Origin of the sequence: Bacteroides finegoldii DSM 17565, from assembly GCF_000156195.1 — a bacterium.
Lineage (GTDB): Bacteria > Bacteroidota > Bacteroidia > Bacteroidales > Bacteroidaceae > Bacteroides > Bacteroides finegoldii.
This window is the reverse complement of the sequence record NZ_GG688331.1, coordinates 17,420-60,431: the sequence shown is the minus strand read 5'-3', so window position 1 is coordinate 60,431 and position 43,012 is coordinate 17,420. Positions and strand designations below refer to the sequence as shown.

Here is a 43,012-nt window from a genome sequence, read left to right as displayed (position 1 = left end):
CTCGATCGTTCCTACTTTAGTCCAAGTGGAATTATTACTAGAAAGAGAAATCGTCACTTCTTTATAGAAGTTGCTTGGATTGCTACCAAGATATTTAACTCTGATACCAGAGAAAGTTTGAGCATTCTGCATATCTACAGTAAAAAGGAAATTGCTTCTTGGTACAAACCTCTTAGCTGCAACAAATATTTCTATAGCTTTGTTACTATCGTTACCGTCTTTTCGCCATATTTTATTAAGTTATCAGGAAAACGGCTACTGAGAATATCAGAATCAATCTCAGATATTTCCCAACCTTTTTTGTTCAATTGGTGCCAGCTTTCCGGTATCGGTTTTCCGGCTGTTCCAAATTCTTAACCATCTTCTCTATATATACTGTCATAAGGTCTCTTGTGTCGTCTAATTTTACCGTTGAATCTTCAGTTTTAATCTCAAATTGTAGATTCAAGTTAAACTTCTCGGCTATTTCACCATTCTCCAACATAAAATTAGCACCTAATTCCCAATCAAATGTAACAGATTTACTACCTTGAGGAATAATAACAGGGGAACCGTCATTGATAACAATATCATCCAAAAACTGAGCATACAAAGAACAGATGAACTTTTAGACAATATTGTACATAGTTATTATTATGTAGCAAAGTCCACATATAGTAAACCCCAATGGCATATAGATTTCCAAATAAGGAATATTTATATCTCAGCAAGATACCATATCTATTCTACAGGATCAGATGAAGATTCCAATAGTACTGTAATTAAGAGTGATTATCCTTTTATTTATCAACCGAATGCTATTGGAATCAGTTCATATCCACTACCAATAGCAGGATAAAACTGTAGAAAATGAATAAAGAAAATATAATTTTTAAAAGAAAAACAGATGTAGTGGAAAAAGCGATAGCATGGTATCAGGAAGCATTGGATACATATAATATGATGCAAATCACAATCAAGGGAATAGACACAAGCAATCAAACTACATGGCTTGCATTGCAAAAATTAATAATGAAATGTAATAATCTATTTGAAGAATCAGTAAGTAGGCTTGACCCTTTATATTTGTACTATGATTTTCAGGAGATTGAAAGAAAATTTCATGCTACGGAATCATTGAGTGATATAAATGACAAACTTGTAGAAATTCAAGAAATAGGCGAAAAAATATCTAAACTTGATTCCAAAAATAATCAGATTGAATACGAAATGCTACAAAAAGAAGAAGCTCTTGCTTTTAATGATTATTCAAAATTGATAGAGAATCAGAAAAATATAATTATTTCTATACAAAAACAGCTTAGGGAGGAATACAAAAAATATCTTTGCTGATTTCAATGAAAGCATAACGATGCCTATCTATTGGATATATTGTATATAAAAAAGAATAAGGAGACCGGACAATTAAGTTCAGTCTCCTCTTTTCTTTTATAACTTAAATCCATCAGGTAGAATCAGGTTTACTTTCTTCCGTACTCCACTGCCATAACGGTATTCCTCCAATTGTTTTTGGCATAATGAAGATTCTGTAAAACCGGATTGAGTAATTAACCGTTTTCTACCTTCAAGCACCCAGTTCATAATTCCGGGTAACTCTGTAGAAACAATCTTCTCAGCCAGTTTCGGATCCACTTCCGATTTGGGTATCTGGACTTTGAAGGGAACGATAAGAAACCTCCTGAAATATCCGTTCGATTTGTCATTGGTTCTCGGAAGTTCGTTCAGACAGAAAAGCATTTTGGCGTAATCGGTAAGTGTTGCCACATCCTTATATAGTTGTCTGGTGCTGATAGGTTCTCCACTGGCAATACGTTTGAAAATATCCCCCGAGAAAGCATTTGGAGCGACATCAGAGCAGGTATTCAGCAATTTTCCTGATAAATTTGCCCTGCTTCTGTCTCCATTCTCACCACACATGTCCGACAAAGATTCATGGGAAATATTCTCCTTACCCAGAAGAGCCTCGACAATATCCACGAACACCGATTTCCCATTTTTTCCAGAGCCATAGAGGAACAAGACCTTCTCCAGTTTCAAAGGAGTAAAGATCCAACCGATATATTCAGCCAACACCTTCTGAGCGTCCTTGTCCGGTAATACTCTGTCCAAGTACTTCATAAACATCTGACACGTCGCATTTAGGTTATAGGGGTAAGGAAGAACATACCTGAAATAATCCAAATACAGATGTTGTTCCAGCCTTCCGGTTTTAAGATTAAAAGTACCGTTCTGAAAGTTAATTTTCTCCTTGTCCTGCTCTACCGCCAATCCCATCACCGTATATGGAAACTGCTTGAATAATCCTTCCACCACTTCCCTTTGTGATGCTTCCACCATATTATTTGTCATTCTCCCCAAAGCTTCCCTGAGAAATATTTTCAAATCAAAGTCGTCAATACTAACCCAATGGTTTCCGGTGTAACAATAAACACACTGGTCCCTGAAAGTTTGGAAAGGATGACCGATACTGATCGCCGTCTGCTGTATCTTGTCACAGATTTCAGCATTCGTCCCCTTCTTATTGGTTGGAGTAATTGATTGGGGAATGGCATTGATTATATCCCCTAATAATTTTTTGTAATCCATAATCTTAAATTTTTCTATATTTACTACCAAAATTACCTTTATCATTAACCCACTTATAGGCATTCCTTACTTCACGTTTTATCTCCTCTTCTGAAAAATCCGGTTCTATGAATTGGGAGAGATATCTGAAAGCTGTTTCTTGTGGAATACCCCATTCCGCTAATTCTCTGGCTCTATCAAAAGATGACCGATGTCTGTTTCCACGTGTCATTGGGTACTTGTTAAATCCACCTTCTAAGAAATTTAGCAGCTTCTCATATTCGTAAGGTGGAGCATAAGTTTTGACACGAATAACAACTGGGGAAGAAGGGGATGATGAAATTTTCTTCGTCCATACAATACTGTTCCTGTTCTGATAAAGATCAGGGTCACTGCTAAGATAACAAGCTCTGGATATCCCCTTACAACTGTTATCCCAGAACGGAGAGTTATAATGATCCTTCAAAGCATCAAGGTATTCGTTATGGGTGGTGTTATCAATATTATTGGCAACACGGACAATAGCCTTATAACCTCTACCGGAAGGGGAAAGGAATGCTGCATAGGTATAAGGGTCATTAACCAGCATATTCCATACATCAGGCATTTTTGGAACCGGAATCTTATCGAAATCAACAACTACAAGACCTGAAGGAGTAATAAGAGCATCATTACAGAATCTTCCGAATGTTCCGGCAAAAAGACAGATAGGTAATTTCCCTTTAATCTTCTCATATGTAACACGGTCTGAATCATAGTAAGCCCTTGCCTGATCTATCCGTGATTTTAATTTTTCTTCCTTGATTATATCAAATACCAGATCAACATCCACATGGTTGGGAGGATATTCCATAGTCTGATAATACTCCTTACCTGTCAGTGAATGAATATGTTTCTCACTGTAGGGCTTTTCTTTAAAAACAGTTGTTTTCATATTTTAATATTTTTTATCTCACATTTCCTTCTTCCCTCCCTCAAGAAAGAAAGGAGGGGAAAGCGGGGAGGGGAAATTATAAAACCTATTTTTTTTACTATTTTCTGAATAACTAGAATTGAAAAAGTTAAGTAAAATAGGCTTTTCCACCCCTTTTCCCGCTCTATTCCCGACATTTCCTCTTCTCTCTTGAGGCAGGGAAAGAAAGAGCTAGGGATAAAAAGGAGAAGGAACAATAGAAGGCACAGATGTAGTAATAGCGACTTTGATAGCTTTTTTTCCTTTTCCTCAATTGTATAACCTTCCTCTTTCAGTTTGTTTTTTAGATTGGATTTGGACTCGAAGCGAATACTATTGCTCTTGCAGTACTCCTTATATTCATTATATAACTCGGATAATCTCTTGAAATCCTTATCACCCGGTATGTAATGTTTACTTCCCAGGAACATGACAACACTGTCAGTATCTTCCTTATATTCCTGTTCCAGAGCTTCAATAGTCGGAGATGAACTGAGTTTCTTTCCATTCCTGATAAACCGTTGCAAGCCTTCAATCGCCCATAATAAAATACCGGGAAGTTCGGAGCGAAGTTTTCTGGCTAAGTCAGGGTCAGCTTTCTCCTTGCTTATCTTCATGCCGAATGGAATCATCAGCAGTCTCCTTCTGAAACCATAGGAACTGTCTGAACTGGTCGGAATCGAGTTGCAGTTAAAAGCCAGTCTTGCATATCCTTTTACCATTTCCGGGTCTTGATACAGCTGTCGAGCTTCTACCGGTTCCCCACTGGCAAGTTGTTTGAATATTCCATTACCCCATATTTTACCATTGAAGTCGCTGCTATAGTTTAGAAGTTTATTCTTGATCATAATTCGTGAATAACCTTTATCATCACATAAGGAGTTGATGTTATACGAGCTAACATTATTCTCTCCCAGTACAGCCATTATTGTCTCAAAGAACACACTTTTGCCATTTGCTCCAGTTCCGATGCAACATAGAACCTTCTCCAGTTTGATGAAGGGATTAAGACAGCAACCGACAAACTCCTGTAATACTTCCTGAACATCCTTTTCTGGAAGAACTTCATCTAGAAACTTTTGAAACATGGGACACATCGCTTTGGGGGCGTACTCATAAGGAAGGACATAGAAGAAATAGTCATCAGCCGAATGCTCCTGTTCCTTCACACTTCCATCATGACCAATCACAAGGGTCGTATTAGTCAGATTGATTTTAACCACACCCTTATCCCGTTCTGTCTGCTTGTAAAGAGAATAGCAGGCCTGTTCATGGATCCTGTTCGCTATCCTCACATTTCTGGCTGTATATTTGTCAGCTCCCATTTTCTGGAAAGCCTTGCCTAGGAAATGTTTCAGGTCAAGCTCGTTTATCGGTTCCCAGAACACTTTGTTATACAGATAGCACGTTCCTTCCTCATTGATCACAAGGCCATAGCCCAATTGTTCAGTGACTTCCTTCACTTTCTCGACAACAAGGACGGATTTGTTCTCATCAGTGACCTGTATGGAATAGATCTTCTCCTGAAAAAGTTTCTTCACATCAGGATCAGTTTCCTTTTCCAGTCTCCGGTACAATCCACCGGCATAAATCTCCTTGAAATCCGTTTTTGGAATATTATCAAGGATTTCCTTAAGAATTTCTTTTTGTTTATTCATTCATTGCTTTTTTAGTTTACAATTTGTTATCTTCTTATTTATAAGCCTGTTACATTCTATACCCGGGATATTTTCAGGCATAGGAGGACCTGTAATGAAAAGAATGTAGCTTTTCACCATACTGAATTTGAATTATGTTATTGCTTGTTCTCTTCAAATCCACAGAGTGTTTCCAATTCCATAACTTCTCTTTGGAAACCATGATGAAAACGGTCTTGTGGAAAGTGGATGTCTTCCGGTTCTATCAGTCTGTTGATACCACCAAGTTACCGGAAATATCATACAGTTCGATACTATGTCCCAGCTCCTTCTCAATATGTTGCTTCAATATTTTGGGGTTGACAGCCGGTGAGTCAGAATGGAATCTGATATTTTCCCGATATCCTCTGAAAGCGTTTGCCGCAATACTACCGACACAAAGTGGAATATGAATATCAGTCAGTGACTTGCATCCTTCAAATGCTGACTCGTCAATATCCGGATCTATGGGGAGAGTAACTTCCTTCAGGTTTATACATCCCTTGAACAGATTGGCCGGTACTGTATCCGCATAATCCGGAAGTATCACCCTTTTAACGTGCCGGTTCACATAAAAGCCACCAGGAAACAAGCCCGTCCCACTTTTTGACAAGTCAATCTCTGTTTTCTTGCAATACATCCGCTTCGGGAATATATTTTCATTTCCTTTTAAATGTTTCATAATCAGTTTTTTACCTTGGTTAAAATTCTTATTAATGGGAGGGAGAACATCGAATTCTCCCTCTTCCGGTTGGGAATTGCTATTTGATGCTCCACAGAATATCGTCAAGCCTTTTTATTGTATTACCCGTCAGTTTTTCGCCCTGATATTTAATCTGGTCGGTAAATCCATTGAATACGTAGAAATCACTGTTCCTATAACCCAAAGCGACCCCTTCCGGAAACAGCCATCTGGCTTCTCCTGAAGACTGTTGTGAGATATATCCCGCTTTACTGGCGATAAGGAAGAAATAAACTTTTCCAAACTTTGTCGAACCCGAGAAACTTTCAAAAAATGATTCGGTAAGAAAGGCCGACACTCTCTTTTTCGGTTTATCAGGATATATCATTCCGAATGTGATATTGTCACCTCCGTTTCCAAGAACAAAGTCTTTAGTCAGGGAAAGGAGCAGGTTGTCTTTCCTTTCCGGCCAGTTCATGCCGACATGGGTTGTATAACCGTCTTCCAGATCAATGGACGGAAAGGTTTTATAATGTGGACCGATATCGGAATGGTCCGTATCAGAATAGGCCTTGTACAGAGGCATGTTTTTGCCTATTTCCCGGCCGATTTTATGCGTAAGGTAACTGAAATTGCCCAAAAACTCTTTCTTTACCTCACCCAAAGAAGTATATTCTTTTTTACCGGGAAATGGTAATGTATTTGTTGTTGATAAGTTCTTTTTTTTCATTGTTTCTTGTTTTAAGGGTTTAGTTGCTGCTATCCTTCTGTTTCCAAGCCCTTTACATTCTGCGTCAAGGATATTTTTAAGCACAAAAAGGGCTGTAATGGGAATTTTGGTTTTTTCCATTATCGTAATTTTTTTATTAAACTTCAATTGTGATAAAGCAAGCTGGGCCCCTGCTTACTTTATATTAGAATTTCATATATCTGCCTGCAATTGTTTCGATATTTACCTCCTCATCCTTGACAGCAGATTGTAACAGAGCATACCAAAGGTTCAGATCACTACTAACAATAACCAGCTTCTTTTCCAAGTCGTTATCAAGGGAAGTTACAAGATCGCCATTTTAGTCAACTACGGACACACCACGTACCAGATATTCACTGACCGGAGTAACATGAATTATAACAACTCCAACAGGATACATCAATTGGCATTGTAATTTGTTGATAATCCCAGTATCAAGTTTTGTTTTTTGAGGGAGACAGAAACTATACCCGTCTTCCCTAAGTTGTTTCAGGTTCTTCATTTTCTGAGCATTGTTTATAGAATCCCCACCACCTCTCACATGATGGAGAAACTGGGATTAGTGTTTTAAATTAAAATCAGCAAATAATTCGTTCAACTTGGCAATAATCATATTGTCCTTGCTCTGGCTAGCGTTCTTCTTTATCTGGCTTATTTCCTGTGCATTGGTAACTCCTATGCCTTCAAGAAATGTAACCAGCAGATTCATGGCCTCACTCCGTTTCATATCTTTTTTTATCAGAGAATCCAGTTGCTTGTAGATCCATTCCGGTAGCACTTTCCAACCGAGAACTTTGGCTGAGTTCCCTTCAAAAGACTTGGCGGCTGATTCATAAAGTTTCTTGTCCTCCTCAAATGATGTAGTATCAGCCAGCTCCTCCAGTTTTTGATCATCAGTTGAAGCCTTGATGCAGACTGTCTTTGAATTGGTTTTGCCACCATTTACCCAAGACCATGCAGCGGAATCAGATCCGGTTTTGGCTTTCTCTTTTACCCACTCCAATTTTTCAGTTGATATACCTTTCTCTTTTGCTGTGGCAAGGAGTTGTGTCACCCAATCCATACCATCCCAGGGATTCGTTGCTGAATTGGCTTCCCGCAGCACCGTGGGAACGTTGTAATCATCTATAAGAGGAAGATAGACATAGCCCTCATATTCTGTTTTGCCCTCTTTCCTTAACTTCTTGTTCAATTGCTTGAGAGCCTCCATACGGTGCTGTCCGTCAATTACAATAAGGATAAGATCGAGGTCTGGGGTATCCTCTGTGATTGGATTTCCGTCAGACTCCTCCAGTTCCAATCCCGCTTTTAAACAGACAGCAGCAGGCACAACAAGAAATGGAGAGATTATACCTTTGCAGGCCAGAATGGAAGCAATTTTTTTCTTGACCTGCTTCGCATCAATATCACGGTTAATCTTGATGCGCCCGAAAGAATACCTCATTCCGAGTAATGTAGATAAGGTGAAAATCATTCCTCTTGTCAGTTTTATTGGTGCTTCTTTGGGGGAGGCTGTTGAATTAGGTTGTTGTATTAGATTATTTTCCATAACTTTTGGTTTTTAATATTGTACTTACTTTTCCGATTACTTACACGCAGGATTTCTAGTACCTTATAGGTATCGAAAATTACGGTCTTTCCGTTCTGGAAGATTGCATCATCAAGCAATCCTTCAGTTTTCATCCTGTTTACCGTACTTACAGAGATACCCAGTACCTTTGCAAGTCCTTTAATACCCGTTATGAACTGTGGTAAATCCCGATAATCATTTAGTGAAGACTGCTTTTTCTCTTCCTTTACCTCTGTTCTTTTCACTTGGTGCAGTAATTCCAAAAACTCTGCACCGTTCATGGTTAGCACTGTCTTATTAAGAAGTGCTTCGAGTGATTTTACTTCTTGTTTCATAATTTATTTTTTTAGTAATTTATCTCCTTGCAAGGATGGCACAAAGTTCTGTGTTATTTTTGAGAGTATTTTTATGGAGGACGTAAATAGGAATGAAACCTTGAAAGAAATAAAATAATAACTCCCTGTAAAAAAGGCAATTATCTTTTTACAAGGAGTTAAATAAGGAATGAAAGAGGAATGATGGAAGAATGATTATTTCTTTTTTTCGAATTTTAATTCTAATAATCTTATTTCCTTATCAGCCAATAATTCCTTAGGTATCAATTGTGATTTTTTTAATATCTCCCACGCTTTACATTGAGCCTTACTTTCTGGATATTTCTTAGTATTGGGAGCCTTTATCGCAAATATCAATCCTATTTTATGAACAAATCCATCATTAAATTTTAATCTTCTCCAATTTAAAAATTGAGATTTATAAATAAGATAAGCAAAGCCATATAAAGAATAATCATCATTTATTGTATCAGCATAAGTAATAAGAGAGGATAGGTAAACTTTTCTAAAAAGATGCCCTTTTTCTGACGATGTATTCTCTTCAAAAAGGACATAATATGGATATAATTCATTATCTATTAAAGAGAAAACATTATTGAACTCCTGAAATAATGAAGGACTTGTTTCTATCTGAGATGGTTCTTGAATTGAATTATTTTCCTCTGCTGTATCGAATGAGTGTTTCCAATTAGACAAATCATAATCTACAATTCCAAAAGTGCTTAAATCAACAGAAGCTCCTGAATAAAAAATATCTTTGAATAATTCTTCCGTCTTATCAGATTCATGTTGATACCAATCGTATTCATGTTGATGCCAATCGTATTCATGTTGAATCAATGGAGCATAATCCGGTTTTTTAAAAGATTCTCTTAGTGATATTTTTAAATTTAATGGTGTCTTGTCTGATTTTAATAGCCAAAATCCTATAGGAATGAACACAGGCAAATGATAGAGAATAAAATATGCTATAAACATAATATCTAAAATTAATGCAGGTGATATGGAGTAATCATCTGGTGTATTATCCAACGAATTATCCTGTAAATCCTTCTCATCATTCGTATATAAGTCTGTCATTTTATATCTCTTAATTAAGTTTAAGTATCTCTTCTCGAAAATCCGTATTAAGGCTTCATTATGATGTATAAAATATTCATCAAATTTATTAAATATATCTCTATAAATCATCATTCTTTCTTTATAAGTATCAAAATAACGATCCCCTATATATTTTATTCTTTTTGCCAAAAAAAGAAATGTATCTTTATCTAAAATGTCAAACAGCATCAAGAGGCATTTTCTTAACTGATAATAGAAAGATAACCCTGTAAAGTAGCTTTTTTGTTTGTTATCTTTTTCCTCAAAACAATCAACAGTCATATTTACAACTTTCCAATCATCTTCACTGCTTATTTTATCTATACATTTTACCCTTACTGCAAATTCTTTGGGATTCTCAACGCCAATCTGTAATAATATATTCTCAATGTTAGGTAAATCTTCTATTAGTGATTGATAATTACGAAAAAGTAATATCTTATAAAACTGTTTATTTTTCTGCTCATCAATACTATTGTCTAAAGATATAGAGTCCTCAGAATCCTCAACAGGGGTTTTATCATTACTTGACACTTGCATTAAGGCTTTAAACTCACTATATGTAGACATTTTTTATTTTTCCAACGAACTATTGCCTCTCTGATTTTAAGGTAAAATAATTCTGAAATATTAGTTATATCACTTTCATTTTCAAATTCTATTTTATCAACTTCCTCTAAAACTTTTTTTGCAAATTCATTATATTCAACATTAGTCATGATATTTATAATTTAAAGTTGGAACACAAAAAAACAGCACCGGATTTTCCGAATGCTGTTCCAAATATAGCGATTTTTTATTACGCTATACTCCTGATATGCTCATAAATTTCTTTTAATTGTGCCGGAGTCATTTTTTCCAAACTTTCTATAATGCCTGATTTGTATTGATGAGTATTCCATTTTTCCATTTGCATTTTCTGTGTTTCGTCTGCAACTTCGATGTAAGGCTTCATTGACTCATAATCACTGTGCCCCGTACAACTCATCACTACTGTAGGAGATATGCCTAATGCAAGTGAGCAACAAACAAAGGTACGTCTTCCGTCATGGCAGCTAATTGTCTCATAAAACTTATGGATTTCCTCATGTCGTTGTGTCCCTATAAAATAAGTTTCGACAATCTCTCTATCCAATCCCGCCAGCTCTGCCGCTTCTTTCAAGTAATCATTAAGTTTCTGATTGGAAGGGACTGGAAATATTGTACCGTTCTCAGAGTGATACCACGAATATTTATCTATAATCTTTTGAGCATTCTCTATTATAGGAATAGTAATTTTATCATTTGTTTTTTGGGTATACATCTCAATTTTTCCATTTAAAATATGTACACTCTTTAATGCTCTTAAATCAGAATAACGTAAAGATGTAAATGCCATAAAACAAAACATATCTCTAGCTCTATCTAAGTACTCTTTATTTTTAGGGAATTGGAAAGATGCAAAATGGAGTAATTCTTTATATTTCAGAAAAGTAACTTCTTTTTTAGTTACAGTTAAGTTTACCTTATAGTTGAGTACTCCTTGTTCTACTAGATAACCATTGGCAGCAATCCATCTAAGAAAAAATTTTAATATTCTGAATTGTTTTACAGTGGTACGATTACGATATCCATTTTTTACGTACCATTTTTTTAATTCTGTCATTTTATTCTTATTAAGTGTCGCTAGAGAAATATCTGGATCACAACTATTTAAGTGGTTCCATGCTTGAACATATTTGTGATGTACAGATTCACTCCAACTTCTTTCTATAGAACAAACTTCTAAGAAATCATTGAAAATTTCACGAAAAGATTTTTCTCTCTCTATTGGACCATCTACTACTATCTCCTTTTCTATCCTTCCCAGCTTTTCGTTTACCAGCTCTTTCAACTCTTTTGTGGTAGGGATTTGGGAATGTACACCATACTCTGTGAAAGATTCTTCAATACATTCCAAAAATTGAGAAATGCGATTGTTAATATCCCGGGCAACATATACCTTTCCACCAACTTTATGAGTAGTGTTGTATCTGGCTCTCTGGTTCTCATTATCCCATTTTTCAGGATCAGCATTGCAACCTACAGAAAAGCCAACTTCACACTTCCTGTTATTCCATCTGACACGAATCATAACCTGTCCGTTCTTGTGTAGAAAAGCTCTACAACTGTGACTAATTTCCATCATATATCTTACTACTTTATTTGTTATTTTGGAGCAAATATAGAAAGAAAAATCGTGGGGAGTAAGCCTCTATTTCTACTCCCCCCTTTTTTGAGCGTACATGATTTTATGTGCCATTAAAAGATGCAATTCACCACATATATTACTGATATACAAGAGCGTATAAAATCAAGCCAAAGCAATTGTACTCAAAGCTATAGTCCGATACGCTCCACTTCCTTTCCAATATTGGAATGTTAATAAATTACAGGATTCAGATTTTTATCAAAAAAAGGGCCTTTATTCAAGGTCCTTCTTTATCACTTCATCTATTTCCTTTATACGTTTCTTACGGCCTTTGTCGGGACCGTCTTTCGTATCATTCTTGAAAACATTGTCTGCACGGTCAGAAACTTCACTGCTCCATTCTTCAAAATCATTCGTGGCCGGACGACCATTCGGTTCGATATTTTCTTCTGCAATCGAATCGTGTCTGTTAATCATATCATCCATAAGTTCTCATTTTATATATTTATGGTCATAAGACAATCAAGAACAAGAAAAGTTCTTTGTTTTAATGATTTTTTGAATCTGATTATACATGAGTAACTATCTTGCCAAAACATCTGTCACCCAATACGATCATACGATTTGCCTAAATCGACTATACGTTTCACTTAAACTAACCATACGATTCACCTAAACCAACCATATAATTCATCCCAAGCATACGGAGTAGAGTCGTGTTTCAACGGCTTGAGACAAAGTGTTCGACAGTGCGAAACAAAGTGTTTAGCAGCGTGAAACATAATGTTTTCCACCGTTAAACAAAATGTTTCAAATAGCTATGAAACAAAATAATAAATAGTAAGAAAGACATTCTACCGATTACTGTTTTCAGAGAAAGCGGTGATAGGTGACAGGTGCGGTGATAGATTACACACAACCTATCACCTTATTGAAAGCACGATGAATAAAGGAATTCAGAGCAACAGGTGATAGGTGATAGAGGATTTTATGTTTTTATACTAGGGAAGGAAGGTTATTTCGCCCGATAATTCTGCGGTCGAAAAGGAATATAAAGAGTATAATTACTATCTGTCGGTTTACCTTCTACAAGAGCAGGAGCCCACTTCGGCATTCCTTTTACAATGCGGAGAGCTTCTTCCGCAAACTCCGGATGCGTAGACCGTACTATATGTGGACGAAGTATAACTCCTTCTTTATCAATAGTAAACTCGCACAAAGCAAATCCGGGAATATTTTTCTCCAATAAATCGACCGGATACACCATCTGTCCGGCAATATATTCTTCAGGAGTCATATCCGGAAAATGAGCTAACTCTTCTATCCGTTTTCCAGAAAGTGCTCTCGAGCGGGGACCTACCTGATAAATTCCAACATATATCGGTTGTTTATATGCATCGGAAGCTTCCTTGCTGCGTTGTTGCAGGGCCTTCAACAGAGAAGCGGCTTCTTCTGCCAAAGTCTGCTCCGATATATTTCCACCTTTGGACAACATATAAGCCGACTGGCAAACCAACACAAGACGCTCCATCAAAGTTCCTTTTTCCGGAGACCACTTCCTTCCCATCCGCTCTTTCCCTTTCTCATTGGTGGAAGAAAAATAATAGACAACCCCATCCAAACCGGCACTGGAACCATCCAAATCCTGTATCTGCTCAGTGGCTATATGAAAGATAGCTCCCAAAGACCGATAAAGCGACGGACTGACGGCAACTGATTTCGTCTCCACTTTCACCGTTCCTTTCTCCGCCTGCCAATAAGTTCGTGACAGCGTGTTCGATATCAGAAAATAACGTCCGTTCTTCTTTTCTACCGACATGGCATATTCGGGCGAAAAGGAAGGAATAGCTGTAAAACGCGCATAAGGCTGTTTCTGAAAACCTGTATTTAACAAAGAGAATACACTACGATAATATTCACCCAACTCGCCTTTATAAGTAGAGAAAGATCGCACCGGCTCCAAATAGTCTGTCTGGGCCGCAAGGCGAAAAGAAAAAGCCAAAATTAGAAGAGTGAAAACAATCTTTTTCATAAGTTGCCGGATTTTCGGTATATAACGGTGCAAAGATAGGAATTATTTCAATGCGTACCGATAAAACAATGGGGAATATACTCCATCACACTGTGGAATTTTTACACAATTCCACAGTCTGCAATTCCACACTTCTAAAAAAACACACTTTATTTCTTAAATACTATAACAATAAAAATCAATTATTTACGTTTTATCCGGACAGTATATAGAATGGTCTGGCACGCTGCTTGCTAATTATTAACAGAATTCAATCCCTATAAGAAAATCTAAACTTAAATAAACATGAAAGTGACAAGAAAAAGCAAACGGTTGTTAAGCATTCTTTTTGTGTTCCTTTTACCATCACATCTGTTTTCACAAGCAGCAAGCATGCCGATGGAAGCCCCGACAGAGGGAGAGCCGGTGACGGAAGTGCAAGAAGACGAAACCGATGAAGGCGGGAACAGAACCATAAAAGGAATTATTTATGACGAACAAGGAGAAACCATCATCGGTGCCTCTGTATTAATAAAAGGAGAAGAAACGACAGGGACAACGAGTGATATGGACGGCAAATTTACACTGAGTGTTCCCCAAGGATCCACCCTCGTTATTTCTTATATCGGATATCATCCGCAGGAAATAAAAATAAGAAAAAGAACAGCCCTTCATGTCATACTGAAAGAAGACAATCAGCTACTAGAAGAGGTAGTGGTGGTAGGATACGGAACAGTCAAGAAAAGCGATTTGACGGGCTCCGTTTCCGGTGTGTCGACCAGGCAATTCAAGAACCAACCGGTAAAACGGGTGGAAAACATCCTTCAAGGCCGGACACCCGGTGTGGAAGTTACTGCGACAAGCGGTGTGCCCGGAGCAGGCATGAAAGTACGTGTACGCGGTACTACCTCTATCAATAAAAGTAGTGACCCGTTGTACGTGATAGACGGAATCATCTCTTCCAGCGGGCTGGACGGTATCAATCCGTCGGATATCCAATCGATGGAAGTTCTGAAAGACGCTTCATCCACCGCTATTTACGGTTCGCGAGGTTCAAACGGAGTTATTTTGATCACCACCAAAGGCGGTAGCGAAGGAAAAGCCAGTATTACGTTCGATGCTTCCGTAGGTCTTTCCACAGTGAGAAAACAATATGATTTACTGAACGCATATGAATATGCAACGGCACTGAATGATATACGCGGTTCATCTACGATTTCAGCAGAAGACCTCGAAGCCTACAAAAACGGGACAAAAGGAATCAATTGGGCTGACCTCATCACTCACACCGGTATCACGCAGGATTACAGATTAAGCATCTCCGGTGGAAACGCCAAAGTGAAATATCTTATTTCCGGAAATATGCTGGATCAGGAAGCCGTCACTATCAGGACGGATTACAAACGTTATGGTATCCGGGCAAACATCGATGCTGATGTAAAACCCTGGCTGACTATCTCCGCCAAGATGAACGCCAGCAGTCTGCATAAGCATAACGACGGCGCCAACTGGTTTCATATCACCAACTTCTCCCCTACGATGGAAATGAAAGATCCGGAAACCGGCATATACAACAGAGACCCGTATAACATCGCCAACGGCTCGAATCCATACGGTGAGCTGATGGTTAACTACAGTGACAGTTACAGTTATAACCTCAATGCTAACCTGACCTTATTATTCAAGATAATGAAAGGGCTTACGTTCTCCGTACAAGGTGGATACGACTACGACCACAGCCCTTCCTATTCTTTCAAATCGAAATTGGAAGCTCCCGGTGCAATCAACAGCATGAACAACACCAGCAATATGCATAACTATTGGCAGAATACCAATAACCTGACCTGGCAAAGACAATTCGGTGACCACAACGTTACGGCAATGGCCGTATGGGAAATCAGCCGCTCGTGGGATACGGGCTTGCAAGGTACCGGTTCGAATCTGAACAATGAGAGCGTAGGATATTGGAATATCGCCAATGCCGCCATAAGAAATGCAAGTAACTCGTACACAGAAGCGTCTCTTGCTTCAGGAATCATACGTGCCAACTATGACTACAAGAAACGGTATTTCATCACTGCCGCATTAAGAGCGGACGGCTCTTCCAAATTTCAAGGAAACAATAAATGGGGATATTTTCCATCCGCAGCAGTAGCTTGGGATATAGCAAAGGAGAAGTTCATGAGCAACCAACATATATTGGAACAATTGAAATTAAGAGGTAGTTTCGGTGTCACCGGTAATCAGGACATTGCCGCATACAGTACGCTGGGAATGTTATCGGGCGCAACTTACGGCTGGGGTACTTCCAATGCTTACACAGGGTATTGGGGTAACCAGTTCCCTACTCCCGATATCACTTGGGAAAAAACCTACCAATATGATTTGGGAGTAGATTTAAGCTTGGGCGGGTTCAACATTACATTCGATTGGTTCAAGAAAATAACCAAAGACCTGCTCTTCCAAAAACAAGTACCCAAATACAACGGTGGAGGTACGTATTGGGTGAATCAGGGTGAACTGAAGAACACGGGAGTTGAATTCTCGGTCAACACCTTCCCGGTGAAAGGAACGGTGACTTGGGAGACCGGTTTCAATGCCGCTTATGTGAAAAATGAAGTAACTGACCTTGCCGGCAGTGACTTCGTACTGACAGCCAACTACAGCGATTTGGGCGGTGCGATGCAAATTATGAAGCCCGGTTATCCGATGGGATCTTTCTATGTATATCAATGGAAAGGATTCGACGACAAAGGCGCCAACCTTTATCAGAAAGCAGACGGTAGTCTGACTACCAGCCCTACTTCCGACGACTTGGTAGTAAAAGGACAGGCAAGCCCGAAATGGACAATGGGGTGGAACAACACAATCAGTTGGAAAAACTGGACTGTAAACATCTTCTTCAATGCCGCCACCGGATACAACCGCCTGAATATAAGCCGCTACACGGCCGCCTCAATGACCGGGAATTCACGTTTCGTCACGCTGCGGGATGCGTATTTCAAAGGTTGGGATCACGTAAGCAACAAAGCGGAAGCAGCTTATCCGAGCCTCACCAATACCGAAAGTAAGAATTACGCCAACTCGGACTTCTGGCTGGAAGACGCTTCTTTCGTCAAATTGAAAAACGTCAGCATTTCGTATCGCATTCCGAGACGGGTTGCCAAATTTGCAAGTATACAATTATCCGTAAGCGCGCAAGACCTTTTTACAATCACCCGTTACAAAGGAATGGATCCGGAGGTTTATACCAGCTATGACGGTCTGGATTATGGTGCGTACCCCATCCCACGAACAATAACTTTTGGCGCCAAAATCAGATTTTAACCATTGACCTATAAATAAAGAACAAGATGAAAACAACATATAAGTATATCAAAAAGACATTGCCATTCGTTTGGGCGGGTCTATGCTTGGTTTCGTGTAACGACTTCCTGACCGAAGACCCTAAAGGACAGTTGCCCTCAGAAGAATTCTTCAGCAACAAAGAAGATCTTGATGCTTCACTGACCGCACTATACTCCGTGATAGCAAGTTCACAGGCAAGCAATAATCTTTGCGGTACTAACTTCCTAGCCGGTGATGATATTTCCACCCACCCTTCCAGCAACAAACAGCCGCTTAGGGAACATGACCAGTTTGATGTGAAAGATAATAATTCATGGTTGTCCAGTATGTGGGAACAGCGTTTCAAAGTAATCAAAGCCGCCAACTTCATTATCAACAATGCTGGACGCACCCCTGACGTATCAGAGGAAGAAATTAAGGCTGCTATCGGACAGGCACATTATTGGAGAGCCTATTCGTATTTCTATCTGGTGACAACGTGGGGAAAAGTACCTATCATGCTGGAAGAGGAAATCAATTACAACGCTCCTTTGCAAACAGAAGAAGAAGTTTATAAATTGATTCTATCCGACCTGAAGATTGCAGAAACAGATTGTCCTGCAAATTACACCAAAGAGCCTTATGCCAGAAACGGAATAAATATCGCCGTAAGTGAAGGAGCAGTGAAAGCGACAATGGCATACGTGTATATGTGCATGGCAGGATGGCCGCTCAACAAAGGAACGGAATATTATAAACTGGCGGCAGGCAAAGCAAAAGAAGTAATCGACGGTGTGGAGAACCACATTTATAATTATGCACTGCTGGATGAATACAGCCAGGTATATTCTTGGGAATATAATAATAAGAATAAAGAGTTACTGCTGGGTATCTACTATAACCGGGACCAGACAAATCAAGCCGCTCCCTTGACCGACTTCCTTCAGGATATGGCACAAGGCGGATGGGGAGATACCAATGGAGAAATCAAATTCTGGAAAGCTTTTCCGGAAGGACCGCGCAAAGATGCCACTTACTTTCCTAAAATCATATTGAGCGATGGCGAGCTACATGACTGGTGGTATGACACCGATCCACCTTCCCGCGAAGTGGTTGCACCTGTTTTCATGAAAACGGTGGAAGGTGCTGTACGTGGAACGGAGTTCGATTACACCAATCCCGCTCTGGTGAATGCGGCAGGCGAAAAGACGCTCCAACTGATACGGCTGTCGCAGGTATATTGCTGGTATGCCGAAGCAACAGGGCGTTCGGGAGAAGTCAATACAAAAGCCATAGAAGTATTAAATAAGGTACGTAACAGGGCTGACGGTCAAGAAACTAATTTTTATAAGGAAACCATGACCCCCGAAGCACTGGCAGAAGCCGCCTACGATGAGCACGGCTGGGAAATAGCCGGATACTATTGGGGAGGCATTGCGAGCAGAGCCAGGGATATGTTCAGGATGTACCGGTACAAAGATCATTTTGAATACCGCAAGGAGAACCCGCTAATAAAAGTAGCGGAGGGTATCGAGAGAAATGAAGCGGTGCCCGTGACGGGTACATGGGATGATAGTAAAATGTACGCTCCCTATCCTTACGAGGATGCGATTTTAAATCCGAACCTAAAGTAAGGAACTCCATAAAAACGTCTATATAGATTTTACTAACTGAAATAAATATTATATCTTTGCAAGGTTTTTACCAAGAAACTGAATAACAATATATCAAAAATATGATAGCTAAGATTGAACAACTTCTGAAAGAGGTGGAAGCCTTGCACGCCTCCAATGCCGAAGAACTCGAAGCTCTCCGCATCAAATACCTTAGCAAGAAGGGAGCCATTAACGACTTAATGGCAGATTTTCGCAACGTACCGGCTGAGCAGAAAAAGGAAGTCGGCATGAGGCTGAATGAACTGAAAACGAAAGCGCAGGATAAAATCAATGCGCTGAAAGAGCAGTTTGAAAACCAAGACAACGGTTGCGACGGATTGGATTTGACCCGTTCGGCTTATCCTGTGAAACTTGGTACACGCCATCCGCTCACAATCGTGAAGAACGAAATCATCGATATTTTTGCCCGAATGGGTTTCAACATCGCAGACGGACCGGAAATCGAAGACGACTGGCATGTATTCTCTTCCATGAACTTTGCGGAAGACCATCCGGCACGCGATATGCAAGACACTTTCTTTATTGATAACAATACCGAAGTGTCTCACAATGTCGTTTTGCGTACACATACATCCAGCGTACAGAGCCGTGTAATGGAGTCTACACAACCTCCTATCCGCGTACTTTGTCCAGGACGCGTATATCGTAACGAAGCTATCAGCTACCGTGCACACGCCTTCTTCCACCAAGTGGAAGCTTTATACGTAGACCGCAACGTGTCTTTCACGGATTTGAAACAGGCATTGCTTCTTTTTGCCCGCGAAATGTTCGGTGAAGATACCAAAATCCGCCTGCGTCCTTCTTACTTCCCTTTCACAGAGCCCAGTGCCGAAATGGATATAAGCTGTAACATCTGCGGTGGAAAAGGTTGTCCTTTCTGCAAACACACAGGTTGGGTGGAAATTTTAGGTTGCGGTATGGTAGATCCGAACGTGCTGGAGCTGAACGGTATTGACAGCAAGATATATAGCGGTTATGCTTTAGGAATGGGTATTGAACGAATCACCAACTTAAAATATCGCGTCAACGACCTCAGACTGTTCTCTGAAAATGACACACGCTTCCTGAAGGAATTCGAAAGCGCTTACTAAATTTAGATTTCACCACAGAGGACGCAGAGGACACAGAGTTCTTATTTCAGCCGTATCAATTACGGCTCGTTCTTCATAGAAAGTCATTAGAAAGAAAAACTCCGTGAGACTCTGCGTCCTCTGCGGTGAAACAAATACATTCATTATGGCAAAGGATAGACTCATTACTCCTAGTTATTGTTTCATCTTGGCAGCCAATTTTCTGCTCTACTTCGGTTTCTGGCTGCTGATTCCCGTTTTGCCGTTTTATTTATCCGAGTTTTTCCAGGCAGGGACCTCTATCATTGGCATCGTACTTTCCTGTTATACAGTAGCGGCACTTTGCATTCGTCCGTTTTCCGGTTATCTGCTTGATACATTTGCACGCAAACCGCTGTATCTTTTCGCTTATTTTATCTTTATGATGATGTTCGGCGGTTATCTGATTGCCGGTTCACTGACCTTATTTATCATATTCCGTATTATACACGGTGTCTCGTTCGGGATGGTTACAGTGGGCGGAAATACAGTCGTTATCGATATTATGCCCTCTTCACGCAGAGGCGAAGGTTTAGGTTATTACGGACTTACAAACAACACAGCGATGTCTATCGGACCGATGTTCGGATTATTCCTGCATGACGCGGGAGTCTCTTTTGCTACGATATTCTGTTATGCGCTCGGTTCATGTGTATTGGGATTTATTTCCGCCAGTTTAGTAAAAACACCCTATAAACCTCCGGTGAAACGGGAACCTATTTCACTCGACCGGTTTATCTTGTTAAAAGGATTGCCTGCCGGACTTAGCCTGTTGTTGCTTTCTATTCCTTACGGCATGACTACCAATTATGTAGCCATGTATGCCCGTCAGATAGGAATAAACACGCAAACGGGATTCTTCTTCACTTTTATGGCTATCGGTATGGCTATCTCCCGGATATTCTCCGGGAAGTTGGTGGATCGGGGGAAAATAACACAAATAATAGCCACCGGACTGTATCTTGTCATTTTCAGTTTCTTTCTGTTAGCTTCTTGCGTATATCTGATTCAATGGAATGAAGCGGCCTGCACAATCCTGTTTTTCGGTGTCGCACTACTGATGGGCGTAGGCTTCGGGATCATGTTTCCGGCATTCAATACGCTGTTTGTCAACCTGGCCCCCAACAGCCAACGGGGGACGGCCACTTCCACCTATCTTACTTCGTGGGATGTAGGAATCGGTATTGGTATGCTGACGGGAGGATATATTGCGGAAATCAGCACATTTGACAAAGCCTATCTGTTCGGAGCCTGCCTGACGGTAGTTTCCGCCATCTATTTTAAAATCAAAGTAACGCCTCATTACCATAAAAACAAACTACGATGAGAAAGAAAGAACGTTATGAGAAAGTGATCGCCTGGTTTCAGGAGAACGTGCCTGTGGCCGAAACAGAATTGCATTACAACAATCCGTACGAACTGCTGATCGCAGTAATCCTCTCCGCCCAATGCACGGACAAACGGGTAAATATGATTACTCCGACTTTATATAAAGATTTTCCAACTCCGGAGGCTTTGGCAGCCACCACTCCCGAAGTCGTTTTTGAATATATCCGGAGTGTATCTTATCCGAACAACAAGGCGAAACATCTGGTCGGCATGGCAAAAATGCTGGTGAATGACTTCCAAAGCCAAGTTCCCGATAATCTGGAAGACTTGACAAAGCTGCCCGGTGTGGGCAGGAAGACGGCCAACGTGATTCAGTCCGTAGTATTCAATAAAGCGGCAATGGCGGTTGACACACACGTATTCCGGGTAAGCCACCGCATCGGATTAGTGCCGGACAGTTGCACTACTCCGTTTAGTGTGGAAAAAGAACTGATAAAGAATATTCCGGAAGAACTGATCCCTATCGCCCATCATTGGCTAATCCTTCACGGTCGTTATGTTTGTCAGGCACGTACTCCCAAATGTGCTACCTGTGGTTTGCAAATGATATGCAAATATTTCTGTAACACCTATAAAGTTACAAAAGAGGAATCAAAAGCCAAGAATAAATAACGATTTAATAGCGGAGAACCGAAATAAATAGTAACTTTGCGGTCGTTCTTAACGAAGAATCTTAAAAACACTTTTAAATAAAAATAGAGTATTATGCAGACAATTGACAAATTCAATTTTGCCGGAAAAAAGGCATTTGTTCGCGTGGACTTCAATGTACCCTTGGACGAAAACTTCAACATCACAGACGACACCCGTATGCGTGCGGCTCTTCCCACTTTGAAGAAGATCCTTGCAGACGGCGGAAGCATCATTATTGGCTCTCATCTGGGTCGTCCGAAAGGCGTTGCCGATAAATTTTCTTTGAAACATATCATCAAACACCTGTCTGAATTGCTGGGTGTTGAAGTTCAGTTTGCTAACGACTGTATGGGTGAAGAAGCTGCCGTGAAAGCTGCTGCTCTGCAACCGGGCGAAGTGCTGTTGCTCGAAAACCTTCGTTTCTATGCTGAAGAAGAAGGCAAACCAAGAGGTTTGGCAGAAGACGCAACTGACGAAGAGAAAGCTGCTGCAAAGAAAGCTGTAAAAGAAAGCCAGAAAGAATTTACCAAGAAATTGGCTTCTTACGCTGACTGCTATGTAAACGACGCATTCGGTACCGCTCACCGTGCTCATGCTTCTACGGCATTGATCGCTAAATATTTCGATACTGATAACAAGATGTTCGGTTACCTGATGGAAAAAGAAGTGAAAGCCGTAGATAAAGTATTGAACGATATCAAACGTCCGTTCACTGCTATCATGGGTGGCTCTAAAGTTTCTTCTAAAATCGAAATCATCGAAAACCTGTTGAACAAGGTAGACAACTTGATTATCGCAGGTGGTATGACTTATACATTTACTAAAGCGCAAGGTGGTAAAATCGGTATCTCTATCTGCGAGGACGACAAACTTGACTTGGCTTTGGATCTGATTAAGAAGGCTAAAGAAAAAGGTGTGAACCTGGTTTTGGCTGTTGACGCTAAAATCGCTGACGCTTTTTCTAACGATGCAAATACTAAATTCTGTCCGGTTAACGAAATTCCTGATGGATGGGAAGGTCTTGATATCGGTCCTAAGACTGAAGAAATCTTCGCTAACGTTATCAAAGGATCTAAGACTATTCTTTGGAACGGTCCTACAGGTGTATTCGAATTTGACAACTTCACTCACGGTTCACGTACAGTAGGTGAAGCAATCGTTGAAGCAACCAAGAACGGTGCTTTCTCACTCGTCGGTGGTGGTGACTCTGTAGCTTGTGTCAACAAGTTCGGTCTGGCCAACGGTGTATCTTACGTTTCAACAGGTGGTGGCGCATTACTTGAAGCAATCGAAGGAAAAATCCTTCCGGGTATCGCCGCTATTCAAGAATAAATTCACATAAGATTTCAACATTCTTGAAGGGCAGTTCTTTGTGAAAAGAGTTGCCCTTATTTATAACCTATAATGAAGGTTAATACGTTGATTTCCTTTTTTGGCATTCTTTTTGCACTGTTCCATGTAGATGGAAAGAAATAAATAATTGATCAAATTATGAACGAAAAAACAATTAATGAACAATACGCATATATATATTCCTTACTTGAAGATAGAAGACTTAAGGAAGCCTTGATACAATTGGAATCCCTGTTGTGGCAATGCTCTGACTGGGATTTACGTACCCGATTGGAACAGCTGCAAACTTCATATAAGTATATGCTCGATTATATGAGACAGGGAGCCAATGATCCCGAACGATGGAATCTGTATCAGAAAATGCTTACGGATACGTGGGCTATCGCCGACCAATCGCGGTTGCTCATGCTAGACAACGCTTCATCCAACTATTATCACAAAGTGCGCCGCACTCCTACATCACCGGACTTAGCGAACTACGGCATTAAAACAATACTGCATATATTGGAGTCTTTCAATGACGACTTGGCAGTCAGCGGATTACTCTCTGACACAAAAATGGATGAAGTCCTGAAACGGCATGAAGACACACTCAAATTCATGTTCGTCAGGGTATGGACAAACAGCGCATGGACTCCTCAGGACGAAGAAGAGGCACAAGCCATGCTTGCATCCGAATTACTTCCAGGAGAAGATTTATGCCTGTTCACAAGCGCTGTCACACTAAGTTTGATGGAAAGTTTCGATGTGCGGAAAATAATGTGGCTACTCAACGCATACAGTCATTCGAACGTCAGCGTTAGCCAACGGGCATTGGTAGGTGTAATGATTATCTTCCACATTTACAGAAACCGTTTGATCTTTTATCCGGAAATCCTCAAGAGAGTAGATCTCATGGATGAAATCCCTACATTCAGAAAGGAGGTCGCACGTGTTTATCACCAAATGCTCTTATGTCAGGAAACAGAGAAAATCGATAAAAAGATGCGGGAAGAGATTATTCCTGAAATGTTGAAGTCTGTTTCTTCTATGAAGAATATGCGATTCGACCTAGAGGAGAACGATGAAGAGAACGATGACAAGAATCCGGATTGGGAAGACACTTTCGAAAAATCCGGTTTGGGAGACAAGCTGCGTGAAATGAGCGAGCTCCAGCTTGAAGGAGCTGATGTATATATGAGTACATTTGCCGCTCTGAAGAGTTATCCGTTCTTCCGTGAAGTGCAGAACTGGTTCTATCCTTTCAGCAAGCAACACTCCAGCGTACTAAAAGCGCTGAAAAAAACAGGTAATAAAGGAAACACTGTATTGGACCTGATACTTGAAGCGGGAATTTTCAGCAATAGCGACAAATATTCGTTGTTTTTCACCATCCACCAATTACCCCAAGCGCAGCAGGAGATGATGCTCAGCCAGCTCAACGAGCAGCAAATGAACGAATTGATGGAGAATTCAAATTCAAATCCTGAAATGATAAAACGGCTTAACGAAAGTCCGGGTGCTATCAGCAACCAGTATTTACACGATCTTTACCGTTTCTTCAAACTGAGCGTGCGCCGACAGGAATTCAGAGATATTTTTCAGGATAAACTTGACTTCCATAATGTTCCCGCACTCGACAATATCTTGTATTGGGCAGACGTGTTATTCCCCATCGCCGACTTCTATATATCAAAAGAACGCTGGGAGGAAGCGGTCGAAATCTACAAAGAGTTGGAAGAAATCGGAGAATTTGAAGGGGACGATATTGCTGACGGTTACCAAAAGTTCGGATATGTGTTACAGAAAACAAAACAATACGAAGAAGCTATTCAGGCCTATCTGAAAGCTGATACACTAAAACCGGATAACATCTGGAACAACCGCCATCTGGCTACCTGCTATCGGCTGACTAAGAACTACCGGGCGGCTCTCACCTATTATAAAAAGGTAGAGGAAGTGGCTCCGGAAGATGCAAACGTAATTTTCTATATCGGTAATTGCCTGGCAGAAATGGAACAATATGAAGAAGCGTTGAATTACTTCTTCAAGTTGGACTTCATCAAGAGCAATTGCATGAAAGCATGGCGTGGTATCGGATGGTGCTCATTCATCAGCCGGAAATATAAACAAGCCATGAAATATTACGAGAAAATCATCGGACAAAAGCCGCAGGCAATCGATTACATGAATGCCGGGCACGTTGCATGGGTGATGGGAGATATCCAAAAAGCGGTCACTTTCTATGAAAAGGCAATTATAGCCTGTGAAAGCCGTGAACATTTCCTGGAAATGTTCCATAAAGATGAAGAAGCTCTTCTCAAACAAGGTGTCCGAGAAGAAGACATTCCTTTAATGTTGGATTTATTATAACTTTTTCAACTCCCCGTACAGCTTTTGTATGGGGAGTCCCATTATATTATAGAAGCTACCGGAAATAGATTTCACTCCGATATATCCAATCCATTCCTGTACACCGTATGCTCCCGCCTTATCCATAGGTTGGTAACGATCGACATAATACTGTATTTCATCGTCAGACAAGACATCGAACAGGACATCGGAAGATGCGGTAAAACTTTTCTGCCATTCAGTGGTAGTCAGGCAAACACCGGTGAAAACCTGATGTGATTTCCCCGAAAGTGCACGGAGCATTTCAACAGCCCCTTCTCTCCCTTCCGGTTTGCCCAAAACCTGACCATCCAACCAGACAATGGTATCAGCAGTCACTAATAATTCTCCCGATTTCATCATTGCACGATAGGCGTCCGCCTTTTCACGGGCTATGAATTCGGGTATCTCCGCTCCAGCCAATGTATCCGGATAGGATTCATCCACATCGGGTAAAGTCCTTACCACATAATCTACTCCCAAACCCGACATTAGCTCTTTCCGACGAGGCGAGTTGGAAGCTAATATGATCTGATATTTCTTTAAATTATCAAGCATTACTTTATCAATTACGAATTAGTTATTCTGTTTGTTCTTTTTTGTGTACTACCAACCAAAAGCATCCTGTGCCATCCACAGCCCATGAGCTTTCAGCACTTGCTCCACCACATCACGTCCGCAGCCATGACCGCCGTCAGCATAAGAGATGTACTTTGCTACGGATTTTACTTCTGGAACAGCATCTTTCGGGCAGCAGGGAAGACCGCATTCACGCATCACTTCTATATCGGGCACATCATCCCCCATATATAATATTTCATCGTCAGACAATCCGTATTTATCACGGAACGCATGATAATCATGTATCTTTACGGCAGAGCCCATATACAAATCCTTCACTCCCAAGCCTTCAAAGCGGATACGTACGGCTTCTGTCCGCCCTCCGGTAATGATAGCGATATGAAGCCCTTTCTTTACGGCAAGTTGGATAGCATAACCATCCTTAATATTCACAGTACGCATCGGTTCACCGGAGGGATGCAGGGGAACTGTGGTCGAACTCAAGACTCCGTCAACATCGAAAGCTAAAGCCTTGATACGGGATAAATCATAGTTGATGGTGCTCATGGATACTTTTACTCATTAGTTTATATATTTCCTGCAATGCCGGAGAATCTACCAACATAGCAAGATGATTACTTATCACATTTTCATCATAACGCACTGCCGGTCCGGTTTGTGCCTCATGAGGTGTCAATTCGTGTACTTTACGCGCAGTCTCATCAATCAACGGAAGCATAACATCAAAAGGCAGATTATACTTTTCAAGCAAATCCGCCGCTAAGGCATACATATGATTTGTAAAATTACAGATAAAGACAGCAGCCAAATGAAGACTCTTACGCTGTTCGGAAGTTATCTCGTACACATTATCCGAAAGAGTCGCAGCTATCGCTTTCAGAAGTTCCACATCTTCCGGTCTTTTCGCCTCAACAAAGAAGGGTATTTCCCGGAAATTAACTTCACGTTGCTTACTGAAAGTCTGCATGGGGTAAAACACTCCATAACGTTCCGCATATTTCTCCCAAACACTCATCGGGATACTGCCCGCCGTATGTACCAACAGCGCATCTTGCTTTCCTTCCGTTATCTGAGGCAATAATTCAACAAAAGCCGCATCTTTCAGAGATACAATATATAATCGGGCTTCTTTTGATATTTCCTGTAAATCCGTCGTATATCCGGCTTCTACCTGTTCGGCTAAAGCACGGGCAGATTCTTCCGTCCGACTATACACTTGCACGATACGAAAACCTTTGTAATAAAGCGCCTTTGCCAGATTAGTGGCCAAATTCCCGGCACCGATAAATATAATCGGGGTATCTTCTATACTTCTATTCATTACTTCTTTACCGTTTTGCAAACCAGAATAAAATGATTCCGATAATGAGCAGAGTCAATGGCAGCAGATACCCGGATAACGAACCCAGCAATGACATAACCAAGCCGATATTCATCACTAGCCAAAGACCAAGTAACACAAAACCAATTGATTTATCGCGTTTGAAAATAAGAAAACAGATCGAAGCATACAATAACATATTGTCTTTATTCATCACCCAAGGCAACCCGAGGGTGGAGAAATGAATCAGTTTATCAATCAGATAAAGTGCTCCAATAACGATAAAGGTAACAGCAGTAGCCAAATAAGTATCTTTGCTGTTACTCGCTTTAGCAGCTCCCATATTTATTTTCCTCCGAATTTATTAATATGAATTTTCTCCCATTGAAGATGTTCTTCGTTGAAAGGTTTACGTTCCATCCCTTTATGTCCGATAGCAATAACGGAAAGAATTTGAAGTTGCAGAGGAATACCCAGGATTCCATGAACAAATTCATCGGAAGGCATTCCGGTAGCAGTGAAACGTTCGCGAACCTGCACCCAGCAGCTTCCCAAGCCGAGATCTTCCGCCTGTAACTGTATCATAATGGAGGCAATCGCAGCATCTTCAATCCAAACATCACTCGCCAACGGATCAGCCATTACAACAATCGCCAAAGCGGCGTCAGCAATAAAGGAAGAGGCCTGCTCCTTACAGTGAGACAGCTCTTTTAATATTTCTTTATCATCAACAACTATAAATTGCCAACTATTACTGCGTTTGGAAGAGGGAGACATCAAAGCGGCTTTCATCAAGGCAACCACCTCATCCTGAGTCAGTTCTTCATCAGTAAACTTACGCATACTGCGACGGTTCTTTATCAATTCACTGAAATTTTCCATATCATTTCCGGTTTCATCTGATTAATGTATGCAAAGATAATGCAATTATACTATTCTCGTCAATTCTCCGGTCGTAGAATCAATAATAAATCCGTAAACTCTCACATCCGAAGGAATCAAAGGATGGTGTACGATAAAATCAACAGTTCCTCTTACCGACTTCTCCGTATCTTCAAAACCGTCCAACCAGGAATTAAAATCTACTCCACAGAAACGCATCATGTCAATATAATCCGGATTGATCCCCCGCGCTTTCATTTTCCCGATCATCTCCTCACTATGCATGTGGCAAGCCCCACAGTCAGAATGAGCAATCACCATAATCTCTTCTACTCCCAACTCAAAAATGGCAACGAGCAAGCTGCGAATCACACTGCCGAAAGGATGGGAAATAACCCCTCCTGCATTTTTTATCATTTTCACATCACCGTTCTTTATACCCAACGCTGCCGGAAGCAATGCTGTCAGACGGGTATCCATGCAAGAAAGAATCGCTATTTTTTTATCAGGGTACTTGTTCGTTATATACTCTTCATATCCTTTCTTCTCTACAAATTGCTTGTTATAAGCTAAAATTTCGTCAATCATAGTAGTTATTCCATTTATATATTTTACTAATACACAAAAGTAACAAATTATCCGTTTTTTTGTTGTATGAGAAATAAAAATTGTAAATTTGTAGTTGAATGCCACTTAAACTAACAACATATTATAAAGGAAAGGATATTCCTGATTTGCCGGGAAAGAATACCTTTCATTCCAAAGAGTTGTTTCTGATTTACGAAGCGACTCCGGGTTATACTCCTTTATTGATAGTGGCAACGGAAAACGGCAAACCGATGGCACGTTTACTCGCAGCCATCCGCAAAGCAAAAAGATGGCTCCCCTCTTCATTGGTAAAACACTGTGTAGTATACAGTGAAGGCGAAGGGCTGGATGAGTCGCTTTCCACCAACAAGGAAAAAGCTGAGGAAGTTTTTGGAGAGATGCTTGAGCATCTCACTCAGGAGGCAACACGCACCTGCTTCCTTATCGAATTCCGTAATCTGAATAATTCAATGTTCGGTTATCGTTTCTTCCGAAACAATAACTACTTTCCGGTCAATTGGCTACGGGTACGCAACTCGCTGCATGGTATGAAAAATGTAGAAGACCGATTTAGTCCGTCACGTATTCGGCAAATAAAAAAAGGACTTAAGAACGGAGCAAAAGTAGAAGAGGCACATACAGTAGAAGAGATTCGCGATTTCTCACGAATGCTACATAAAGTCTATTCCTCCCGTATACGCAGATATTTCCCCGCCAACGATTTCTTCCGGCACATGAACAGTATGCTCATCAGAGGCAAACAGGCAAAAATATTCATCGTCAAATATAAGGAGAAAATTATCGGCGGAGCTGTCTGTATCTATTCCGAAGAAAGTGCCTTCCTTTGGTTTTCAGGAGGAATGCGAAAGACATACGCATTGCAATATCCCGGTATACTGGCTGTTTGGAAAGCATTGGAAGATGCCCATCAACGCGGGTTCCGCCACATGGAATTCATGGATGTAGGACTTCCGTTCCGTAAACATGGCTATCGGGATTTCGTGCTTCGCTTTGGCGGAAAACAAAGCAGTACCCGCCGCTGGTTTCGTGTCAGTTGGACTTGGCTAAACAATCTGCTAGTCAAATTTTATGTCTAAATGTAATCTCAAGATTACAAAACAGTTCTTCATATCCTATCCTATGATTTTTTATGCTTTATAACGCAGCAATTAAATGCAGAAATATTTCTTTATTAGGTAAGAATTGTCTTTCTTTGTGCTGTTTTATGCCATATAAGCACATAATTAAAACCAAATAAAAAAGTATAGTTATGAAGATTTCACACATTGAACATCTGGGCATTGCTGTAAAAAGCATCGAAGAAGCCCTTCCTTACTACGAAAATGTATTGGGTCTGAAATGTTACAACATTGAAACAGTGGAAGATCAGAAGGTAAGAACTGCTTTCTTAAAAGTAGGCGAAACAAAAATTGAGCTGTTGGAGCCGACTTGCCCGGAGAGTACCATCGCTAAGTTTATTGAAAACAAAGGTGCAGGTGTTCATCACGTTGCATTTGCCGTAGAAGATGGCGTAGCCAATGCCTTGGCAGAAGCAGAAAGCAAAGAAATCCGCCTGATTGACAAGGCTCCGCGCAAAGGTGCCGAAGGTTTGAATATCGCTTTCCTCCACCCGAAGTCCACTCTAGGTGTGCTGACAGAACTCTGCGAACATTAATCATAAACTCTAAAACTAACAAGAACTCATGAGTAATCAACTTGAAAAAATTAAAGAGCTTATTGAACGCCGTGCCGTAGCACGTCTCGGAGGCGGTGAGAAAGCAATTGCGAAGCAACATGAAAAAGGGAAATACACAGCACGCGAACGTCTAGCTATGTTGCTGGATGAAGGTAGCTTTGAAGAAATGGACATGTTCGTTGAGCACAGATGTACGAACTTCGGCATGGACAAGAAGCACTATCCCGGAGACGGTGTAGTAACCGGTTGCGGTACTATCGAAGGACGTCTGGTATATGTGTTCGCACAGGACTTCACCGTTTCTGCCGGTTCACTGTCTGAAACAATGTCACAGAAGATTTGCAAAATCATGGATCAGGCCATGAAGATGGGTGCACCTTGTATCGGCATCAACGACTCAGGCGGTGCCCGTATTCAAGAGGGTATCAATGCTCTTGCCGGCTATGCTGAAATCTTCCAACGTAATATCCTTGCCTCCGGTGTCATTCCGCAAATTTCCGGTATCTTCGGTCCTTGTGCCGGTGGTGCCGTATACTCTCCGGCTCTAACGGACTTCACTTTGATGATGGAAGGTACTTCCTATATGTTCCTTACCGGACCGAAAGTTGTAAAAACAGTAACAGGTGAAGACGTCAGTCAGGAAAATCTCGGTGGCGCAAGTGTTCACTCTACCAAATCAGGCGTCACTCATTTCACTGCCAAAACCGAAGAAGAAGGTTTCGCATTAATCCGCAAACTGTTGAGCTATATTCCTCAAAATAATCTTGAAGAAGCTCCGTATGTGGATTGCACAGACCCAATCGATCGTCTGGAAGATTCTTTGAATGATATTATTCCCGATAGTCCGACTAAGCCGTATGATATGTACGAAGTGATCGGAGCCATCGTAGATAACGGAGAATTCCTGGAAATCCAAAAAGATTATGCTAAGAATATTATCATCGGTTTCGCACGTTTCAACGGACAGTCAGTAGGTATCGTTGCCAACCAGCCGAAATATCTGGCAGGTGTGCTCGATAGCAACGCATCTCGTAAGGGTGCACGTTTCGTCCGTTTCTGCGATGCGTTCAATATACCTATCGTATCGCTGGTAGATGTACCGGGATTCCTTCCGGGAACAGGCCAGGAATACAACGGTGTAATCCTGCACGGTGCTAAATTATTATATGCATACGGTGAGGCTACCGTACCTAAAGTAACTATTACTTTGCGTAAGTCCTACGGAGGTTCTCATATTGTGATGAGTTGTAAGCAGCTTCGCGGTGACATGAATTATGCATGGCCGACTGCTGAAATCGCAGTAATGGGTGGTGCCGGAGCAGTAGAGGTATTATATGCACGCGAAGCTAAAGATCAGGAGAATCCCGCTCAATTCCTAGCCGAGAAAGAAGCAGAATACACGAAATTGTTTGCTAATCCTTATAATGCCGCTAAATACGGTTACATTGACGATGTGATTGAGCCACGTAACACACGTTTCCGTGTTATTCGCGCTTTACAACAGTTGCAGACTAAGAAACTGACCAATCCGGCTAAGAAGCATGGAAATATTCCGTTGTAATCCAACTTTTCACATTAAAACAAGAACGATTATGAATAAAACCAAAATCGGAATATTCCTTTCTCTGCTATTACTGATCGGGCTCACTTCTTGTGGAGAGAAAAAGTCGAACAGCAAGCTGGTACTGAACGAAGTCCTGATAGACAACCAAAGTAATTTTCAGGATGACTACGGACTGCACAGCGCATGGATTGAAATATTCAATAAATCATTCGGTAGCGCCGATCTGGCAGCTTGCTTACTGAAAGTGAGCAACCAACCGGGCGATACAGTTACTTACTTTATTCCGAAAGGTGACGTACTGACACTGATAAAGCCGCGTCAACATGCCCTTTTCTGGGCAGACGGCGAGCCTAACCGTGGTACTTTCCACACAAGTTGCAAGCTGAATCCGGAAGCCGCCAATTGGATCGGGTTATTTGACTCCGGTAAAAAGTTAATCGACGAGGTTGTGATACCCGCCGGTGTTTTAGGCCCTAACCAATCGTATGCACGTGTTAGCGACGGAGCAGCAGAATGGGAAGTGAAAGGTGGAAGCAGTGACAAATATGTTACACCGAGCACAAATAACCAAACTCTTGACAGCAATGCCAAGATGGAAAAATTCGAAGAACATGACTCGGTTGGTATCGGCATGTCCATTTCAGCCATGAGCGTAGTATTCTGCGGACTTATCCTTCTGTATATCGCTTTCAAAGTAGTAGGTAAAGTCGCCGTCAACCTGAGTAAGCGTAATACAATGAAATCCAAAGGAATCGACAAGCATGAAGCCAAAGAGTTGTCACAAGCTCCGGGCGAAGTTTATGCCGCTATTTCTATGGCATTGCACGAAATGCAGGATGAAGTACATGATGTAGAAGAAACTGTACTGACCATTACTCGCGTAAAACGGAGCTATTCACCGTGGAGTTCAAAGATTTATACTTTGCGCGAAACTCCTCCCAGAAAGTAAGTCACCTTATAAAAAGTAAAAACGATGAAAGAATATAAATATAAAATCAACGGTAACTTATATAAAGTAACCATCGGAGATATTGAAGATAATATCGCTCACGTAGAAGTGAACGGTACGCATTATAAAGTGGAAATGGAAAAGAAGCCCAAAGCAGCCGTAAAACCTGTGGTAGTACGTCCTATGCCTAATGCACCGGCCGCTCCTACTCAGGTGGTGAAACCGGCCGCTCCAGCTTCCGGAAAATCAGGCGTCAAATCTCCACTTCCGGGTGTTATCCTCGATATTAAAGTTAATGTAGGAGATGCAGTAAAGAAAGGACAGACCATCATTATATTGGAAGCCATGAAAATGGAAAACAATATCAATGCTGACAAAGACGGTAAGATTACTGCAATCAACGTAAACAAGGGAGATTCTGTTCTTGAAGGTACTGACCTCGTAATTATCGAATAATATGGGAGATTTCATAAACTTTTTAGGAAACAACCTAGCCGACTTCTGGACCTACACAGGCTTTGCCAACGCTACGACAGGACACATAGTCATGATTCTTGTCGGCTTGGGGTTTATCTATTTGGCAGTAGCCAAAGAGTTCGAGCCGATGTTGCTGATTCCTATCGGATTCGGTATACTGATCGGTAATATACCTTTCAATATGGATGCCGGACTGAAAGTCGGTATTTATGAAGAAGGTTCAGTTTTGAATATATTGTATCAAGGAGTGACATCCGGATGGTATCCGCCGCTTATTTTCTTAGGCATTGGGGCTATGACGGACTTCTCCGCACTCATCTCTAACCCGAAATTGATGTTGATCGGTGCAGCAGCACAATTCGGTATCTTCGGTGCGTACATGATTGCATTGGAAATGGGATTCGATCCCATGCAAGCCGGAGCAATCGGTATCATTGGTGGTGCAGACGGTCCGACAGCCATATTCTTGTCTTCCAAACTAGCACCTAATTTAATGGGAGCCATTGCTGTATCCGCCTACTCTTATATGGCACTGGTTCCGGTGATACAGCCACCTATCATGCGTCTGCTCACCACCAAGAGCGAGCGTGTTATCCGTATGAAGCCGCCACGCGCTGTTTCTCATACGGAAAAAGTGATTTTCCCAATTATCGGTCTGTTGCTGACTTGTTTCCTGGTTCCTTCCGGTTTGCCTTTGTTAGGTATGCTGTTCTTCGGTAACCTATTGAAAGAGAGTGGAGTGACACGTCGTCTAGCCAATACGGCAAGTGGTCCGCTGATTGATACGATCACTATTCTGTTAGGGTTGACAGTGGGTGCTTCTACGCAAGCTTCCGAGTTCTTGACTTTCGATTCTATCAAGATTTTCGCACTCGGTGCATTGTCATTTATCATCGCAACAGCTTCAGGCGTAATCTTCGTAAAGATATTCAATCTCTTCCTGAAGAAAGGCAATAAGATTAATCCGTTAATCGGTAATGCAGGCGTATCTGCCGTTCCCGACTCTGCACGTATCTCACAAGTTATCGGTTTGGAATACGATCCGACCAATTACCTGCTGATGCACGCTATGGGTCCGAACGTAGCCGGAGTTATCGGTTCTGCAGTTGCTGCCGGTATCCTGCTTGGATTCTTAATGTAAAATCACGATTTAAAGAAAATCATAAAACTAGAAAAGGCTGCAACATAATGGTTGCAGCCTTTTCTTATATATTTATATTGGAATAATCTGATTACTGAGCCAATTTGTTGTCAGAACCGAGCACGTTAAGGATTTTGTGCTTGTACAATTTTTCCATATTGTCACGAGCCGGACCAAGATATTTACGCGGGTCGAATTCAGCCGGTTTTTCAGCAAATACCTTACGTACAGCAGCAGTCATAGCCAAACGAGAGTCTGAGTCGATATTGATTTTGCAAACTGCAGATTTAGCAGCCTTACGCAATTCTTCTTCAGGAATACCGATAGCAGCTTTCAAAGCACCACCATATTTATTGATAGTTTCCACTTCTTCTTCAGGAACTGAAGATGATCCGTGAAGAACGATTGGGAATCCCGGAAGTTTTTCCATTACAGCGTCCAATACTTCGAATGCCAATGGAGGAGGAACCATACGACCTGTTTTCGGATCGATATGACATTGTTCCGGAGTAAATTTGTAAGCACCGTGAGAAGTACCGATTGAAATAGCCAAAGAGTCGCAACCTGTACGAGTAGCAAAATCGATTACTTCTTCAGGGTCAGTATATGTGTGGTGGTCAGCAGAAACTTCATCTTCTACACCTGCCAATACGCCAAGTTCGCCTTCAACTGTCACATCAAACTGGTGTGCGTAATCAACTACTTTCTTAGTCAATGCAACGTTTTCTTCGTAAGGAAGATGAGAACCGTCGATCATTACTGAAGAGAAACCTGAATCAATGCAAGATTTGCAAGTTTCGAAAGTATCTCCATGATCAAGGTGGAGAACGATTTCCGGATGTGCGCAACCTAATTCTTTAGCATATTCTACAGCACCCTGAGCCATGTAACGCAATAAAGTAGCGTTAGCATACTGACGAGCACCTTTAGATACCTGAAGAATCACAGGAGATTTAGTTTCAACAGCAGCCTTGATGATAGCTTGCATCTGTTCCATATTGTTGAAGTTGAATGCCGGGATAGCATATCCACCTTTGATAGCCTTAGCAAACATTTCTCTCGTGTTTACCAATCCTAAATCTTTGTAATTTACCATTTTGTTTAAAGTTTATTGTTAGTGAATAAAAATTCTACGCAAAAGTAAGCATTATCCACCGAATAACGAACATCGGAAAGAAAAATATAGTAGAAAAAGGTTTAAATAGAACATCTATTTCTTGCCGGAAAGCAAGGTAGACATTAGATTGTAATGTCTACCTTGCAAATAAATAACTAAAAGACAAATAATAACTCTTCGGGCAAATACACCTTATTATATAATAGGCAATGCGTCATAAACAAAAGTTTTTCAGCAAAACCTTTTTCTATTTCACAGAAAAGCATTATCTTTGCGCACTGAAAATGACCATTACACTATTTCTTACCAAAATAGTAACAGAATATAAATTAAAAAACAGATACTGAAATGAAAAAAGGCCTTCATCCAGAATCATACCGTCCGGTAGTATTCAAAGATATGTCAAATGGTGACATGTTTTTGTCTAAATCAACAGTAGCAACTAAAGAAACCATCGAGTTCGAAGGTGAAACTTATCCGTTGCTGAAGATTGAAATCTCTAACACTTCTCACCCGTTCTATACAGGTAAATCTACTTTGGTAGACACTGCAGGTCGTGTTGATAAGTTCATGAGCCGTTACGGTGACCGTAAGAAGAAATAATTCGATCTTTCGTTAAAGATGAAAAGAGGGGATTCTCAGCAGGGAATTTCCTCTTTTTCATTTTAAACTACATAGAGAGAACAGAAAAATCTTAAAAAATATCAGCGTACACAGTTTTTACCGAATAAAGAAACTACCTTTGTTAGATAATAAACAAACTAAAGTAATGGAAATAACCCAATTAGAACAAATGACTAAAGAAGAAGTTCTCAATTTTATCAGAAAGCGCCTTTCTTTCGGTTCGGAAATAAAAAGGCAACTCAAACATGTGGACGAGGATGATTTCAGCAAAGAGCATCGTAGGTTCGAAATGTCCGGCTGTGAACAGACTACAGGATGGTGCACTCTTTTCAACACTGCTATCTTAAATGAATTTGCCAATTTAGGTATCTACGATTATACCTCTTATCTTTTTCTCGATTTCGACAAAGGTACTCCAACTGTCTACCTCAAGTACTACGATGAAAATGAAAACCTGGAATATGATCTTAATGGTTATACAACGACAGAAATCATATTCACCATTTTTGAACTCACAATCTTTTCCGGAAGATCGAAAAGACCGAGAAGTTAAAACCTAAATCTTTCGGTTTTCCCGAACATTCATATCCATAAGTTGTTTATTCTCTGTAATAAAGAGAAACGAACCAACGCAAAAACTCTAAACATCAGTATGGTATATGAAGAAGAAATATGGATTCGTCCTGATAGCTGCAATTTTACTGGCAAGCTGCGGACAGAAAAAAGAGACGAAGACAACAACAAGTCGTCCCGTAAAGACTGCAATTGTTGAGTCTAGATCGATTATCAGAAAAGATTTTTCGGGAATTGTAGAAGCAGTAGAATATGTAAAACTGGCATTCCGTGTCAGTGGACAGATCATTCAATTGCCCGTCATCGAGGGAGAAAAAGTAAAGAAGGGACAACTGATCGCAGCCATTGATCCCAGAGATATTGCATTACAATATGCCGCAACCAAATCTGCTTACGAAACGGCAGCTGCACAGGTAGAACGTAACAAACGGCTTCTCTCCCGCCAAGCGATCTCTGTGCAGGAATATGAAATCAGCCTTGCCAACTATCAGAAAGCAAAATCCGAATATGAGTTGTCCGTCAATAATATGCGCGACACAAAACTGATAGCTCCTTTCGACGGCTCCATCGAAAAACGTCTGGTAGAAAACTATCAGCGTGTCAACTCCGGAGAAGGTATCGTGCAACTAGTCAACACACGTAATCTGCGTATCAAATTCACCATACCGGATGTCTATCTCTATCTACTTCGCACTAAAGATCCTCGTTTTCTAGTAGAATTCGACACATTCAGAGGACATATCTTTCAGGCAAAATTAGAAGAATACCTTGACATATCAACAGACGGCACGGGAATCCCGGTCAGCATAACAATTGATGATCCGTCTTTCGATCGAGATCTTTATGCTGTGAAACCGGGCTTTACGTGTAGCATACGTTTCACGGCCGATGTCGGTCCATTGGTACAGGACAGTTGGACAATCGTACCGCTCAGCGCCATATTTGGCGAAAGTGAAGGGAAGAAAATGTATGTCTGGGTAGTGGAAGGCAACAAAGTACACAAACGTGAAGTGACTGTCAATGCACCTACCGGAGAAGCTCAAGTACTAATCTCAGAAGGTCTGAAACCCGGAGAAAAGATCATTATCGCAGGCGTATACCAGTTAGTAGAAGGAGAAACCGTAAAAGAAATCGAGAAATGAACTTAGCTAAATATTCATTAGACAACACGAAAATCATCTATTTCTTTCTTGCAGTATTGCTAATCGGGGGAATCACTTCCTTCGGTAAGCTAGGAAAGAAAGAGGATGCTCCGTTCGTCATCAAGTCGGCGGTTATCATGACCCGTTATCCGGGTGCCGAACCGGCTGAAGTAGAACGACTGATTACCGAACCTATCTCCCGTGAGATTCAAAGTATGAGTGGCGTATATAAGATTAAATCAGAATCTATGTACGGACTCTCTAAAATTACATTTGAACTGCAACCTTCATTAGCAGCCAATTCCATTCCCCAAAAATGGGATGAATTGCGACGAAAGGTGCTCAATATACAACCCCAGTTGCCAAGTGGCGCATCTACCCCGACCGTTTCTGATGATTTTGGCGATGTATTCGGCATTTATTACGGACTGACGGCAGATGAAGGTTATTCTTACGAAGAGATGCGCAATTGGGCTGAACGGATTAAAACACAGGTAGTCACAGCAGATGGAGTGATGAAAGTTGCCCTATTCGGAGTACAGACAGAGGTAGTGAATATCTATATCTCAACCAACAAATTAGTTGGCATGGGTATCGATCCGAAACAACTTGCAAGTCTGCTGCAATCACAAAACCAGATTATCAATACCGGAGAAATCCGAGCCGGCGAACAGCAGTTGCGGGTAACAGCCAACGGTATGTATACTACTGTTGACGACATCCGCAACCAAGTAATTACAACAAAAGCCGGACAAGTGAAACTGGGTGACATCGCTGTAATAGAGAAAGGATATATGGATCCGCCGTCCAACATCATGCACGTAAACGGCAAACGTGCCATCGGTATCGGTGTATCGACCGACCCGCAACGAGATGTTGTACAGACAGGAGAAAATGTAAAAAACAAACTTAACGAATTGTTGCCACTCATGCCCGTAGGTCTGGAGTTGCAGAGCCTATATCTGGAAAATGAAATAGCCAACGAAGCCAACAACGGATTCATCATCAACCTAATCGAATCTATTCTGATTGTAATTGTAATTATTATGCTGGTAATGGGCTTACGCGCCGGTGTACTAATCGGCTCGTCACTTATTTTTTCCATCGGTGGGACGCTACTCATCATGTCTTTCTTCGGTGTAGGACTGAATCGTACCTCCCTTGCCGGATTCATTATTGCTATGGGAATGTTGGTGGATAACGCCATTGTGGTAACAGACAATGCACAAATCGCTATTGCACGTGGGGTAAATCGAAGAAAGGCCCTAATAGATGGCGCTACCGGCCCTCAATGGGGATTACTCGGAGCTACATTCATTGCCATTTGTTCATTCTTACCGCTTTATCTCGCTCCTTCTTCTGTGGCGGAGATAGTAAAACCGCTTTTCGTGGTGCTCGCCATATCTTTGGGATTGAGTTGGGTACTTGCTCTCACGCAGACCACAGTATTCGGTAATTTTATCCTGAAAGCAAAAGTAAACGATGGAGCAAAAGATCCATACGATAAACCGTTCTACCACAAGTTCGCTTCCATCCTACGTGCACTGATTCGCAGAAAAGCGTTAACATTAGGTTCGATGGTGGTACTGTTCATTATCTCGCTGGTTATCATGGGAACAATGCCACAAAACTTCTTCCCTTCTTTGGACAAACCCTATTTCCGAGCAGACGTATTCTATCCTGATGGGTATAGCATCCAAGATGTCGTGAAAGAAATGAAATCGGTAGAAGACCATTTAGCGAAGCAACCGGAAGTAAAAAAGGTATCAATCACTTTTGGAAGCACCCCGCTAAGGTATTACCTGGCTTCCACTTCGGTAGGTCCCAAACCGAATTTTGCCAATATATTAGTTGAATTGACGGATAGCAAGTATACGAAAGAATATGAAGAGAATTTCGACGGATATATGAAAGCCAACTATCCGAATGCAATCACCCGTACCAGCCTGTTCAAACTATCTCCCGCAGTAGATGCAGCTATCGAGATAGGCTTTATAGGACCGAATGTAGATACACTCGTGGCACTCACCAATCAAGCACTGGAGATTATGCATCAAAACTCGGATTTAATTAATATCCGAAACTCATGGGGAAATAAAATCCCCGTATGGAAACCGGTGTATAGTCCGGAACGGGCACAACCTCTAGGAGTCTCCCGACAAGGAATGGCTCAAAGCATTCAGATCGGTACCACCGGAATGACATTAGGGGAATACAGGCAAGGAGACCAAGTGCTTCCTATATTATTGAAAGATAATACAGTGGACTCATTTCGTATCAATGACTTGCGTACCCTACCCGTATTCGGTACCGGAAATGAAACAACCAGTTTGGAACAAGTGGTATCGGATTTTGATTTCCAATACCGATTCTCGAATGTAAAGGATTACAACCGTCAGATGGTAATGATGGCACAATGCGACCCACGTCGGGGAGTAAATGCAATTGCCGCTTTCAACCAGGTGTGGTCTCAGGTACAGAAAGAAATTAAAGTCCCGGAAGGATATACAATGAAGTACTTCGGAGAACAGGAAAGTCAAGTCGAATCAAATGAGGCGTTGGCTAAAAATTTACCGCTGACTTTCTTCCTGATGTTTGTAACCTTGCTGTTCTTATTCAAGACATATCGCAAACCGACCGTAATTCTATTGATGTTACCACTGATCTTCATTGGTATCGTATTGGGATTATTAGTACTTGGCAAATCGTTCGACTTCTTTTCCATTCTCGGTTTACTAGGATTGATTGGAATGAATATCAAAAACGCGATTGTACTCGTCGAACAGATAGACTTGGAAACAGCTATGGGTAAAAAGCCTTTAGAAGCTGTAGTCAGTGCTACAACCAGTCGTATCGTACCCGTAGCGATGGCTTCCGGAACAACAATTTTGGGAATGTTACCGCTACTATTTGATGCGATGTTCGGAGGTATGGCGGCTACGATTATGGGAGGATTGTTGGTAGCTTCAGCTCTGACGCTATTCGTTCTTCCGGTGGCCTATTGCTCTATCCAAAGAATCAAAAACTAAATATAACCCTTATTTAGACAGAAGAAATAAATTACAATGAATAAAATGAGAACTCAACTAATAACTCTGTCTCTGCTGCTCCTTAGTCTTACAGCCGAGGCACAACACCCCTTTCTCAGCCGGGAAGCGTACCGGGATAAAGTGGAAGCTTATAGTCAAATACTCAAGCAACAGAAACTAAAAACTATAGCAAGTGCGGAGGCACGTAAGATTGCTCATACCGGTTTCCTGCCCAAAATCGATATCAATGCGGACGGTACACTCAATATGAGTGATCTTAAAGCATGGAACGAGCCATTAGGGGAATACCGTAACCACACCTATCAAGGAGTATTCGTCGTCTCGCAACCTCTTTATACAGGAGGAGCACTCAACGCTCAACACAAGATTACCAAAGCGGATGAAAAACTCGGCCTGCTCAATGAGGAAATGACAATCGACCAAATTCATTATCAGAGCGATGCAGTCTATTGGAATGCGTCTGCTTCACAAGCAATGCTGCAAGCTGCCGATAAATATCAACATATCGTAAAACAGCAATATGATATTATTCTAGATCGTTTCAATGATGGAATGATTAGCCGTACAGACCTACTCATGATTTCCACCCGGCTAAAAGAAGCTGAACTTCAATATATCAAAGCCCGTCAGAATTACACGTTGGCATTGCAGAAATTGAATATTTTGATGGGAATAGATCCCAACACCCCCGTAGACAGTCTTTATACTATTGACAAGACTTCTGCTCCTATACAAATTCTTTCTCTTGAAAATGTATTGCAACGACGTGCGGATTATGAAAGTACGGAAGTGAACATCATGAAAAGTCAGGCGCAACGTAAAGCCGCATTAAGTCAATTCAATCCTCAGTTGAGTATGTATTTCAGTGGTGGATGGGCAACTGGCACGCCCAATCTCGGATATGATGTCTCATTCAATCCTATTGTCGGCATTAATCTTAATATCCCAATTTTCAGATGGGGCGCCCGTTTCAAGACGAACCGCCAACAAAAAGCATTTATCGGAATACAGAAGTTACAACAAAGCTATGTGACGGATAATATTAACGAAGAACTTTCAGCCGCACTTACTAAGTTGACAGAAACGGAATATCAGGTGAAGACAGCCACAAAAACGATGAATCTGGCTAATGAAAATCTCGACCTGGTTTCTTTCTCTTACAACGAGGGAAAAGCAAATATGGTAGACGTATTATCCGCACAGCTATCATGGACACAAGCACATACAAACTTGATTAATGCATACTTATCAGAAAAGATGGCAATAGCGGAATACAGAAGAGTTATCAGTGAATAATAAAAACCAAATTTTAAATTCATCTAACAAAGAAGAGAGTGTCAAAACGCAGAATGTTGCCACTCCCTTCTTTTCAGAAATCAGTTGTTCCTAATTAGGGATATTCAGTAAATGTTCCTCTTTCTAAAAAATCAAGAGAAAAGCTCACGTAAAGCAAAGCTCTTCTCTTGATTTTTTCGTTCAACTCTCCTAGTCTTCTATCTTTTTTGTAGAATATTGTTTACATATTCTTGTTTTTTCCTTCCCACCCATGCATTATGTACATGTCTTTTTTAGGGGAAGTTAAAACCTCTCCTGTTTTTCCTGTTATTTTAGTCAGATTATGCTGCCTTTCTTTTTT

General features: G+C 41.0%; 40 protein-coding genes. 20 read left to right on the top strand and 20 right to left on the bottom strand.

What is annotated here, in order from left to right:
• Together BACFIN_RS23450 and BACFIN_RS03640 are read left to right on the top strand one after the other, a co-directional pair.
• The coding region (locus tag BACFIN_RS23450) for a hypothetical protein (protein WP_232281667.1) at positions 1-357 on the top strand (357 nt) is incomplete at its 5' end.
• A 492-nt stretch (positions 358-849) separates the two neighbouring features.
• Positions 850-1,332 carry a hypothetical protein gene (locus BACFIN_RS03640; protein WP_007756935.1) on the top strand — a complete coding sequence of 161 codons (483 nt, stop codon included), beginning with the start codon at positions 850-852 and terminating at the stop codon, positions 1,330-1,332.
• A 96-nt stretch (positions 1,333-1,428) separates the two neighbouring features.
• On the opposite strand, the gene BACFIN_RS03645 is transcribed toward BACFIN_RS03640, so the two are convergent.
• The 13 genes from BACFIN_RS03645 to BACFIN_RS03700 form a co-directional block, all read right to left on the bottom strand.
• Positions 1,429-2,586 carry a DNA primase family protein gene (locus BACFIN_RS03645; protein ID WP_230325550.1) on the bottom strand — a complete coding sequence of 386 codons (1,158 nt, stop codon included), beginning with the start codon at positions 2,584-2,586 and terminating at the stop codon, positions 1,429-1,431.
• A gap of 4 nt (positions 2,587-2,590) precedes the next feature.
• Positions 2,591-3,499 (bottom strand): BT4734/BF3469 family protein, encoded by a 909-nt coding sequence (locus tag BACFIN_RS03650; RefSeq protein ID WP_007756931.1) that lies wholly within the window; start codon positions 3,497-3,499, stop codon positions 2,591-2,593.
• A complete protein-coding gene (locus BACFIN_RS03655) occupies positions 3,496-5,175 on the bottom strand; it encodes a DNA primase family protein (protein WP_007756929.1) in 1,680 nt (559 codons plus the stop codon). The genes BACFIN_RS03650 and BACFIN_RS03655 overlap by 4 nt, the downstream gene beginning before the upstream one ends.
• A gap of 244 nt (positions 5,176-5,419) precedes the next feature.
• Complete coding sequence (locus BACFIN_RS03660; RefSeq protein ID WP_032839883.1) at positions 5,420-5,875, bottom strand: leucine-rich repeat protein; 456 nt, start codon at positions 5,873-5,875, stop codon at positions 5,420-5,422.
• Between the two features lie 79 nt (positions 5,876-5,954).
• Positions 5,955-6,605: a hypothetical protein gene (locus tag BACFIN_RS03665; protein ID WP_032839882.1), complete on the bottom strand. Its 651-nt coding sequence runs from the start codon at positions 6,603-6,605 to the stop codon at positions 5,955-5,957.
• A 340-nt stretch (positions 6,606-6,945) separates the two neighbouring features.
• Entirely contained in the window at positions 6,946-7,128 is a 183-nt protein-coding gene (locus tag BACFIN_RS23445; protein ID WP_230325549.1) for a hypothetical protein, read from the bottom strand.
• A 57-nt stretch (positions 7,129-7,185) separates the two neighbouring features.
• Positions 7,186-8,175 carry a ParB N-terminal domain-containing protein gene (locus BACFIN_RS03670; RefSeq protein WP_007756921.1) on the bottom strand — a complete coding sequence of 330 codons (990 nt, stop codon included), beginning with the start codon at positions 8,173-8,175 and terminating at the stop codon, positions 7,186-7,188.
• Entirely contained in the window at positions 8,160-8,531 is a 372-nt protein-coding gene (locus BACFIN_RS03675) for a DUF3853 family protein (RefSeq protein ID WP_007756920.1), read from the bottom strand. The genes BACFIN_RS03670 and BACFIN_RS03675 overlap by 16 nt, the downstream gene beginning before the upstream one ends.
• 195 nt (positions 8,532-8,726) lie before the next feature.
• Positions 8,727-10,202 carry a hypothetical protein gene (locus BACFIN_RS03680; RefSeq protein ID WP_149923955.1) on the bottom strand — a complete coding sequence of 492 codons (1,476 nt, stop codon included), beginning with the start codon at positions 10,200-10,202 and terminating at the stop codon, positions 8,727-8,729.
• A complete protein-coding gene (locus BACFIN_RS03685) occupies positions 10,172-10,351 on the bottom strand; it encodes a hypothetical protein (RefSeq protein ID WP_007756918.1) in 180 nt (59 codons plus the stop codon). The genes BACFIN_RS03680 and BACFIN_RS03685 overlap by 31 nt, the downstream gene beginning before the upstream one ends.
• 80 nt (positions 10,352-10,431) lie before the next feature.
• Complete coding sequence (locus tag BACFIN_RS03690) at positions 10,432-11,799, bottom strand: site-specific integrase (protein WP_007756917.1); 1,368 nt, start codon at positions 11,797-11,799, stop codon at positions 10,432-10,434.
• A gap of 276 nt (positions 11,800-12,075) precedes the next feature.
• A complete protein-coding gene (locus BACFIN_RS03695) occupies positions 12,076-12,288 on the bottom strand; it encodes a hypothetical protein (protein ID WP_007756916.1) in 213 nt (70 codons plus the stop codon).
• A gap of 529 nt (positions 12,289-12,817) precedes the next feature.
• Complete coding sequence (locus tag BACFIN_RS03700) at positions 12,818-13,834, bottom strand: energy transducer TonB (protein ID WP_007756914.1); 1,017 nt, start codon at positions 13,832-13,834, stop codon at positions 12,818-12,820.
• Between the two features lie 285 nt (positions 13,835-14,119).
• Between BACFIN_RS03700 and BACFIN_RS03705 the strand changes: the two genes are divergently transcribed.
• The 7 genes from BACFIN_RS03705 (at position 14,120) to BACFIN_RS03735 (ending at position 25,652) form a co-directional block, all read left to right on the top strand.
• A complete protein-coding gene (locus tag BACFIN_RS03705; protein ID WP_007756913.1) occupies positions 14,120-17,140 on the top strand; it encodes a SusC/RagA family TonB-linked outer membrane protein in 3,021 nt (1,006 codons plus the stop codon).
• Between the two features lie 26 nt (positions 17,141-17,166).
• Positions 17,167-18,774, top strand: coding sequence for a RagB/SusD family nutrient uptake outer membrane protein (locus BACFIN_RS03710; protein WP_007756912.1), 1,608 nt, complete (start codon positions 17,167-17,169; stop codon positions 18,772-18,774).
• A 101-nt stretch (positions 18,775-18,875) separates the two neighbouring features.
• Positions 18,876-19,907: a phenylalanine--tRNA ligase subunit alpha gene (pheS, locus tag BACFIN_RS03715; RefSeq protein WP_007756911.1), complete on the top strand. Its 1,032-nt coding sequence runs from the start codon at positions 18,876-18,878 to the stop codon at positions 19,905-19,907.
• 145 nt (positions 19,908-20,052) lie between these two features.
• Entirely contained in the window at positions 20,053-21,252 is a 1,200-nt protein-coding gene (locus BACFIN_RS03720) for an MFS transporter (RefSeq protein ID WP_007756910.1), read from the top strand.
• Positions 21,249-21,926, top strand: a complete 678-nt coding sequence (nth, locus tag BACFIN_RS03725; RefSeq protein ID WP_007756909.1) for an endonuclease III — start codon at positions 21,249-21,251, stop codon at positions 21,924-21,926. Before BACFIN_RS03720 ends, nth begins: the two co-directional genes overlap by 4 nt.
• 93 nt (positions 21,927-22,019) lie before the next feature.
• Complete coding sequence (locus BACFIN_RS03730; RefSeq protein ID WP_007756908.1) at positions 22,020-23,279, top strand: phosphoglycerate kinase; 1,260 nt, start codon at positions 22,020-22,022, stop codon at positions 23,277-23,279.
• Between the two features lie 159 nt (positions 23,280-23,438).
• Positions 23,439-25,652, top strand: a complete 2,214-nt coding sequence (locus tag BACFIN_RS03735) for a tetratricopeptide repeat protein (protein ID WP_007756907.1) — start codon at positions 23,439-23,441, stop codon at positions 25,650-25,652.
• Here BACFIN_RS03735 and BACFIN_RS03740 read toward each other — a convergent pair.
• The 6 genes from BACFIN_RS03740 to BACFIN_RS03765 are packed head-to-tail and all read right to left on the bottom strand — an operon-like array spanning position 25,647 to position 29,043.
• Positions 25,647-26,228, bottom strand: a complete 582-nt coding sequence (locus BACFIN_RS03740) for a Maf-like protein (RefSeq protein ID WP_007756905.1) — start codon at positions 26,226-26,228, stop codon at positions 25,647-25,649. The two genes, BACFIN_RS03735 and BACFIN_RS03740, sit on opposite strands and share 6 nt — an antisense overlap.
• Before the next feature lie 48 nt (positions 26,229-26,276).
• Positions 26,277-26,798: a KdsC family phosphatase gene (locus BACFIN_RS03745; protein WP_007756902.1), complete on the bottom strand. Its 522-nt coding sequence runs from the start codon at positions 26,796-26,798 to the stop codon at positions 26,277-26,279.
• The gene (locus BACFIN_RS03750; protein ID WP_032839873.1) at positions 26,779-27,573 is read right to left on the bottom strand and encodes a Rossmann-like and DUF2520 domain-containing protein; all 795 of its coding nucleotides are present in this window, start codon (positions 27,571-27,573) and stop codon (positions 26,779-26,781) included. Before BACFIN_RS03750 ends, BACFIN_RS03745 begins: the two co-directional genes overlap by 20 nt.
• Before the next feature lie 7 nt (positions 27,574-27,580).
• Complete coding sequence (locus tag BACFIN_RS03755; protein ID WP_007756900.1) at positions 27,581-27,916, bottom strand: hypothetical protein; 336 nt, start codon at positions 27,914-27,916, stop codon at positions 27,581-27,583.
• Positions 27,917-27,918: 2 nt separating this feature from the next.
• Positions 27,919-28,455 (bottom strand): nitroreductase family protein, encoded by a 537-nt coding sequence (locus BACFIN_RS03760; RefSeq protein WP_007756896.1) that lies wholly within the window; start codon positions 28,453-28,455, stop codon positions 27,919-27,921.
• A 45-nt stretch (positions 28,456-28,500) separates the two neighbouring features.
• Positions 28,501-29,043: a beta-class carbonic anhydrase gene (locus BACFIN_RS03765; protein ID WP_007756890.1), complete on the bottom strand. Its 543-nt coding sequence runs from the start codon at positions 29,041-29,043 to the stop codon at positions 28,501-28,503.
• 98 nt (positions 29,044-29,141) lie between these two features.
• Between BACFIN_RS03765 and BACFIN_RS03770 the strand changes: the two genes are divergently transcribed.
• From BACFIN_RS03770 to BACFIN_RS03795, 6 genes are all read left to right on the top strand, one after another.
• On the top strand, positions 29,142-30,140 hold the full coding sequence (locus BACFIN_RS03770; RefSeq protein ID WP_007756888.1) for a GNAT family N-acetyltransferase: 999 nt from the start codon (positions 29,142-29,144) through the stop codon (positions 30,138-30,140).
• Between the two features lie 173 nt (positions 30,141-30,313).
• Positions 30,314-30,718, top strand: a complete 405-nt coding sequence (mce, locus tag BACFIN_RS03775) for a methylmalonyl-CoA epimerase (RefSeq protein WP_002561104.1) — start codon at positions 30,314-30,316, stop codon at positions 30,716-30,718.
• 28 nt (positions 30,719-30,746) lie between these two features.
• The gene (locus BACFIN_RS03780) at positions 30,747-32,300 is read left to right on the top strand and encodes an acyl-CoA carboxylase subunit beta (RefSeq protein ID WP_007756886.1); all 1,554 of its coding nucleotides are present in this window, start codon (positions 30,747-30,749) and stop codon (positions 32,298-32,300) included.
• Between the two features lie 31 nt (positions 32,301-32,331).
• Complete coding sequence (locus BACFIN_RS03785; RefSeq protein WP_007758640.1) at positions 32,332-33,252, top strand: OadG family transporter subunit; 921 nt, start codon at positions 32,332-32,334, stop codon at positions 33,250-33,252.
• Between the two features lie 24 nt (positions 33,253-33,276).
• The gene (locus BACFIN_RS03790) at positions 33,277-33,708 is read left to right on the top strand and encodes an acetyl-CoA carboxylase biotin carboxyl carrier protein (protein WP_007756883.1); all 432 of its coding nucleotides are present in this window, start codon (positions 33,277-33,279) and stop codon (positions 33,706-33,708) included.
• A gap of 1 nt (position 33,709) precedes the next feature.
• A complete protein-coding gene (locus BACFIN_RS03795) occupies positions 33,710-34,870 on the top strand; it encodes a sodium ion-translocating decarboxylase subunit beta (RefSeq protein WP_007756882.1) in 1,161 nt (386 codons plus the stop codon).
• 91 nt (positions 34,871-34,961) lie between these two features.
• Here BACFIN_RS03795 and BACFIN_RS03800 read toward each other — a convergent pair whose 3' ends face one another.
• A complete protein-coding gene (locus tag BACFIN_RS03800) occupies positions 34,962-35,966 on the bottom strand; it encodes a class II fructose-bisphosphate aldolase (RefSeq protein ID WP_007756881.1) in 1,005 nt (334 codons plus the stop codon).
• Positions 35,967-36,335: 369 nt separating this feature from the next.
• On the opposite strand from BACFIN_RS03800, the gene BACFIN_RS03805 reads away from it, so the two are divergent.
• From BACFIN_RS03805 to BACFIN_RS03825, 5 genes are all read left to right on the top strand, one after another.
• A complete protein-coding gene (locus tag BACFIN_RS03805) occupies positions 36,336-36,590 on the top strand; it encodes a type B 50S ribosomal protein L31 (protein WP_005678397.1) in 255 nt (84 codons plus the stop codon).
• Positions 36,591-36,756: 166 nt separating this feature from the next.
• Positions 36,757-37,164, top strand: a complete 408-nt coding sequence (locus BACFIN_RS03810) for a hypothetical protein (RefSeq protein ID WP_007756879.1) — start codon at positions 36,757-36,759, stop codon at positions 37,162-37,164.
• A 106-nt stretch (positions 37,165-37,270) separates the two neighbouring features.
• Positions 37,271-38,326: an efflux RND transporter periplasmic adaptor subunit gene (locus BACFIN_RS03815; RefSeq protein WP_007756871.1), complete on the top strand. Its 1,056-nt coding sequence runs from the start codon at positions 37,271-37,273 to the stop codon at positions 38,324-38,326.
• A complete protein-coding gene (locus BACFIN_RS03820) occupies positions 38,323-41,355 on the top strand; it encodes an efflux RND transporter permease subunit (protein WP_007756870.1) in 3,033 nt (1,010 codons plus the stop codon). Before BACFIN_RS03815 ends, BACFIN_RS03820 begins: the two co-directional genes overlap by 4 nt.
• 45 nt (positions 41,356-41,400) lie before the next feature.
• Positions 41,401-42,672, top strand: coding sequence for a TolC family protein (locus BACFIN_RS03825; RefSeq protein ID WP_032839881.1), 1,272 nt, complete (start codon positions 41,401-41,403; stop codon positions 42,670-42,672).
• The last annotated feature ends 340 nt before the right edge of the window (positions 42,673-43,012 follow it).

Bases quoted from the DNA above. Each gene is read 5' to 3' on its own strand.
- BACFIN_RS03810 (WP_007756879.1), top strand. From the start codon at position 36,757: ATGGAAATAACCCAATTAGAACAAATGACTAAAGAAGAAGTTCTCAAT.
- nth (WP_007756909.1), top strand. From the start codon at position 21,249: ATGAGAAAGAAAGAACGTTATGAGAAAGTGATCGCCTGGTTTCAGGAG.
- BACFIN_RS03645 (WP_230325550.1), bottom strand. From the start codon at position 2,586: ATGGATTACAAAAAATTATTAGGGGATATAATCAATGCCATTCCCCAA.
- BACFIN_RS03690 (WP_007756917.1), bottom strand. From the start codon at position 11,799: ATGATGGAAATTAGTCACAGTTGTAGAGCTTTTCTACACAAGAACGGA.
- BACFIN_RS03740 (WP_007756905.1), bottom strand. From the start codon at position 26,228: ATGCTTGATAATTTAAAGAAATATCAGATCATATTAGCTTCCAACTCG.
- BACFIN_RS23445 (WP_230325549.1), bottom strand. From the start codon at position 7,128: ATGAAGAACCTGAAACAACTTAGGGAAGACGGGTATAGTTTCTGTCTC.
- BACFIN_RS03755 (WP_007756900.1), bottom strand. From the start codon at position 27,916: ATGGGAGCTGCTAAAGCGAGTAACAGCAAAGATACTTATTTGGCTACT.
- BACFIN_RS03640 (WP_007756935.1), top strand. From the start codon at position 850: ATGAATAAAGAAAATATAATTTTTAAAAGAAAAACAGATGTAGTGGAA.
- BACFIN_RS03720 (WP_007756910.1), top strand. From the start codon at position 20,053: ATGGCAAAGGATAGACTCATTACTCCTAGTTATTGTTTCATCTTGGCA.
- BACFIN_RS03735 (WP_007756907.1), top strand. From the start codon at position 23,439: ATGAACGAAAAAACAATTAATGAACAATACGCATATATATATTCCTTA.
- BACFIN_RS03700 (WP_007756914.1), bottom strand. From the start codon at position 13,834: ATGAAAAAGATTGTTTTCACTCTTCTAATTTTGGCTTTTTCTTTTCGC.
- pheS (WP_007756911.1), top strand. From the start codon at position 18,876: ATGATAGCTAAGATTGAACAACTTCTGAAAGAGGTGGAAGCCTTGCAC.
- BACFIN_RS03680 (WP_149923955.1), bottom strand. From the start codon at position 10,202: ATGTCTACATATAGTGAGTTTAAAGCCTTAATGCAAGTGTCAAGTAAT.
- BACFIN_RS03825 (WP_032839881.1), top strand. From the start codon at position 41,401: ATGAGAACTCAACTAATAACTCTGTCTCTGCTGCTCCTTAGTCTTACA.
- BACFIN_RS03800 (WP_007756881.1), bottom strand. From the start codon at position 35,966: ATGGTAAATTACAAAGATTTAGGATTGGTAAACACGAGAGAAATGTTT.
- BACFIN_RS03790 (WP_007756883.1), top strand. From the start codon at position 33,277: ATGAAAGAATATAAATATAAAATCAACGGTAACTTATATAAAGTAACC.
- BACFIN_RS03750 (WP_032839873.1), bottom strand. From the start codon at position 27,573: ATGAATAGAAGTATAGAAGATACCCCGATTATATTTATCGGTGCCGGG.
- BACFIN_RS03805 (WP_005678397.1), top strand. From the start codon at position 36,336: ATGAAAAAAGGCCTTCATCCAGAATCATACCGTCCGGTAGTATTCAAA.
- BACFIN_RS03695 (WP_007756916.1), bottom strand. From the start codon at position 12,288: ATGGATGATATGATTAACAGACACGATTCGATTGCAGAAGAAAATATC.
- BACFIN_RS03820 (WP_007756870.1), top strand. From the start codon at position 38,323: ATGAACTTAGCTAAATATTCATTAGACAACACGAAAATCATCTATTTC.
- BACFIN_RS03660 (WP_032839883.1), bottom strand. From the start codon at position 5,875: ATGAAACATTTAAAAGGAAATGAAAATATATTCCCGAAGCGGATGTAT.
- BACFIN_RS03785 (WP_007758640.1), top strand. From the start codon at position 32,332: ATGAATAAAACCAAAATCGGAATATTCCTTTCTCTGCTATTACTGATC.
- BACFIN_RS03745 (WP_007756902.1), bottom strand. From the start codon at position 26,798: ATGAGCACCATCAACTATGATTTATCCCGTATCAAGGCTTTAGCTTTC.
- BACFIN_RS03815 (WP_007756871.1), top strand. From the start codon at position 37,271: ATGAAGAAGAAATATGGATTCGTCCTGATAGCTGCAATTTTACTGGCA.
- BACFIN_RS03770 (WP_007756888.1), top strand. From the start codon at position 29,142: ATGCCACTTAAACTAACAACATATTATAAAGGAAAGGATATTCCTGAT.
- BACFIN_RS03760 (WP_007756896.1), bottom strand. From the start codon at position 28,455: ATGGAAAATTTCAGTGAATTGATAAAGAACCGTCGCAGTATGCGTAAG.
- BACFIN_RS03675 (WP_007756920.1), bottom strand. From the start codon at position 8,531: ATGAAACAAGAAGTAAAATCACTCGAAGCACTTCTTAATAAGACAGTG.
- BACFIN_RS03780 (WP_007756886.1), top strand. From the start codon at position 30,747: ATGAGTAATCAACTTGAAAAAATTAAAGAGCTTATTGAACGCCGTGCC.
- BACFIN_RS03655 (WP_007756929.1), bottom strand. From the start codon at position 5,175: ATGAATAAACAAAAAGAAATTCTTAAGGAAATCCTTGATAATATTCCA.
- BACFIN_RS03670 (WP_007756921.1), bottom strand. From the start codon at position 8,175: ATGGAAAATAATCTAATACAACAACCTAATTCAACAGCCTCCCCCAAA.
- BACFIN_RS03665 (WP_032839882.1), bottom strand. From the start codon at position 6,605: ATGAAAAAAAAGAACTTATCAACAACAAATACATTACCATTTCCCGGT.
- BACFIN_RS03705 (WP_007756913.1), top strand. From the start codon at position 14,120: ATGAAAGTGACAAGAAAAAGCAAACGGTTGTTAAGCATTCTTTTTGTG.
- BACFIN_RS03795 (WP_007756882.1), top strand. From the start codon at position 33,710: ATGGGAGATTTCATAAACTTTTTAGGAAACAACCTAGCCGACTTCTGG.
- BACFIN_RS03685 (WP_007756918.1), bottom strand. From the start codon at position 10,351: ATGACTAATGTTGAATATAATGAATTTGCAAAAAAAGTTTTAGAGGAA.
- BACFIN_RS03710 (WP_007756912.1), top strand. From the start codon at position 17,167: ATGAAAACAACATATAAGTATATCAAAAAGACATTGCCATTCGTTTGG.
- BACFIN_RS03730 (WP_007756908.1), top strand. From the start codon at position 22,020: ATGCAGACAATTGACAAATTCAATTTTGCCGGAAAAAAGGCATTTGTT.
- mce (WP_002561104.1), top strand. From the start codon at position 30,314: ATGAAGATTTCACACATTGAACATCTGGGCATTGCTGTAAAAAGCATC.
- BACFIN_RS03650 (WP_007756931.1), bottom strand. From the start codon at position 3,499: ATGAAAACAACTGTTTTTAAAGAAAAGCCCTACAGTGAGAAACATATT.
- BACFIN_RS03765 (WP_007756890.1), bottom strand. From the start codon at position 29,043: ATGATTGACGAAATTTTAGCTTATAACAAGCAATTTGTAGAGAAGAAA.